The following is a 45,637-nucleotide window of genomic DNA, read 5'->3' on the forward strand; positions in this document are numbered from 1 at the left end:
GGGGCCAAAAATCCTGGAGCATATGGTTGACACCGTATTGCAATTTGAGGGCGATCGCCACTACGCTTACCGTATACTTCGAACGATAAAGAATCGCTTTGGCAGTACAGCGGAACTCGGCATCTACGAAATGTCGGGAACCGGGATGATCCCGGTATCGAACCCGTCGGAAATATTGATAGCACAAAAAGAAGAACAATTGAGCGGGAGCGGTATTGCCGCAACGATGGAAGGTATGCGCCCGCTGCTGATAGAGGTACAGGCGTTGGTTACACAAAGCGTTTATGGAACCCCGCAACGAACCGTGAGTGGCTTCGACTTGCGAAGGCTCCAGTTGTTGCTGGCTGTACTCGAGAAGCGAGGAGGATTCCACTTTGGAATGAAGGATGTATTTGTAAATATTGCCGGGGGCTTAAAGATTGAGGATCCATCAATTGATCTCGCGGTAATCTGTGCCCTGCTCAGCAGTTATGAAGATGTTCCCCTACCTCAATTGATTTGCTTTGCGGGTGAAGTGGGCCTGAATGGAGAAATCAGGGCGGTCAACCGCATTGAACAACGGATTGCGGAGGCGGAAAAGCTCGGATTTGAAAAAATTATCGTTTCGAAATACAACAAGAAAGGTTTTAACAAACAATCATTTACCATCGAAATCGTGCCGCTTTCCCGGGTTGACGAAGTATACCGGTATCTTTTTTCAACATAAGGGGTTCTCGTTTGGAAAATTGTATATTGTACAAACGGCGATACGATGGTCAGTACGTTAAAAGAATGGACAGGTGACTTTATACACCTGCTTTTTCCGCACAACTGCGTTGGTTGTGGAAGTGACCTCCTTGGCAACGAAGACGAACTTTGCTTTAGGTGCCATACTGATCTGCCGGTTACGGGTTTTTTCGACCAACCCGGCAATCCTGTTGAGCAGATCTTCTATGGGCGTTTGAATGTAAAAAGTGCTGCAGCTGCTTACTACTTTACAAAAGACTCACTTATACAACAGCTGATTGTGCAGCTTAAATACCGGGGAAATAAAGAGATTGGGTATTACCTGGGCAAACTCGCAGGGCAATACCTGGTGGGCTCACGCTACTTCAAAAAAGCTGACTTATTATTGCCTTTGCCGCTGAATAAGAAGAAAGAGAAAAAACGTGGATATAACCAGGCTGCTGTTATTTGTGCAGGCATGGCAAGTGTATGCGGTATTCCCGTTCTGGAAACAGCTGCATACCGGAATGTATTTACCGAAACCCAGACGCACAAAGGCCGAACCGGCCGCTGGCTCAACATGGAGGGGGTTTTTACGGTGAGGGACCCTGAACCACTCCGTAACAAGCACATATTATTGGTCGACGATGTAGTAACTACTGGTGCAACCCTCGAGTCGTGTGGGGCCGCCATTTTGTCGATCCCCGGAACGGAATTGAGTATTGCTACCCTGGCCTATACAGCTTGATTACAGAATTAGCCAAAGTCACATTGATCTGCGCTGTACTTTTGAAGAACATGAAATATTTTCTGCCGGCAGTTTCACTACTGATCATCCTGTTAGGCGTTGCCTGCAGGAAATCCTCATTCATAACAAGCGCCGACGCATTGTTGCGGACATCAGCCGATACTATTCATTTCGATACTGTTTTTACCTCAACTGGCTCGGTTACACAGTCGTTGAAAGTTTTTAACCCAAACGCCCAAAAGTTAAGGCTTTCAGGCATTAAGCTCGCCGGGGGCGCCGCATCGATGTTTAGGATCAATGTTGATGGGTCGCCGGGTGTAAACTTCAGCGACATCGAACTGGAGGCAAACGATAGCCTGTATGTATTTGTTTCCGTAACAATTACGCCAGGTGCCGGCAATCTTCCATTTGTTATCCGCGACAGCATACAGTTAAGTTTTAATGGAAACGACCGGTTAATTCAGCTTGAAGCCTATGGCCGGAATGCACGATTCATCAGGAATGGAAGAATTAGTGTAAATACAACCTTCAACAATAACTTGCCTTATGTGATCCTTGGTGGACTTACCATCGACAATAACGTAGCCTTGAACATTAGCCGGGGAACAAGTATTTATTGCCATGCCAACGCGCCAATCATTGTAAACGGAACAATGAACGTAAACGGTACCCTCAACGAAAAAGTGGTTTTTACAGGGGATCGACTCGATGCTGAGTATCGTGATTTACCAGGTAGCTGGCCGGGAATTTTCTTTAACGGTACCAGCAAAGACAATACACTTAGTCATGCTGTTATAAAAAATGCCTACCAGGGAGTCATCACCCAGTTGCCTGCCCCAAATGGACAGGTAAAACTTACACTTAATGAATGCACTATCGATAACATATTTGACGCGGGCATAATAAGCGTCAACAGTTCTATAAGCGCACGAAATTGCTTAATAACCAACTGTGGCAATAACATCGGTATAGGTAGCGGCGGGGTTTACGACTTTAAACACTGTACGGTCGCTACATATGGTAATTACCTGGTTTCGCACAACAGCCCTGTGCTTTTTATCACCAATGCGAATAGTCAAAGTCAGACAAATGCACTATCAGCCGTTTTTTCAAACTGCGTGTTTTATGGCGAAGGAGGCATTGTTGATGAAGAAATCGTTGTAAAAAAAGAGGCAACAACCCGTCCTTTTGCAATAACATTTCAAAATGTCCTATACAAAGCTTTGAAAAATGAAGCAGCCAACGTTCCGGGGGTTGTTTTTTCGGGTAGCCAGGTGAATAGCGCGCCCCGGTTTGACAGCATTGACATTGCTAAAAGGTTTTACAACTTCAGGCCTGCTGACAATTCACCCCTGATTGATGCGGGGGTAGCAACCGCCACAACCTTGCTGGACCTGGACGGAAAACAGCGCGGAACAAAACCAGACATTGGCTGCTACGAAAAATAAGGTAGTTTTATACCCGTGCTAAACAAATTCAAACCAAATTTGTAATTACTAAAATTCTTCCTGTTATGCGACTACTGCCACTATGTACATTGGCCATCCTCACAATTCTTTTTTCTTGTAATCATAAGATGAGCAACAGCAAAATGGAGGGAGCCCCTCAGAGCATTTACCAGTTTAAAGTTCCTTCAATCGAAGGTGGAACCATCGATTTTTCCAAGTTCAAGGGAAAGAAGATTTTGGTTGTAAATACCGCCTCTAAGTGCGGTTATACCCCGCAATATGAAGGTCTGGAAAAACTTTATAAGGAAAACAAGGATAAACTTGTTGTTGTAGGTTTTCCCGCTAATGATTTTGGCGGACAGGAGCCAGGTACAAACGAAGAGATACAGGAGTTTTGCAAGGTGCGGTACGGTGTCACTTTCCCATTAGCCAGCAAGGTTGATGTGGTTGGCGAAAATATTCATCCCGTTTACAAATGGCTCACAAGCAAAGAACAAAATGGCGTGCTCGACGCAACGATCAAATGGAACTTCAATAAGTTTATGCTTGACGAAAATGGTAAGATGTTGGAGTATTTTCCAAGTAAGGCATTGCCAAACGGAGAAGAAATTACAAAGTACCTGAAGTAAATAGTCTTGTTCCGTCTATTTTCTGCGTTTGAACAAACATCTGTTCCATTTGTCTGAATTTATTGCCGTGACTTTTTACCTGTTTTTGGTGACAGGTAGCAAGAATTCTAATGAACATTGATGCCCGACGGGATGAACCTCCGCCAGGATAAATTCATCCTGCTGGGCGGTTCAGATCAGTGTCACTTACTTATTTCGCTCGTCCTATATTCAGCTATAAAGCTTTTCAACGATTGAAACCGGCAGTTCCATTCAGTAGTCTATCTATTACCTTCGCTGTATGCTTTTCAAAGATGTGATTGGGCAGACAGACGTTAAAGAACGGCTTGCCGAGATGGTTCAGCAAAACCGGCTCAGCCATGCATTACTTTTTTTGGGTAAAGAAGGAAGTGGTGCACTGCCGTTAGCATTGGCATTTGCACAGTACCTCGTTTGCGAAAAAGTAAACCGTAAAGTGGCGGCGCCTGCAGGTTTTGCACTTTTCGATACTCCTGAGCTGGCTGCGGCTCCACCTCTCAACCTTTATGATAGCTGCGGCGAGTGTGCCTCATGCGTTCGATCTCAGGGGCTCATGCATCCTGACATTCACTTTTCCTATCCCGTTATTACTAAAAAGAGCGGCGATAAGCCAATTAGCACCGTATTTATAAACGAATGGCGGGAGTTTGTAAAACAGCTTCCTTTCGGTAATGTGTACGATTGGCTTCAATTTATTGGTGCGGAAAATAAACAGGGCAACATAACCGCTGAAGAGTGTAACGATATTATCCGGCAGATGAGCCTTAAAAGCTTTGAAAGCGGGTACAAGATCCTGCTGATGTGGATGCCGGAATACCTTGGCAAAGAAGGTAATAAACTTCTGAAGCTAATAGAAGAACCACCCCCGAATACCTTGTTTATTCTTGTTGCAGAAAGCGAAGAACTCATTTTACAGACTATATTATCACGTACCCAGCTTGTAAAGGTTCCTTTACTTGCAAATGAAGACGTTGAGGAAGCGCTGATCTCACGTAATCATACCCCTGCCGAACAGGCGCGGCAGGTGGCTGCGATCGCCGAAGGTAATTACCGGGAAGCGCTAAACCTGCTCCAGCATTCTGAGGAAGACTGGCAAGGATTGCTTCGTGAATGGTTAAATGCAACCCTGAAAGCAGGCCCGGCGGCGCAGGTAAAGTGGGTGGGCACGATGGCTGAATTGGGTCGGGAAAAACAAAAGCAGTTCCTGCGCTACTTCAACCATTTGCTTGAACAAAGTATCCGTATAAGGGTACTTGGCCCTGAAAGGGTCACGCTTTCGGGGAATGAAAAAGACTTTGCCCAAAGATTAAATAAAATCGCAGGGGTTAGCCAGCAGCAGGCGATCATCGAAGAACTCGACAAAGCAGCCTACTTCATTGAACGGAATGCGAATGCAAAGATGCTGTTTCATGCTCTTACCATTAAGTTACTACACATTATCCAGGATAAAGTATTGTTAACCACGTAGATCAAAATGCGGGAGGTTTTATAGAATTTGTTAAAAAAAGCTATATTCTTATGAAATCATTATTTTTGAAGAATATAGCGCCGGCAACAACGCCGGTTTGTTTTAATACGGAAAGCAATTGTGTATGGTGCGCTGGTTTTTGTGTGCCTGATATGGTTAGATCATACATTTTTGCCGGATTACGCTTATCAGCATAGTAGGTTTTAGGATATAGAGGAAAAGACACAGCGGTCCTATTGATTTGGGTTGTTACCGGACATAAAGGCCTGTACGGCAATAGTTTTGATACACAACGATGTTTTAGGTCGTTTGTATTCTTCCGCGTTCAATATAGTGATATGGTACAAGAGTGCGACGCAACCAAAGTACCATCACCATCCTGCTGCTTGCTCCATAAGTATAATTCCCCTTGTTAAAGCATTTTTGTTAATCTGAGCTGCGTGGTTTTATGGCCGGGCAGTAAAAAACATAAATCATGGCATGTGGAAGTTGTGGAACTTCGCCCAACGGCTGTAAAAGCAACGGAGGTTGCAGCAGCGGTGGATGCAACCGGATGAATGTGCACGACTGGTTGATGAACCTGCCGTTCAGTGATCCGGAAAGTTCCTGTAAAGTAATTGAAGTAAGTTTTAATAATGGCAGCCGTAAGGACTTCTACCGAAATCCAACCCTGCAGTACTTCGAAAAAGGTGAATTGGTTACCGTAGAAGGGGTAAGCGGATTTGATGTCGGAGAAGTGACACTCTCGGGTGAGATGGTGCGGCTGCAACTGAAGAAAAAGAAGGTAGACGAGTTTCATAGCGATATGAAGAAAATTCTTCGTAGAAGCACAGACTCAGATATAACCAAGCTTCGGGAGAATAAAGCACGCGAAAAAGAAGCTTTGGTAAGAAGCCGTGCGATGGCAAGGCAACTGAACCTACAGATGAAGCTTGCTGAAGTGGAAATCCAGGCTGATGGCAAAAAAGCCACTTTCTACTATACCGCTGATGATCGGGTAGACTTTAGAGAGTTGATCCGTTCTTATGCCGGCGAGTTTAAGGTAAAAGTGGAAATGCGCCAGATTGGTGCACGCCAGGAAGCTGGAAAGGTAGGTGGCATAGGCAGCTGCGGTCGTGAACTTTGCTGCAGCACCTGGCTGACAGACTTTAAAAGTGTAAACACAACGGCTGCCAGGTACCAGAACCTGTCGATAAACCAAACCAAACTTAGTGGTCAATGTGGGCGACTAAAGTGTTGCCTGAATTATGAACTCGACACCTATCTGGACGCTTTGCAGCATTTCCCGGATAACGCCGATGTGATCCAGACGGCTAAAAGTCCTGCATACCTGGTTAAAAAAGACATTTTTAAAAACCTGATGTGGTACACACTGCCGGAAAGCAGCAAACACTACCCCCTTACCATTACAAGGGTTAAGGAAATACAGCGGATGAATGCCGAAGGCAAAAAACCGGATGACCTTCAGCCGGTTGAGGTAGTAAGTTCGAAGCCCAAGGAAGTTGAACCGGAATTTGTTGACGTTGTAGGCCAGACCAGCCTTAGGAGCCTTGAGAAAGGAAGGCGGAACGACAGGCAGCCTGATAGAAAAGGTGGTGAAAATCGTGGCGGAGAAAAGCGGAATGTTGATGCGCAGCCTCCACGCGGACCTCGTCAGCAACAACCCGCGGGAAAACCTAACCAGGTTAATCAACAACGTTCTCCGGGAGGACCAGAAAACCGGCCGCAAAGAGGACCAGATACGCGTCCGCAAGGAGGTCAGGAAAACCGTTCCCGCCCGGCGCAACAAGCCCGTACCGGTGGAAAACCTGCTGACCAGGCACCACGCAACCAGCCTCAACAGCCTGCAAACGGAGCACCTCAGCGACCCCAAAGACCGCCTCAAAACAGGCCACCTCAAAACCGGCCCCCACAAAAACCGACTCCAGGTCCTGCACCTGCTGAAACATAAGATTATCCCTGGCTACAAGCCGGGGATTTTTGTTTAGAGCAGCTAAGCCTCAGCATTTTCGTTGATGTATTTTCTTACTGTGCGATGATTTACAAGCCACAGTACTGCAAGAACCAGCAAAGCGGTGCCTATGGTGTAAAAAGAGATAACGGGGCTGATGTGCATATTTTGCCTGGCCAGGTACATTTGTAGAAGCAGTTGGAGTAAGGCAATCAGCAATACGCTGACCACAACAATGATTACGTTCCCGGGAACAAACTGCTTCATTAAAAACCGCTGAAGTTGGGATGGCGATGTGCCAAGGGTTATCAATAAACGGATCTCGTTTTTTGTTGACGCAATGGTGAGCTGTATAAAAAGGGAGAAAACCAGCAGGGCAAACAACAACATGACCGCGCCGGTGATCCACGAGGCACTAACGATGGTGTTTACGATCTGGCGGTATTTACTAAACCGGGTCTTGTCGGCGTCGGTCACCATTCCATTATCTTTTAAGTAACGAACAAGCGCAGGATTTCCAGGATCGCTGGTTTGAATAACTACCCGGGAGGTTTTGGTACTTTGCTGCGTTCCAAACTGGCGGTTTGCCCATTCAAGAAAGTTCTGGGGCACGAGGACCGAAGATATGCGATCACTAAATCCGACCACCCTGCCAGTAAAAGGAACTGTTTGACCATGAAACTGCACATTGATGACAACGGGTATTGTCATGACCATTGCCTGGGTAAGTTGGATGAGGTTTTGCGACGGGGCAAATCCAAAGTTGTAGAGGTCGAGAAATTGGTTGGGAATAATCAATGGAATGTTTGTAGAACCCGGTTGCCAGTGCCAATCACTTGACTTTACATCAATAAATGCATCGGGAACACTCTCAAAAAATAGATCAGTATAAAAAGGGAAGCGATCACTGGGGCTTTGCGCGGATATTTTAAAACGGCTGGAGGTCAATTCGCCAACTGCATCAACAAAAGGCTGTTTCCTGAGGTTGTTGATTTCGGCCGATGAAAGGCTATTGTCCGGGTTGTTGCCGTTTATTCTTTTATTGACGACCAGAAAATTAGCTATGCTGTCCTGGTTGGTTTTGCCATAAAGGAGCTCATTGTAGTTTACCTGTATTTGAACAGCAGATAAAATTAGCAATAGGGCTATAAACAAACCAAGGCCTGCCATCAGCGACCTGCTTTTCCCAACGCCTGACCGGATGATTTTCTTAAGTATCGTGTTGAACATATGCTTCGGGACGTGCAAGGATTAAAGGTCGTAATGTCGGGTGTAATCAAAGTTGTCATCGTCCTCAAGGTCTGTAACGAGAAAGCCAGCATTTCGCTTTTTGCATTCTTCTGCAATCAGGGCGGCTGCTTTACGGGTATTGTCTTTGTCGAGATGGCTGAAGGGTTCATCCATGATCAACCACTCAAAGGGTTGCATCAATGCTCTTACAATAGCTATTCTTTGCTGCTCGCCATAGCTGCAGATACCGGCAGGCTGATTAAGGATGCCCTGTATTCCAAGCCGCTCTGCCATGTCATCAATTACCTCCGGTGGGTAGATGGCAGTTTGCATTACGCGTTTTAAGTCGATATTTTCGCGGGCGGTAAGGTTCTCGAAAAGCCTAAGGTCCTGGAAAATGATACTTACCTGTTTTTGCCGGATTGTCGCAATGTCGCCTGCAGGGATGGTCCGAAGGTCACGATCACCATAATATACCATTCCCTCGTAGTCGTGTCGCATTTTAAACAACACATGAACGAGTGTGGTTTTACCTGTACCACTAGGCGCTTTTACCTTCACCCATTCCTTGTGCCTTAAATCTACCTCACTGTTCCAAATGCCCGAAGATCTTAGGATAAACCTGTCTTTGAGTGGACGTGGAACCAGATTTCGAAGCTTTATGTCCATTGATGAATATGCTTAAGTAATCTCACCCGATCTGATGCTCATGAACTTAGGGTGCCGGTCAGCGCACCTGGTACAACGATGTTATATGTTAACAATGCTAGCCCCCTTACATGGTTTCTACTGACTGGACGGGAACAACCAATTGGTTACGATATAAAAAAAGCTGCACCTGGGCGCAGCTTTTATGTTTTGGAGAGCAGTTTATTGCACCGTCGTATCTGTGGAAACTGCAGTACTGTCTACGCCCATACCCGACATCATTTCCTTATTACGAGCTTGCTGTTGTTTGATGGATTGTCCTGCAACGGCCATAAAGTTCACAAGTGAGGTAAGGCTGTTTTCTTTTTCATTTTTTGTCCTCAATTCAAAATGCCCTTGCGTAAACTTACCCGTGTATTGATCGCTATAAAGCGTCAGGTCTTTAAAAGTTTGCTTTGCACTTACCAGTACACTGTCAAATTTGGTGTCAGCAGGAATACCAGCCATAATCTTTTCAAAATCGACATAACCGCCGACTGACTTGCCTTTTAAGTCGTTTACCACCGATTTGTTAAGTGCCGCAGTGCCGTTTTGAGCACGGTATTGTGCTATAACGGTGCTGTCGGTACCGGCAAGAATATATTTTTCGTCAATGGAAACATACATTCCCATTTTGCGCATTGCGGGATTTAACAGGTATTGGTTACCATTTTTTACAAGCAACTGTTGAGCAACGAGTTTGTCCATCACCCTATTCAGTTGCGTTTTGTCGCCTACTGTAGCGTTAAACAGTAACTTCATCGGTAACATAGCCGGTTGGCCTTTGTTAGGTCCATAGTCTGAAGCAATAAAGGCAAGGTCACCTTTAAATACTTTTATCAGTTCTTTCAGTGTGTAATTGGTGCCCATGAATTTCGTCAGGAAACCATCAACCATTCCACCCACTTCAAGGTAGTTTACCAGCCCGGTAAAAAACTCAGGGTTAAATGCAGCCACCATAAAGCCGTTGATTGCATTGGACGGATATTTTTCCACCAAACCGAGGTCTAACGAGGGGCCTGAATATTTCGAAAGCAGGTCACCCAATGGTTTACTGGAATAACTTTTACTGTTCACGACAACCTTACCTTCTTCGAAATTGAGGGTTGCAGCGGTAATCGAGTTTTCAAAGAGCTCCTTAACCTTTGGTAAGGGTATGGGCATGTTTTCTACAGATGAAGCAGAATTAACCCACATGCTGGCATCGGACCTGTCTTGCATAAGGTCGCGGAACTCAGAGAGCGATGTTACCGAAGTTTCCTCTTTGCGGTTAATGTATGCAGCCATTTCAGCCTTAAGGTCGTTGGTTGAATTTACATCCTGCGGTTTATTAAGGTTGTACGATTGTGTTGCACTGTCGAATTGCATTCCACCGCTATACGACTTTTGATACGACATTGCAATTACGAGGTCTTTAGCCCATGCAACCATGTTATCGCCATCAAGTACGTAGGAGTAGTCCTTTTCCTTTTGAACCGAAGCAGTTGGCTTCTTTCTTTTTACATACGCTTCAAGTTTTGCAGCGTCATCAAGTGTGCCCATCATGGTAAAAACGCCGCTTCCTTTTCCCATGGCCATACCGCCACCTTTTTGGTCAAAAGAAATATAGATGTCTTCGTCCAGGTCAATACCCGAGTTTTTCAACTCCTCCCATTCTTTTCTTCCTTTATCAAAGGCACTATCATTATCACTCGTCAGCGTCTTAAACAGGTTTTCGATGGTTACCTGGCTCTTAATCAATTTATTTTGCAGCGACTTCGAGTTCAAGCTTGCCACAAAAACTGCCGTCTTTGGAATATGGGTTGTTTGCTTGGGTACTTTTTTCTTACAGGAAGTGCTCAGGGCGGTAATCAACATCAACAGCACACTTAAGCGCAGTACAATTTTCATTCTGGTTTAGGTTTTATATATACGAAGATAATTTTTGTTAAAAGCAAATACATATAAATTCTCAAGTGGTTAATCCCGCTTTACAAACGGTTAAGCAAAGCGTAATTCAATGCGAAATGGTCTGATTGCCAGGCGATTTTCAACATGTTGATTATTGAAGCCGCTAGCTCATCAGCCGCGGGGGCTTCTAATATTAATTGTTTTAAAATGGCAAACGGTGTGATCGTATGCGCCGACCTGCTTCAATCAAGATTACTCCATCTTTTGGATCATAATGGACTCATTGTGCTCTTATATGCTGTGGCTGGTCTTTTTTTGACACTGTCTGCACCTGACATGATGTTTATGAGTAGCATAATGTTGTTCGCTTAACCGCACGTTTGCACAAAGGGTGAAAGTAAGCATCTCACCTCTGGTACCTACAAACGCTTTTTTTTCGGGTAGTTTGATCCGGGTTAAAGTAAGAAGTCCTTATCCTTTGACTGTTGTATAATTCCTTGTTCAACCTAAATGCATATCAGTAGTCGCTCGTCATTAAAAATAACCGTTCAGCATTAATTAGTGATTCTTTGCAGCAGTTGCAGGATTTAGCTTGCCTTAGCTGATACTCCTTATTATGCCCATGCCGGGCCTGGATTCATTTCTTACCCAAGAGAAAAGTTGCCGGTGAAAGCACTGCTTTTACCCAGGCAAACCTGTACATGTTTCACTCTTCATACATTTTAAATTCAAACGTAGGTTATGCAAAAACTGCTATGCATTCTCTTCTGTTTGTCCATGGCTATGGGTAAGCTATGGGCACAAAACAGAACGGTAACCGGCAAGGTAACAGATGAAAAAGGCGCACCCATTTCCGGAGCCTCGGTAATAGTAAAAGGATCCGGCACCGGCACCACTTCCAACGAGGATGGTTCGTTTCGCATTAATGTGCCGGTTGATGCCAGAACGCTCATTTTTTCGGCTTTGAATGTGCCCGCTAAAGAAGTTGGAATTGGTACATCGTCTACCGTAAACGTAATTCTTTCAACAGAAGCACGCCGGCTCGACGAAGTAGTGGTGACCGCACTTGGGATCACCCGCGACAGGAGATCGCTTGGCTATGCCACCCAAAGCCTGAAGTCGGAAGACATCATCGACAAAGGAGAGATCAATATTGTAAATGCCTTACAAGGTAAGATTGCAGGTGTTGACATCACCGGGGCTGGTGGGGCAGCAGGTGCATCAGCAAACATTAATATCCGGGGAATTACCTCATTTGGTTCCTTTAACAGCTCAAGTAATCAACCATTATTTGTTGTTGATGGAATACCCATAAGTAATGACGTTGACCGTACCGGCAATTCATTGTTTGACCAGCAGCCTTCTAATCGCGCGCTCGACCTTAACATGAATGACGTAGAGACCGTTAACGTATTAAAGGGTCCTGCAGCTTCGGTATTGTATGGTTCACGTGCATCTGCAGGTGCAATCATTATTACAACTAAAAAGGGAGCTGGCGCAAAAGGTAAGGTGAATGTGACCCTTGCCTCATCTTACACCAACCAGCAGGTCTCCGGTTTGCCTGAGTTCCAAAATGATTATGGTTCAGGTGTCACAGGTTTGTATAATCCGCTTAGTGGTAATTCCTGGGGACCGCGGTTTGGATCCACCCCCTCACTTGCAAATGGACTTATTATCAACGGCGTTCCAGTAACAAATTACCGGGCTTACCCGAATAACATCCGCAATTTTTACGAAACGGGCAGCATTCTCGAAAACAACCTCAATGTAACTTCCGGCGACGCAAAACAAAATGTTGGCCTTTCGATAGGCAATACCAACCAGATCGGCTTTCTACCAAACACCAAACTCAACCGAACCAACGTAGGCGTTAAGTTTAACACGATGCTGGGGGAAAGATTTTCGCTTGGTAGTTCGATTAATTATATCAGCACAAACCAAACCGGCATATTACAGGGCAATAGTCTTGAAGGTGGGCTGATATCTATCTATGGTACCCCACGCAGTATGGACCTTGATTTCTATAAGCAGAATTATAAAAATCCGGACGGATCATTTAACTGGCCTGTTGCAGGCAGGGAAAACCCGTATTTCAACGCGTACGAAAATCCCCTCACCAGCAGGCTGTCCAGAACAACCGGGAATGTAAAAGTCGGATACGACTTTGCAGACTGGCTTAACGTTAGCTATCGCCTGGGAATTGACGCGTATACCGACAGAAGAAAGCGCATTGTAGCAATTGGTTCCCTTGCTGCAAGTGGGAAGGGCAGGGTTATGGAAGACAATTTCTTTAGAAGTGAACTTAATGGCGACCTGATCATTTCAGCAAAAAAAGACAAGCTGTTTGTAGAAGGGCTTAATGCGAATTTCCTCGTGGGTCAAAACATCAATAACAGGGTATACCAAAATGTCACTGTTGATGGCACCGAACTGGTAATACCCGGCTATTATAACGTAAGTAACGCAGGGGTGCGTAGCGCATCCGGTGAAAGAAACGAAACCCGGCGCATATTGGGCTATTATGCGCAGGCATCTTTTGCTTATAACAACATCCTGTTTCTTGAACTTACCGGAAGAGCAGACCAGTCATCAACACTTCCTAAGAATAAAAACCTTTATTTCTATCCTTCCATTGCCGGAAGTTTTGTATTTACGGACGCTCTTCACCTGAAAAGTGATTTTCTGTCCTATGGTAAGGTTAGGGCGAATATAGCCCGTGTTGGGCGTGATGCCGATGTGTACCTGCTGCAAAGCACTTACCTCGACGCTACATACGGTAATACCAGCGCGGCGTTGTTCAACTTTCCTTATTCTTCTACCCTTGGTTTTACAGCAAGTTCGCAAATTGGCAATGCAAACCTTCAACCCGAGTTTACGACATCCTACGAGGTTGGAGTTAATCTCGGCTTGTTGAAAAATAGGCTGACCATAGATGCTACCTATTTCTACTCCAGCAGCACAAACCAGATCATCGCTGTTGGCATATCACCTTCTTCAGGCTTCCTAACCGAAGTAAGTAATACCGGCGAAATCGTCAACAAGGGCGTTGAGCTTCTCCTGAATGGAACCATCATTTCCAACAGGAACTTTAGATGGGATGCCAGTTTAAATTTTACAAGAATACGCAACAAAGTTGTTTCTATTGGTAATGGGGTAATCAGTACAGCGGTTAATGGCTTTCGATTTGGAAACGCAGTGCCTTCGATTGTTGAAGGCGAGCCGTATGGCGTAATTATAGGGTTACAGTACCAGCGTAGTCCGGATGGGCAACTGCTGATCAATCCTGCCTCCGGCTTACCGCTGGGTACTAATGCAGGAAAAATTATAGCCGATCCAAACCGCGACTGGAACGCCGGCCTGACCAATACTCTAAAGTATAAAAATCTCTCGCTTTCATTGTTATTAGACTACAAACAAGGTGGTGATATCGTTTCCTGGGGTGCTATTGCTTTCAGGAGTAATGGCTCACTTAAAGAAACAGGAGTCGACCGGGATCAGCCAAGAATATTCCCGGGCGTAATCCAAACAGCAGATGGTAAATATGTACCCAACAACATCCAGATACCTGCGCAAACTTATTGGCAGGGCCTTGGCCAGACCAGTGGTGCGGGAGAGTTTGGTGTTTTTGATGCAACTACTTTCCGGCTCAGGGAAGTCTCCCTAGGTGTTGAACTTCCAGGGGGTACAAGGTCGCGCAAGATTTTCAGTACAGCCCGCTTCACCGTTTTCGGACGTAACCTGTTTTACTACGCACCGAATGCACCTTTCGATCCTGAAATGAATACCCAGGGTGCAGGCAACAGCAGGGGTCTTGAACTTCAAAGCGCATTCAACGCACGTAGCCTTGGAGCAAGCCTGCGTTTAACCTTTTAAACACAATCAATTAAGATGAAAAAACTATTATACCTGGTTCTTTTGCTGACCTCTTTTAGTTCATGCAAAAAATACCTCGACGTAAACACCGATCCCAACGAGTCCACCGATGCGCCGCCCAAGGTCTTGTTGCCTACTACCTCGGTCGGTATAGCCTGGGTGAATGCCAACAACCTTGGGAGGGCTGCATCCATCCTTGTTCAGCACAATGCGGGTGTTCTTGGCGACCCCGACGACTACGATGTTTACCGCCTTGAAGGAACCTTTGAAAACCAATGGAACAATGAATTATACCCGGTGATTAAAAACCTGAGGATCATTATTTCAAAAACAGGGGAAACAAGTCCCGCTTACGCTGGTATTGCAAAGCTTCAGATGGCCTATGCATTTTCTATTGCAACGGATCTTTGGGGCGATGTTCCGTATTCAGAGGCGGGTGTTGGTATGACAATCACCAAACCCCGTTTTGATAAGCAGGAAGACATCTACCTGGGCAACTCCACACTCGGCATACAGGGCTTGTTCGACCTCGTCCGCGAGGGCCTGGCAGACCTCGACAAAGCGAGCGCCACAAAACCCACTACAGATGATATCATCTATGGTGGCGATGTAACAAAGTGGAAAAAGGCAGGCAATACCCTCCTGCTGAAACTTGCAATCCAGGTCTCCAATGTAAAACCTGATGTTACCAAATCGGTGATTTCTTCGGTATTGACCAGCAACAATTACATCACGAACAATGCAGAGGATTTCGAGGTGAAGTTTTTTGCAGCACTCTACAATCAAAACCCAATCTATGCCTTTGACTATGGAAACCGAACCACTGAACAAATGATGAGTTCAAGATTTCTCAATTTCATGAGAAATCTAAACGATACCGTTCGACTGGCAAAGTTTTACACCAAACCCAACGGCATCTTCCAGGGGTATAATAATGGAGATAATGTTGTTGCACCATTACAGGCCGACCGTTCACGTTACAATACCTATGTTGTCGGCACATCAGGTGAGGCACCAATACGATTGCTAACCAATTTTCAACGCGCATTTATTCTCGCAGAATCTGCCCTGTTGTTCGGAACGGCCGGTGATCCCAACGCACTCTACCAGGAAGGTATTCGCGCTTCTATGACCAAAACGGGAATGACAACGGCTGAAATCAATACCTACTTCGCCGATAATCCCACAATCGTTAACCTCACAGGCACTACAGAAGATAAACGTAAACAAATCATCACTCAAAAGTATGTGGCATGGGTAGGTAATGGCATCGAAGCCTACAACGATTATCGCCGTACAGGTTACCCGCAATTGGTACCCTCACTGAATGCTGTTGGCGACGATCCGAATGTTATTCCCAAAAGACTTCCGTACAGCACTACCGAAAGTCAACGCAATCCGAATCAACCCAATCCCCGTCCGCGTACCAACGAAAAAGTGTGGTGGGGTCTTTAACTAACTTGAATACTCTTCGTATGAAATCAAGATATTTCTCCTTACTCATCCTACTTTTCCTGGCACTAAACGGGTGTAAAAAAGACGGGTTTGGTCCACTTACCGATAGCAGACCCGAGGTGCCCGTAACGGTGGCCAACGCCTATGACTATCGTCCCGCGCCAACCGTAAGAGCGTCAAAGGCAGAAAACAAAATTGTCATCACACTACAGGTTCCCGCGAGTTCGGGCAGAACCATCAAGGAGGTCACAAAAATAGCGTCCTCAACAACCGCAAATTTTACAGCAATCTATTCGGGAACAACTGTAGGAACCGGTACCGGTAACTTATGGTCGGCAACACCCATACCGGTAAATGCGCAAACCTATACGTTCACCACAACCTTCGACGAATGGAAAACCAAAACTGGAACTACAGCTGTTCCCGCTTCCGACATGTTACTATCGCGCGACTTCTACTTTCAGCTGACACTTGATAATGACCAGGTGGTTATCCCGACAAACATCAGGGTGTGGGTAGTTGACTAATCCAGCATATTGCTTCAACAAGGGCATCCGGTCTCCGGATGCCCTTTTCTTTTTTGGGCCAGGCTGAATAACATTCTTCAGCAGCCGTTGCGTCGCACTCTTGTACTGAAGACCCTTTTGCAACGGAGGTGCGGCATAATTAGAGTGACGAAGTGCAGCCAGTCGAGTGGGTTGATCACGAAGGTTGCAGTAGCATAAAAATATTCCCATAATCTATTTGCAGCAAAAATGCAATACCGATTGTCAAGTTTATGGGGAATAGAATATATTGCATTCACAATTCAACTTCAACACACATGAGAAAACTTCTAATGCTAATGCTATGCATTGTAGCGGCATCGGGCTATGTAATGGCCCAAAGCCGGACAATTACAGGGAGGGTTTTGGACGACAAAGGAAACCCCGTAGCCAGTGCTTCGGTCTCTGTAAAGAATTCAACGAACGGAACGGTAACAACCCCGGAAGGAACGTTCTCCTTATCGGTACCGGCTTCTGCCAGAGCTATCGTCATTTCTTCGGTCGGGCTCGACCAACGGGAAGTACCCCTCACAACCAGTTCAACTTATTCAGTAACCTTATCAGCTGCAGCAAGAGACCTTGCTGAGATTATCGTTACGGGGTACACGCGTGAACGACGATCGCAATTTGTTGGAGCAGCAACTGTCATTAGTGGTAAAGCTGTAGAAACAGTTCCGGTTGGCTCTTTCGACCAGGCACTTCAGGGACGTGCGCCAGGCTTACTTGTTAACTCCGGGTCTGGTCAACCTGGCGCGAGTGCATCCATCACCATACGTGGAGTGCAATCAATCACAGGTGCTGGTAGTCAGCCATTATATGTTCTTGACGGTGTACCACTACCTTCTGGTGCCTTTCAATCTTTGAATTCGAACGATTTTGAATCAATGACTGTTTTGAAGGACGCTAGTGCTGCTGCATTATATGGCTCTCGCGCAGGTCAGGGAGTTATAGTGATTACAAGTAAGAAAGGTCGAGCGGGCGGCACAAATCTTCAGTACCGGACTCAAATTGGTTTTACTCAAAGGCCTCAGGCAACCAATTTCGACATGATGAACACGGCTGAAATTCTTTCTTATGAGGAGCGGGAAAAAGTAACAGGAACTCCGGGTTGGAACTACTCGAAACTAAATCCTGCATATGCAAATCTTCCGGCAACTTCCCCTGCAAACGCTCCTTTTGCTCCTTCTCAGGCACGATATAATTCCATTCTTGATAGTATTCGCGGGATTAATACAGACGTGCTGGGTTTGTTTTTTAGACAAGGGATATCTCAGCAGCACGAATTAAATGTAAGCGGTGGAACCGACAAAACAAGGTTTTATCTCTCAGGAAGTTACTTTGATCAGGAAGGTACAGACATTCGTTCTCAACTTAAGCGTTATGCTACAAGGTTCAATATTGAACATAGTGCTAACAATTTCACTCTTCAGTTTAATAATACGGTGGGTTTCTCAATAATGGACCAATCCGAAGGAGAGTGGTACGGCAACAGTACACGGAACACATTCCAAATGTCGTGGAGAGCAAAACCGTACGAAAATCCGTACAAACCGGATGGTACCTTAAACTATGGATCGAGTACAAATCTGAATTTAAGGAACATTGCAAATGCAATGGAAGGAATTCAGAATTCTACTTGGAGGCAAAATCAAATAAAGTTGAATAGTGGATTAACCGTGATTTACCGGCTGCTTCCCACCATTACTTTAAAGAATACGTTTGGTATCGATGTCAATGATGACAGATACCAGCGTTGGGTACGCCCCGACTCATATATAGGAAGCCTGCAAACTTTCCAAAAAGGCGCGAACTTCGAGGCTTATCGTATAGCGAGTCAGATGATTAACACTTCCAGTGTTGTTTATGCTGAACGTTTTGATAAGCACGAAGTAGAAGTAGGCGGATATTTTGAAGCTATCCGGGCGTATCAAAAGGCATTAGGGTTCACACTTTATAATCTTGATCCAAGACTACCAGAAACAGGTCAGGGGGCCGGACCCATTGCAATTAGCACCGGACAAGCAAACTACACGCAAACAGCATCAAGTGCAAGATCTGGTTACGGAATACGCTCCTTTTTCGGAATGGGTAGGTACTCTTACAACAACAAGTACTCAATCAATGGTGCTATCCGTCGTGATGAGACCTCAAGGATCCTGGATCCGAAAAATAAAGGAGTAACAACCTGGTCACTCGGTGGTATCTGGAATGCAATCCAGGAAGATTTTATCAAGTCTCAGAACTGGCTTTCTGATTTAAAAGTCCGGGCTTCATATGGTTCTGTAGCAAACATCGGTAGTATTCCCGTTGGCAACTATGGTGGTCTTCAAAGCAGCAGCTTAACAAGCGTTACCAACTACATCAGTGCTCAGGTACCTGCTTTTGGGGCATCGTCATACGCAGGTTCTACGATTTCAGGTCTGGTTCCCACAACACCAGGAAATCCCAATATGACAATTGAGTATATATTGAAACAAAACCTGGGAGTAGATGTAGCTGTTTTTAAAAACCGGGCTCGTTTAAGTGTAGATGTATACAAAAATCTTACTAAGGATATGTTTGTTACCCAATCACTCCCGGGTGCGAGCGGGTTTGTGTCAGCATTCATCAATGCGGGCAGCATGAGTAACAAAGGTGTCGAACTCGCTGCGTCCGTTGATATTATTCGTACCTCAGCAGTAGACCTTACTTTTTCTGCGAATCACGCTTTTAACAAGAACAATATCGAAGATCTGGGACTTGTTGATGAGTATGAGTCTGGCACTTTTCTGCTTAAAGAAGGATTACCATACGGGACCCACTACACATACCGGTACCTGGGCGCTGATCCTGCAACAGGACGTCCAATTTACGAGACATTAGACGGTAAGACAACAAACGATCTTGGCAAGGCGGGAAGATTTTCGAATTTTGGAACCTACCTTCCTAAACATGTCGGTGGTTTTAATCTTGATTTCCGGCTTGGTGATTTCTCAGTTGCTGCTCTTTTTTCCTACCAATTTGGCGTTATCAGGAGCAACAATATAGAAAGTTGGGTGACTCGAGGTATTCCAGGATATGCTGGAGCGGTTAACCAGTCAAGGAGATTACTTACGGATCAGTGGCAGAAACCTGGAGATGAAAAATTCTTCCAGGCCTCGCTATACGATCGTGATTTTACTTCCGCTGACTTACAAGATGCTAAATTCCTTCGGTTTAGAAACTTAAACGTGTCGTATCGTATCCCGGCAATAAAAGCTCGTGGACTAAGCCTTGTAAAGTCCGCCAGGATGTATGTTCAAATGCAAAATTTATGGATATGGAGCCCTTGGAAAGGCCCCGATCCTGAAGACAACAATAACATAAGCTTAAACGAATATCCAAATCCGAGGATGATTGTCACAGGTATTGATATCAACTTTTAGTTTTAAAAACTGGATTGCTGCGGATCAATTAAGTGGATTGGTCTAGTATTTTCTAACCATATCATTCAATAATAATGAAATATTTCAAAAGTATTATACTTGCTTTGGTTCTGCTCACCGCAGCGTCGTGCAAGAAGCTCATCGATATTAAAGAAACTGACTTTATCGATGATATAAAGGCGTATCAAACAGTAGAGAACGTTGAGCAAGCGGTAATTGGTGCATATGCTGGCTTGCAGGTGGAGATGAGTTATTTATTAAACAGTACGTTTTCAGACGAAGTGAAGACGGCTGGTGAATTCTATAACGCTACAAGCACGCATGAATGGCAATACAGTGCAGATGATGTTACGATAAGAGATAATTTCATGGCGGTAAGAAATTATTACACAATTATTGACAGAGCAAACCGGGTGATTAGAGCAGTTGATAAAGCAGACTCAACAAGACAAGGCGATAATAACCTGCGTCTTAAACTTAGGGGTGAGGCACTGTTTCTTCGGGCATTCTGTCACTTTGAACTATTCAGGTATTATTCTGACAATTACAATCCGGAAGGCTTAGCAATGTCTTACATGACTGAGCCATCTTTAGCACAACAGGCCCGGATCAAAATGGGTGAATATTTTCCAAAGTTGATTGCGGACCTCGCGGAAGCAAAAACACTTCTTCCAAACAATTTGTCTGATGTAAATAGAACAAACAGGATTGCAGCGAGTGGCCTTCAGGCGCGGGTTGCATTATATATGCGGGATTGGACAAATGCGGTTACCTATAGTACAGAATACATTAATGCGCTTCCACTTGCACCACGAGCGACATTCCCCGGAATTTGGACAGATGCTAATACGCTGGAGGTTGCCTTTAAGCTGAAAAGGAATAATACAACTAATCCTTATGGTAAAATTGGTTCATTGTATCGTGGAACATCCGCGAACGCATCGAATATCGGAACGGTCACTTGGGCTCCCTCATCTAAGTTGTGGGATAGCTATGATAAAGTAAATGATATCCGTTTTTCAACTTACCTAAAAGATGAGCCCCTGCTCGCAACTGCTGGTAGGCAGACTCGTTTAGTACAAAAATATGCAGGAACTGCTTACGCTACCCCAGGTGAAAATGTGGTTGATGCAAAGGTGTTTAGGACGGCGGAGATGTACCTTATACGTGCTGAAGCTAAAGCCGAATTAGGCTCTCTCAATGGCCCAAGCAGCGCACAGTCTGACATCAACGAGCTAAGAACAGCTCGGATAGCCAACTATAATCCAATCACCTATAATTCAAAACAAGAAGCCATCGATGATATCATTCTTGAAAGGTTTAAGGAACTTGCGTTTGAAGGGCATCGTTTTTGGGATTTAAAACGTCGTGGATTACCTGTCATAAGAACAGGAACGGATGCACCAACTCCTACGGGTGCAACCTTACCCGCCGGTAATTTCCGCTTTCTTCTTCCAATTCCAAATTCCGAGATGCAGGCAAACAAGCTTTCTGTTCAGAATCCCGGATATTAAAATAAGACTTCACAGATTCTGTAAAGCCTATCCGTTTTGGATGGGCTTTTGTTTTTTAGAAATTACAGTTTGAAACTGAGGTTTGCAGTTAATATTATAGCAGAGCTATATCAAAACCTTAGATACACATTATTAATACTTTTAATTTAAAATATTTTTAGCTTATCGTCAAAAAATTGTGCAGCGTTCAGGAACATCAATTTGTCCAGTGGTATGCTTTTCCACTAAAGAAAACACCACTGTTACTAAAATCTATAACCACATGAGAAGAGTTTGTACGCTCATTTTGATGATTGCATTACTTTGGAGTAATGCATTTGCACAAAACCGGGTAATCACCGGGATTGTTTCCGACGACAAAGGAAACCCTCTTGAAAACGCTTCAGTTGTTCCCAAAGGTCGACCAAGCGGTTCCAATACTGACCAACAAGGAAAATTCTCCCTTGCTATACCTGGTACGGTTAAAACGCTGGTAATAACTTCTGTTGGCTTTACCATGCAAGAAGTGTCAGTTACAGCCGAAAACAATTATACAGTTGTATTAAGATCTTCAACCCAAAGTCTTGATGAAGTAGTTGTTGTCGCTTACGGTACCGCCAGGAAGGGAGCAGTTACCGGTTCGATAGCACAACTCTCCGCTAAGGACCTGGAGCAGCGACCTTTAACAAACGTAGTTAATGCATTGGCCGGCGCGGCACCAGGTATTCAATTAACTTCCGGAAGCGGTCAACCTGGTGAAGCAGCAACCGTGAGGATACGTGGTTTTGGTTCGGTAAACGCATCAAATAATCCATTGTACGTTGTAGATGGTGTTCCATACGATTACAATATAGGAAACCTTAACTCAGACGACATTGAAACCATTTCCGTTTTAAAAGATGCGTCTGCATCTTCATTGTATGGTGCGAGAGCAGCAAATGGTGTAATCCAGATCACCACCAAAAAGGGAAAAAAAGATCGTACCCGTTTGCAGGTAAGCATAGCACAGGGATCCGTGATGAGAGGTATCGAAGAATACGACAGGGTAAATGCTTTCCAATACTATCCTTTAATGTGGGAAGGATACCGCAATAGCCTGGTTTATCCTGCCACCGGTGCTTTACCAATTGATAGTGCAGCTAAAATTGCATCAGGTCTTTATCCCCGCTTTACCACCGGCGCAAATGCCGGACTTCAAAACTACCAGGGCCGTGCTTATTCCGACATTAGTCAATTGCTTGGATACAATCCGTTTAACGTGCCGCGTACCGAGATCGTTCGTCCGGATGGTTCTCTAAACTCTGCGGCTCAATTGTTATACCCCGATGACCTGGATTGGTTTAAAGACATTGAAAGAAGCGGCAGTCGCGGTGATTACTCCGTTGCAGTAAGCGGCGGAACTCCTAAAAGTGATTACTATGTTTCGCTTGGGTACACCAAGGAAAAAGGTTACGTACTTAACTCAGATTTTGAGCGCTATACCAGTCGGATTAACCTGAATACACAGCCATTAAACTGGTTCAAAACCGGCTTAAACCTTGCGGGTATTGTAACAAAGTCAAACCAGGGAGCAAGTGACGCAAGCAGCACAGGCCTGGTTAACCCATTTTATTCAAGCCGTATTATGGGACCGATTTACCCGGTATTCGCGCATAATCAAACTACAGGAGAATATTTGTTGGATGCAAAAGGCGAGCGCATCTACGACCTTGGAAGTCTTGCTACACTCGGCCTTCCAAACCGGCCCATTGCAGGCGGAAGGCATGCCCTTGCGGAAACCCGTTGGAATCAAAATACGTTAAGAAGGAATGTGTTAAGTGCCCGAACCTATGGTGAGGTTAGTTTCCTCAATGGCTTCAATTTCAGAACGAATGTAGCTGCGGATTTCAGCAATTCTGCCAGGGTGCGTTTTGAGAACAAAATCGTTGGTGACGGAGCACCTTCGGGTCGGGGCACACGAACAAATACCAACAACGTAACAATGACCATAAACCAGTTATTGACGTACAATAAACTTATAAATAAACATTCTGTTGATGTGCTTGTTGGGCATGAGAACTATGATGCCACTTACAACAACCTTTCCGGTCAGCGCACAGGTCAAATCCTCGATGGTAATAATGAATTGATCAACTTCACAACAACCTCATCGTTGTCGTCGTACCAGGAACGTTACAAGATCGAAAGCTACCTTTCGAGGCTGAACTATTCCTTCGATAACAAGTATATCTTTTCCGCCTCTTACAGGCGTGATGGAACCTCGCGGTTTTCTCCCGAAAGCCGTTGGGGCGACTTCTGGTCAGTAGGTGCAAGCTGGAGATTGAGCCAGGAAGATTTCATAAAAAGAGCGGGATGGATTAATGAACTAAAACTGAGAGCATCTTATGGTGTCGTTGGTAACGACGATATTTTGGACGCAGACGGTTTTAGCATTTATTACGCATACCAGGCATTTTATGAACTTGGGCGTAACAATGGTGCAGAGCCTGGTTTTCTGCAACAGTCGCTGACCAATCCTGATCTGAAATGGGAAACAAACAAAACATTAGATGTCGCTGTTGACTTTGCATTCTTCAAAAATCGTCTTCGCGGTACACTCGAGTATTTTGATCGTCGTTCAGATGATCTTCTGTTCAGGGTTCCACTGCCGGTGTCAAGTGGTATCGTAGACATCAACAGGAACGTAGGCGCTATGTTCAACAAGGGGATCGAAGTTCAGCTGGGTGGCGATGTCGTTCGCACAAAAGACTTCAACTGGAGTTTGGACCTTAACTGGACAACATTTACCAACCAACTCACCAGATTGCCACAGGCAGACATCATCTCGGGAACCAAAAAACTAAATGTTGGCCGATCGTTGTACGATTATTGGCTACGTGACTGGTACGGGGTTGATCCTAATGACGGAGCGGGATTGTATCGCTCAGCTAGTTTTGTCGCTGCTACTTCCCGGATTTCTGCAAAAGGTGACTCTGTAACTACCAATCAGAACAATGCGCAATACCACTATGCTGGTAGTGCCATCCCCGACTTTTATGGTTCTATCAACTCTTCCTTAACCTATAAGAATTATGGGCTAAGCTTCCTGTTAAACTACCAGGTTGGTGGTTTGGTATATGACGGTACCTATGCTCAGCTGATGCATTCCGGATCATATGGAACAGCATTGCATACAGACATCTTGAAACGCTGGCAGAAGCCAAGCGACATTACAGATGTGCCAAGAATGGATAACGCAAATACTGCCCAGTTTGGAGCAACATCGGATCGGTTTCTTGTAGATGCATCGTACCTGAGCATCAGGTCTCTTTCACTGTTCTTCAACCTGCCGGCAGCGGTTACCTCTAAGGCAGGTATCAGCAATGCACGCTTTTACGTGAGTGGTGAGAACCTGTACCTATTCACGAAACGTAAAGGTCTTAATGCAACACAGTCATTTACGGGAGTAACATCAAACGTATATACACCATCACGTATCATTACAGCAGGTATAAACCTTTCACTTTAAATTATCTCAGATGCGTTACAATAAATTTCTTGTACTTGGCTTGATCATCTTTCTTGCGTCGTGCAAGAAAGATTACCTGAACACAGTTCCCACCCAATTTGTAGCGGAACAATCAGTATTTAGCACCACTGAAGGTGCACTCGGCGCACTTAATGGTATACACAGGTCGATGTGGCAACAATATGAAAACCAGGATGAGGCTGGCCAGGGATCAATGATGATCAATCTTGACCTGATGGGCGAGGATATGGTAAACAATGGCGGAACTGCCACATCATTTACCAACAGTATCTATCGGTGGGATGCACACAGGAACGTAAACAGTAGCCAAACCCTGTATGCTTATCGTTTTTATTATAAGATCATCGCCAATGCCGATATGATCATCAACAATATCGATAAAGCAACGGGCACTGATGCTGAAAGGAAGGCAATAAAGGGTCAGGCACTTACTTACCGCGCATGGGCACATTTTGTGCTTGTGCAACTCTATGGAAAACGGTATGACGCCTCTGCAAAGCCAAACAATCAGCCAGGGGTGCCGATTATGCTCACCAATACTACTGAAGGACAGCCCCGGGCGACAGTTGAAGAAGTTTACACACAGATCAACAAGGACCTTGATGAGGCTATTGTAAACCTTACCGGTTATACCCGCCCGGCGAAGTCGCACATCAACATCAACGTAGCAAAAGGGGTTAAAGCGCGGGTTGCATTAACCATGCAGGACTGGGCAAATGCAGCAAAGTTTGCTGTAGAGGCGCGCACGGGTTTTACATTAATGAACAATACACAATACAGGGAAGGATTTAATAGCGTCGCAAATCCTGAATGGATATGGGGTAGTGCCGTTCAAAATGACCAGGGTACGTTCTTTTATTCGTTTTTTGCTTACATGTCAAACTTTAGTGCAAATGCAACGCGCATTAACCCTAAGTCGATCAATTCTTCTCTTTACAATGCAATAAGCGCAACAGATATCCGGAAGCAGGTATGGGACCCTGCTGGCGTAACACCACCTACAAGTGGAACGAGGTTTCCGTTTACCAGTTCTAAATTCCAGGTGAAAGATATTGCTATCAGTGTGGGCGACGTTGTATACATGAGAGCTGCAGAAATGTACCTTATTGAAGCCGAAGCAAATGCACGTTTGGGCAAGATTGGTGAAGCACAGGATCCATTAACAATCCTTGCTAAAAACAGGGATCCGAACTACGTACCAACCTCAACCACCAGCCAGGCGCTGATCAACGAGATCATGTTCCAGCGGAGGATTGAACTTTGGGGCGAGGGGTTTCGTTTTCTTGATCTGAAAAGAACGAACACTCCACTCAATCGTAATGGTGCAAACCACAGAGCCTCACTAGCGGTTGTTTACGATGTTCCGGCAGGTGATAACCGATGGGAGTGGCTGATTCCTCAGACGGAGATCAATGCGAACCCGCAGATGGTTCAAAATCCTTTGTAATAGTTATCTCATTTTAAAAAAAGGCTGCCTTGAACAAGGGCAGCCTTTTTTTATGGCATTTAATTGGTGCCATCTGATCTGGACATAATCCAGGCCATGTTTGGAGACGAGAAGGAGCACTATTAATCACCTTTGTTTCAGTAGGCAGACCCGGTCTTACTCACCTTTATACACCATTATTTGTTGAAGCTATGGATAAGCATCGTGGAGATCCCGGTGGTAACCAGCCAATCCAGGTGAAGATCAGGGAAAACTCCTGGCTGGCCTACCTGGCCGCCAGGCAGTTAAAGGCTGATTGTGTAGCCATGGTAATCGGTAGAACCATCCATCTGCACAACACTTCGCGGGAAACGTTTTTGTCGAACAAGAGGTGGGTATGCCACGAAATGGCGCATGTTAAGCAATACCAGCAATACGGGATATTTCGTTTTTTGGTGCTGTACCTGCTTGAGTCGTTCCGGAAAGGATACCTGAACAACAGGTTTGAAGTAGAGGCCCGCGCCCGGGAGCACGATCAAAGATTGCTGAATGAAATGTTCCTGAAATAGCTACTCAATGATCCACTGAAGGGATCCAAATTCAAAAGTTTGATTTCCTGAATCTACCACCAGGTTACCAAATTCGTCGACTCCATCGATCAACGCCGCAAACGTAGTGTTGTCTTTCTTCAACTTGACGATGCTTCCACGCTTAAACAGGTGGGTATTGTATTCGCGGAAGATTTCCCTGATGCCATCGGCCCGAAAAGTGGTCCAAAGCTTGTTTATTACAGTACAAAGTTCTCTTGCAAGCGATACCGTTTTATATGACTTTCCTGTTATTTGTCGTAACGATACTGGTCGCAATACTCCGTCTTTAAATTGGGTTTGATTGACATTGATGCCGATACCTACAACGGCAAACTTCCAATGGTTACCCCGGACTACATTTTCAATCAATATTCCGCCTGCCTTTCTGTCTTTCCAGTACAGATCGTTGGGCCACTTGATGCGGGTATCGTCGCCTGCATATGCTTCGAGGAACTTACGGCCGGCAACAGCAATAACCGCGTGAAGGTCAAATTGCCGGTGAATGGGAAGGCCCGTACAGTCCAATACGATGCTCATGGTAATGTTCTCACCGGGCGCGGTTATCCATGATTTTCCGCGTTGTCCTTTACCTGCAGTTTGGTGGTTCGCGAACCATGTGGAGCCGTGTTCTGCCATTTGCGCCTGCACCCTCTCCATGGCATAGTTGTTGGTGCTGCCTACTTCACTTAGTTCTATAAACGGTTCACCTATTGGGTTTAAGGCTCGCAAAGAAGTATTACTTTTGCGCGAAGTTAGAAAGGCAATTGTCTTACAAGAGATAAACTTCCCGGCAACCTGATTTTAGCAGAAATCGGAGCCCAAAGTTTACCGTTTTGTTTAAGTTTTGTATACGAGATTTGCCCTTTGGTACAGCAGCTCAAAGCCCAGAAAAGGTTTGCCGTACAAGAGTGCGACGCAAGGATGCTCAAAAAGGCACCAATGCCGGTTACAAAAAGAATACTTTATATATTAAACAGTACATTATTGGCACCACTTACATTATTATCCTCCCGGAAGAAAAACGAGGGAACCAAGCTCAATAAAAACTCCAGGATTTTTAAGACCATTATCAATGCCATCCAGGAAAAAAAGGGTGAAAATATAATCGCGCTTGATCTGCGGAAAATTCATGAAGCAGTAGCAGACTTCTTTATCATTTGCGAAGCCAGCAATCCTCAGCAGGTTCGTGCAATTGCCGAGTTTGTAGAAGAGGAAGTTCGGAAACACTGCGAAGAGACAGCATACAAACATGAGGGATACCAGGCACTTCAGTGGATACTAATCGACTATGTAAACGTTGTTGTGCATGTAATGCAATCTGAGACTCGGAAGTTCTATCAACTCGAGGAGATGTGGAGTGATGCAGTGGTTACTGAGCACAACGGCTAAGAAATAAATCAGCTGCTCACTGAACTTTTAACTAACAGATTTTATTATTATTCAAAAGAGATCAAGCGTGTATGGCACAAGACGATAAAAAAGTAAAAAAGGAATTCCGGAATATTCCCGGGATCCCCGGCGGAGACGACAAGTCGCCGCGACGAGGTCCCAGGTTTAGCATCTACTGGATCTATGCAATTATAGCAGTGGTACTAATCGCTGCAAACTTCTTTCACCTAACTCCTGATGCAGTAACGATCACCGACCATGCTTTTAGAAATCAAATGCTTGCTAAAGGAGATGTTGCAAAACTCGACCTGGTAAAGAATAAAGAGCTTGTAAGGGTTTACATCAAAAAAGACAGCTTACAAAAGCCGCTGTACCAGGACAGTCTTAAGAAAGCAGCAAAACCGGGAAGTGATGGTCCTCACTTTGAGTTTAATGTTACCGATTGGGAAAGTTACAATGCGGCTCAATCGGCGTTTTACGAGGACTCAGCAGCTAACCCATTGAGAATTCAAAAGGTTCCTGAAAGAGTTATTAATGAAGGGGAATGGTATGGTCCAGCCTTAAACACACTTGTAACCATTCTACTATTTGTTGGTTTATGGATCCTGTTGATGCGTAAAATGGGCGGGCCAAGTGGTGGTGGTGGTCCGGGTGGTATATTTAACATCGGCAAGTCAAAAGCAACCTTATTCGAAAAAGGTACCCGTGTAAACATCAACTTCGGCGATGTTGCCGGTCTTGATGAGGCGAAAGTGGAGGTGATGGAAATTGTTGATTTCCTGAAAAATCCTAAAAAGTATACTGCACTTGGTGGTAAAATACCAAAAGGTGCGCTGTTAGTTGGACCTCCCGGAACCGGTAAGACCCTGCTTGCAAAAGCAATGGCGGGTGAAGCGCAGGTTCCGTTTTTTAGCCTTAGCGGTAGCGATTTCGTGGAAATGTTTGTGGGTGTTGGTGCAAGTCGTGTAAGGGACTTGTTTAAGCAGGCACGTGAGAAAGCGCCTTGTATTATTTTCATCGATGAGATAGATGCGATTGGCCGCGCCAGGGGACGTAATGCTATCATGAGTAATGATGAGCGCGAAAACACCCTGAACCAGTTACTGGTTGAAATGGATGGTTTTGGTACCGATATTGGGATTATTATACTTGCTGCCACCAACAGGCCGGATGTACTTGACACAGCCTTGTTGCGTCCCGGACGTTTCGATCGGCAAATCACTATCGACAGGCCAGACAAAAAAGGCCGTGAGGCGATCTTCAAAGTTCACCTGAAACCAATTAAGATTTCGGAGACACTGGATATTCATAAACTGGCTGAGCAAACACCAGGTTTCGCGGGTGCAGACATTGCGAATGTTTGTAACGAAGCAGCACTGATTGCCGCACGTAAAGGAAAGGACTCTGTTGACATGAGTGATTTCCAGGATGCAATTGACCGGGTTATTGGTGGTCTTGAAAAGAAAAACAAGATTATCTTACCTGAGGAAAAAGAGATTATTGCTTATCATGAGGCCGGTCATGCCATTTGCGGTTGGTTCCTTGAGCATGCTTACCCGTTGCTAAAGGTTACCATAGTACCAAGAGGTACCGCCGCATTGGGCTATGCGCAGTACACTCCGAAAGAACAATACCTGTACAATACGGACCAGTTGAATGACCAGATTGCTATGACGCTGGGTGGACGGGCAGCTGAAGATATTTTCTTTGGTAAGATTTCGACAGGTGCCAGTAACGATCTTCAGCAGATTACCAAAATGGCTTATTCGATGATTACCGTATATGGTATGAATGATAAGGTTGGTAACGTTAGCTACTACGATCCTACAGCGGACAATACGTTCACTAAGCCTTACAGTGAGGAAACCGGGAAGATGATTGATGAGGAAGTTCGGAAGACAATCGAGATCGCATACATCCGGACCAAGCAGCTATTAACTGAACGCAGGCGTGAGGTTGAAATTCTTGCGAAAGAACTGCTGGAAAAAGAAGTACTGTTCCAAAGCGATGTAGAGGCCCTCATCGGAAAACGTCCTTTTGAAGAAAAGAAAGTACTGGACGTTAACCACGAAAGCAATGGTCTTGGTGCACCACCTGAAAAAACTGTTATCGACACAGCTCCAAGTGAAGTTTAAAATATGAAGCGTTCATCAACTTCTTCAGCGAAAGAAAATATATTAAAAAAAATAAGACAGGCACTGGCTAACCCGGTGCCTGTTCCGTTTACACAAAGTGAAGGGCCGGCGAATGTTGTAAAACCACCATCGCAGGAACTTGAACTGGAGTTCGCAGAGAACTTCTCCTCTTTGCTGGGTAGGTTTACCTTTTGTACAGACGAGATCGACCTGGCCGAACAACTTGCGGGGCTCACATTAGCCCGGCGCCTGTCGCTGATCCACTGTAAGGAACCAAACCTGCAGAAGATGTTGGTTGACCATGGATTTGACCATTTTAAGTCGACCGATCTTGCAACTTGTGATGCTGCGATAACCGGATGTGAGTTGCTGGTAGCCCGAACGGGGAGTTTGTTGATGTCGTCGGCGCAGGGCAGCGGGAGAACAACCAGCGTGTACGCTCCCATACACATTTGTATCGCCTATACGAACCAGCTTGTTTACGACATTAAGGATGGTTTGCAGATGTTGAAAGAGAAGTATGCCGGAAACATCCCTTCGCTTATTACACTGGCATCTGGTCCCAGCCGTACAGCTGATATCGAAAAGTCGCTGGTGGTAGGCGTACACGGACCAAAAGAAGTTTTTGTATTTCTTGTTGACGCAGCTGCTGCCGACCAGCCTTAGGTTTTCAGATTTCAAATCCAACTGCTTAACAACGCTCTATAGATTTATTCCGGCGCAGCTTGATTTTGGCAGTTGGAAGTTCCTTTCGTAACAGTTTTGATTTGCTAATTGTACCATTAATTCAGCCTTATGAACTCCCGCAACCACCTTTTGTTTGTTTATGGATCGCTGCTCAGCGGTTTGAACCAGCCTGCTTTTGAATACATTCGGAAGTACTTTTCATTTGTTGCCCAGGGGAGTGTAAAAGGTTTGTTGTACGATATGGGCACTTACCCAGCCGCTGTTCCCGACGCAGGTGAACATTATATCCTGGGAGAACTTTACGAACTCAACAAAGCGGAAGAGTTTTCATGGGCATTTGGCCAACTTGACGACTATGAAGGCATAAATAGTGAAGAAGATGGCTCTACCCTTTACCGAAGGGACCGTGCGGATATCTATGTGAATGGCGAAGTTTTTAACGCCTGGATTTACTGGTATTGCGGCGAGGTTTCCGGCAGGCCCGTGATTTCATCAGGAAATGTTGCTGATTACTTTTTACATAAGATTCCATCCTGATGATTGCTTCACCGGAAAGGCAGGTATATTTTTTTTCGGACCTTCATCTTGGCGCACCCGATTACGACAAGTCACTTATTCGCGAGAAAAAAGCCGTTCAATTTCTTGAGACAATAAAAAATAGCGCAGCCGCAATTTACATTGTTGGCGATCTGTTTGACTTTTGGTTTGAATACAAGTATGTAACCCCAAAAGGATATGTTCGCTTGCTGGGAAAGCTTGCGGAAATCACTGACAGCGGTGTTCCTGTGTACTTTTTTGTTGGCAACCACGACATGTGGATGAGGGGTTATTTTGAGAAAGAGTTGAATATACCGGTATACTTCGAGCCTTTGGAGGTAGATATCAATGGCAGGAGACTTTTGATCGGTCATGGTGATGGCCTCGGACCTGATGACCACGGCTATAAGTTACTGAAGAAGGTTTTCAGAAATCCATTTTGCCAATGGCTGTTCGGTTTATTGCACCCGTCTTGGAGCATTGGACTTGCCAATTACTTTAGCCGCAAGAGCAGGCAAAAGACTGGCACCGCTGATGATGTTTTCCTGGGAGAAGAAAAAGAATGGCTGATCATATACGCCCGCGAAGTGCTCGCAAAAAAACACGTTGATTACTTCATTTTTGGACATCGTCATTTTCCAATTGATCATAGGCTTACCGATCGCAGCCGCTATATCAACCTCGGGGACTGGATCACGAACTTTACCTATGCTGTGTTTGATGGCCAGGACATAACCTTGAAGAAATGGGTAGATTAATATTACTACGTATTCTGGCGCTTTCCATTTGCCTGTTAGTCCTTAAGGTCAATGGGACCAGTCAGGACAGTACACTTCAAGCCAGGTTGGTTCTTGATCTTGGTGTAGGAATAGGCGACTTTACTGCTGATAACCTGGGCAATCTCTACCTGCTTTCAGCGTCTGGCCAGATTAAAAAGCTAAATGAGCGGGGCGACTCTGTTGCCGTATTTAATGATGTACGAAAGCATGGCAAGATATTTTCGATTGACGCCACCAACCCGCTTAAAGTACTTGTATACTACAAAGATTTCGCAACGATTTTGGTGCTTGACCGGTTGATGAATGTGCGGAACAGTATCGATCTGCGTAAGCTGAATATGTTCCAGGTCAGAGCTGTAACAGCCAGTTACGATAACAACATATGGTTGTTTGATGAACTCGAAAGTAAGCTGAAGAAGATAGATGACAATGGCAATGTGTTGTTACAAACTGCCGACTTTCGCCAGTTATACGACAGCGTTCCACGCCCCGAACTGATGTATGACAGAGACGGTCAGGTCTATCTCTATGACCGGCAAAGGGGGCTGCTTATTTTTGACTACTACGGGGCACAAAAGAATAACATTGCTTTGAAGCAGGTTTTGGACCTGCAAGTCGCTGATAAAAACTTTGTTAGCGGCCGTCTGAACAATCGTATCCTGCTTTACCGGCCATCCATGTTACAGCTTAATTACTATGATGTTAGCCCTCCGTTGGTTGATGTGAAAAAAATAGCCTTTTCTAATGGAAGGCTATGTGTTCTTACCAATGCGGGGAGCTTACGTATCTATCAAACCCACTGATCTTTTATGTTGAGCAGCATACCTGTTGATGAGTACCTGACCTTATTGGCCAGCATCATTGTGCTGTGGGCGTTGGTTGTGGATGGCCCTTTTTATTGCCGGCAGTAACGCTATGTTTGTAGGTTGGCTTTTAACTCGAGGAGAAAAGACCTGAATTTTTGCAAAGAGAGGGTGAGTTGTAATTGAATGTCGGCCTTCTCCTTATTGCCCTTCAGATATTCTTTGGCGCCTTCTATTGAATATTTTCTTTGACGGAGCAGGTGATGGATAAGTTGGAGGTTTTTAACGTCTTCAGGGCGGAACAACCGATCCCCTTTCCGGTTTTTACGCGGCTTAAGAATATCGAATTCGTTTTCCCAAAAGCGCAGTAGCGAGGTATTTACCTTAAACCATTGCGCAACAACACTAATTGGATAGTACTGTTTTTTGTACAACTCTTCATCTTCCGGTACTTCAATCAGGTCTAATTCAACATCCGTATCCTTCAGCGATTTCCGTCCGCGTTTTTGCGGCAGCTTAAGGGTCTTTATTGCTATAGGCGCAACCGGGGCGTTTTGAGCCTTTTTATGCTTGATCTTTACGCTAATATTCTCATTTGAGAAGATTACCTCGTTGATCGGTTTGGGTAATTCAATTGGCTCTGGTAAGTGAGGGATGATTTCAGCTCCTGTAAGCGTTTCTTCCGCCAATTCTACTGCCGATCGGCTCTTGTTATTTTCGTCTGTACGGGCCACGGAATTATCTGCAGCTTTTCCCTTCGGTTGATCGGCGTCAACGGCTGGTTCAGGGGGAAGCGTTCCAAATAGTTCAAGCTGCGGCATAAGGTAAAAGTAGTGATTGGTACCAGCTTTGAATGCCCGGTAAAATTAAAATTCGGTAAAATCGTCCAATATAGAAAGCCATACGAAGTGCGAAAAGAACCAGCAGTATAATCTTCCTTTGACGCTGTTAATCAAAACTTTGGTTGCTTGCAGTGGCAAGTTTTAGCAGCCGGTCGAATTGTTCGGCGTTCAGGTCGTTGTAGAAAAAGTACACCGGGTTAACAGGGTTTCCATTTTTGTGCACCTCGTAATGGCAGTGAGGCCCTGTGCTTTTACCCGTGTTTCCCACCCAACCAATAACTTCACCCCTTTTTACGGATTTGCCCGCCCGTGCTTTTATCCGGACCATATGACCATAGAGGGTTTCATAACCAAAGCCATGATCGATAATCACATGGTTCCCGTAGCCTCCATCGTTTGTTCCTGCGAGTTTAACTTTGCCGTCGGCAGTGGCGTAGATGGGTGTTCCCTGAGGGGCAGTAAAGTCCAAGCCTGCGTGAAATTTCGTGACCTTGTAAACAGGGTCGATCCGGTTACCATATCCTGAGGCAATCCGGTTGAGGTTCTTGTTACTTACCGGTTGAATGGCCGGAATGGCGGCGAGCAAACGTTCCTTATTCCTTATCATTTCGGTAATCTCGCGGTAACTTTTGTCCTGGACAGTTGCCCTGTTCTCGAGGTTACTAAGTTGAGCAGCAAGACCCGTAACTAACTGGTTATCGTTAAGCCGTTGAATTAACAGGTTCTCTTTGTCTTTTTCGATCTCTTTTGCACGGGCACTATCTGGTATAGGGCTCGCTTCGAAAATAGCACGATATACCTGGTTATCACGGCTTTCGAGCTCGTTCATGCGTTGTTGTAACAGGGCCAGGCGTTTGTCGAGAAATGAATAAGCTACGCGGTAATCTTCTAATTGGGTTCGAAGTATGCGTTCGTTTGGCGACCCGATATACCGGAAACCAAACCATACAATCAGCGCTGCAGTGACGAGTGCAGTTGCAAAAAAGGCAAAAATCCGCAGCAATTTCACCCTAAGCGGTACCTCAAGTTTTTCATAACGGAGGGTATGGGTATTATAGAAGTATTTTACTTTCTTCAATGCTGTTTCTATTTAGACCATCAGGTGACTTTTGGTATGCCCAACGGTATATGCTTAGAACCGTAATTCAATGAGCCGAATTGGTGTAGATGGCGATTAGTTTGTCGCCAGGCGTAAACGGCAGTTGATAATGATAACTGCATCAGCAATCAACGGCTCAGAATCAATCGACTGATCTGTTACCTTTGCGCACGTTTTTGTAAACCAGCAAATATAATTTGCGATACTCTACTTTTAGCTTAAATATTTCCGCCGTTATGTTGACCAGTGCCGTGATCCGCCAGCAATTCCTTGACTTCTTTGCATCGAAAGAGCACCAGATTGTACCATCTGCTTCCATTGTGGTAAAGAATGATCCAACATTGCTGTTTACCAACGCGGGAATGAACCAGTTCAAAGATTTCTTCCTGGGGAATCGAAAGCCAGACTTCAACCGGATTGCAGATACACAGAAATGTCTCCGGGTTAGTGGTAAGCATAATGACCTTGAAGAAGTTGGCGTAGACACTTACCACCATACCATGTTTGAAATGTTGGGTAACTGGAGTTTTGGCGATTATTTTAAAAAGGAGGCGATTGCCTGGAGTTGGGAGTTGCTGACGGAAGTTTACAAACTTGATAAGAACAGGCTTTATGTAACTGTTTTTGAAGGCGACACAAAAGAAGGCCTTCCGAAAGATGAAGAAGCAGAGGCTGAATGGAAGAAGTGGATAGATCCTGACCGCATACTCGGCTTTGCTAAAAAAGACAATTTCTGGGAGATGGGCGATACCGGTCCGTGTGGGCCCTGCACCGAGATACACGTTGACGGCAGGTCAGAAGAAGAAAGGAAAGCAGTAGACGGCCGCACGCTGGTAAACCAGGACCACCCACAGGTAATTGAGATATGGAACAATGTATTTATCCAGTTTAACCGGTTGAAGAATGGTAGCCTTGAACCCTTGCCACAGCGGCATGTGGACACCGGTATGGGGTTCGAACGGCTTGTTCGGGTATTACAGGAAAAGCATAGTAATTACGATACGGACATTTTTGCGGGAACTATTTCGGCTATTGAGGGACTGACCGGCAAAAAGTACCTGGCGAGCGAGTCAAAATCTGACGTTGCATTTCGGGTGCTTGCGGATCACCTGCGTGCAATTTCATTTACAATAGCCGACGGCCAGCTGCCCTCCAATACCGGTGCAGGATATGTAATCCGGCGTGTTCTTCGCAGGGCAGTCCGGTATTATTATTCTTATCTCGACTACAAGCAGCCACTTTTACAACAGCTCGTGCCGGTACTGGCAACCCAGTTTGAAAACGTTTTCTCCGAATTGAAACAACAGCAGGAGTTTGTAAGTAAGGTTGTAAAAGAAGAAGAGGAGGCGTTTCTACGTACCCTGGATAAAGGCTTGAAGAAAATAGATGAAATATTTGCTGTTACGAGTAACGCAGGTACCAGGATGGTCGACGGGAAAGCTGCTTTTGAACTATTTGACACCTTTGGTTTCCCGCTGGATTTAACCAAACTTATTGCCAGCGAACACGGATTGGATGTTGATGAGGCCGGTTTTAACGCGGAAATGCAACAGCAAAAAAACCGTAGCAGGGCAGCTTCAACCCTTGATACAGAAGATTGGATTGTACTTGATGATTATTCGTTATCCGACTTCGTTGGCTACGACAGTCTGGAAATTGAAACAAGAGTAATCAAGTACCGGAAGGTGAGTTCAAAAGGCAAAACAGGGTACCAGTTGATTCTTGAAGCCACACCGTTTTATGCCGAAAGTGGTGGCCAGGTAGGTGACCAGGGCGTATTGCTTTTTGGTGAGGAGCAAATACGGGTTACCGATACCAAAAAAGAGAACAACCTGATCGTCCACTTTATTGATGCACTGCCAACAAGGATCGATGCCCCCGTACTCGCCCGGGTAGACATTGGTATACGTAGAAACACCGAGGCCCATCATACGGCAACCCACCTGTTGCATGCTGCATTGCGGGAGGTTTTGGGTTCGCACGTAGCCCAGAAAGGCAGCCTTGTTAATGATGAACACCTCCGTTTCGACTTCTCGCACTTTGCGAAAATTACTGAAGAAGAAATTAGCCGGGTTGAAGCAGTCGTCAACTCGAAAATTCGCCAGAACATTTCCGTAGTAATAAAAGAAATGGATAAGGATGAGGCCGTGCAGATGGGTGCTATGGCGCTTTTCGGTGAGAAATACGGCGATCGTGTACGAGTAGTCATCATTGACCCCGCGTATTCAGTAGAACTATGTGGAGGAACCCATGTAACGACTACGGGTGAACTGGGCTTTTTTAAGATAGAACACGAAAGTGCAGTTGCTGCAGGAGTAAGAAGGATAGAGGCGGTTTCAGGAACTGCAGCCATAAACCTGGTTAACGAAACCTTTAGGATTGTAGACCTGGTAAAAGAGACGCTTAAGAATCCAAAGGACTTGCAGAAAGCAATCGAAAACCTGCAGTTGGAGAATACTGAACTGAGGAAAAAGGTGGAAAGCCTGGAAGCACGACAGCTTGCAGCCTTAGCACGTGAGCTTGCAGGCAAAAGCGAACAGCAAAATGGCAGCACCTTCATTGGACAAATTGTAGAGGTTTCCAGTGCCGATGCATTAAAGAAGCTTTGCTTTGAGCTGAAGAAGGTTCTGGACAGCTACCTGGTAGTTTTAGCAACCGCAATCGACGGAAAAAGTTATGTTGCGGTGATGCTTGATGAAAGTACCGCGGCAGCGAAAAACCTGGAGGCACCGAAGATAATAAAGGAACATATATCTGTTTTAATCAAAGGCGGTGGTGGGGGTCAAAAAACACTGGCGACTGCAGGAGGACAAGAAACAGGTAACCTACCGGCAGTAATTGATAAAGTACGGTCGCTGTTGTAAACAAGGTTGTTGTTTCGTCGAAGCTTTGTTTAAAGGCCAATTGCTTTTTGCATCCTGGCTCATTGCCGAACTTAATTAAGTTGGCTACCCTCCGGCCCCGTTGTTTGCGGAGCTGAACGGTTGACTTGCCTTCTTAGATTTAGCTACTTTACTTTTCCTCCTTCCTGAAACCGGTACTTATATTCAGAAGGCTGGGTTCGCTTGTTCTCATAGCCGTATGCACATCAAATGAAAAAAGACAAGTTGGGGATATTCGAGTCAGAACGGCTGTATTTCCGGGAGTTTACCGTTGACGATAGCGAACTCATTCGCGAACTCAACAGCGATCCGGCGGTAACCCGTTATGTAAATGACTCCACAATTTCCTGGCAACCTATAGAGGTGTTACAAAGGATCATCATCCCGCAATACAGGCTGTATCATTACGGCAGGTGGGCGGTACACCTTAGGCACAACAATAACTTCATAGGCTGGTGTGGGCTCAAATTTCGTCCCGAGCACCTTTATGTGGACCTTGGTTATCGATACCTTCAAAAGTATTGGGGCAATGGTTATGCAACAGAAGCTGCAACGGCGTGTTTGCAATACGGTTTGCACAACTTACAACTGCCAAAGATTGTAGCGATGGCTCACCTCGAAAATCAGGCATCCTGGAAGGTGCTTGAAAAAGCCGGTATGTCGTTCAAGGGTGAGTCGATGCTGTATGATAGCCCTGTTCGAACGTATGAAATACTTGCCTGAATCTTCTTTTTACGCCTGCACAGCGGGCTCGAAAAAAGTTATGCCCATTCATCATTTAACATTTCCGAAATTATTCGTATTTCAAAAACTTTCCTACATTTGATCTACTAAATTCTTCGTATAACCTTAAACTTTAGAACATGAATAATTGGATGAAGACCTCAGCCTTAGTGCTAGCCGGCGCCCTTGCCACAGCAGGTGTGCACGCCCAGGAAGGAAAAGATAAGACAGATAAAAAGGTTGAGAAAAACCAGGAGATTATCATCCGTCAGAATGGTGACAGCAAAGAAAAAACAACCATTGTTATTGATGGAGATAAAGTAACGGTAAATGGCAAACCGGCAGACGAGCTAAAAGATGGAAATGTAACTGTGTTACGTCGTAATCGCAACGAGGCTACCACCATCTATAGTCCCCGGGCTCGGGCAATGACCATTCCACGTGGTGGCGCACAGGCATTTGAGGATCGTGCAAACAAAGCCCTGTTGGGTGTAACAACGGAGAAAAGTACAGACGGAGCAAAAATCAGCGTAATCAGCAAAGAAAGTGGAGCAGAAAAAGCCGGTTTGAAACAAGGCGATGTGATTACCCGGGTAGGCGACAAAAAAATTGCTGATGGTGATGACCTTGTTGCGGCAATCAACGGTTATAAGCCGAACGACAAAGTGGAAATTACTTACAAAAGAGATGGTAAAGAGACTAAAACAACTGCAACGCTGGGGGAGAACAAATTCCGTAGTTATTCCTTCAACAACAACAATGATTTCAACTTCGAGATGCCTGAACTAAAAGGCTTCTCTAGTCCTGACTTCCCGTTTAATTTAAGAAAACCAAAAATTGGTCTTCAAATCCAGGACGTTGAAGAAGGTAAAGGTGTAACGGTAAAGGATGTTGATGAAGACTCACCTGCATCAAAAGCTGGTTTTAAAGAGGGCGATGTGATTACGTCCGTAAACGGGAAAGAAGTTGAAGGAGTAGATGACCTTCGTGCGCAGTTGAAAGACCTGAAGGAAGGCGACAACGTAAAAATGAATTACAAGAGAAATGGCAGTGCACAAACTGCTGAAATAAAGTTGCCTAAAAGATTAAAGACAGCTGATCTTTAAACCATCGGCATCAATGTTTGAGCTGTTGCAGAATTTGCAACAGCTTTTTTTGTGCCTGCAACTGATGTCACCTGTTTGCTTAAGGGCACAATGCTAAACTTCCTGCCAATTTACCATCGCTTTAAAGGCTGAAGGGTTATTTTTGTTGCTGATACTTACACATGGCGACGAACAACGACAAATACGAAGCGGTAATCGGCCTGGAGGTGCATGCGCAGCTGAGTACCGCAAGTAAGCTGTTTAGCGGTGACAGCGCCGCTTTCGGTGGCGACCCGAACACCCATGTAAGCGCCATTACCCTTGGTCATCCCGGCACGCTTCCAAAAACAAATAAAAAGGCAGTGGGCTTCGCGGTCAAGATGGGACTTGCCTGCACTTGTGAAATCGAACGTTATAACTACTTCGCACGCAAAAATTACTTCTACCCCGATCTGCCGAAGGGTTACCAGGTTTCACAACACACCACTCCGATTTGTAAAGGCGGCCATGTTAGAATAAGGACCAGTGTTGGCGAGCGGGATATTCGCCTCAATCGCATTCACATGGAAGAGGATGCCGGTAAAAGTATTCACGACATTGATGAAAATTATACCTGTGTTGATTTTAACCGGGCAGGAGTGCCGCTTATAGAAATTGTTACCGAGCCCGACATGCACACTGCGGAAGAAGCTTTTCAATATGTTACCGAAGTTCGAAAACTGGTACGTTGGATAGGGGTTTGCGATGGCAATATGGAAGAAGGAAGCCTGCGTTGCGATGCGAATGTTTCCATCAGGTTGAAAGGCGAACAGCAACTCGGAACCAAAGTGGAGGTTAAAAACCTGAACTCAATACGCAACGTAAAAAAAGCAATAGAATACGAGATCGCCAGGATGATTGCTATGGCAGAAAATGGTGAAATCATCACCCAGCAAACCAGGAGTTTCGACGCCTCCAATGATACCACCTTTGCAATAAGAGACAAGGAAGAGGCAAACGATTACCGTTACTTTCCGGAACCCGACCTTACCCCTTTTTACCTAACTGACGCTTATATCGAAGAAGTAAAAGAATCAATACCCGCTCTGCCGAACGAACTCTTCAACAAATTTCACCATGAGTTGCAGCTGAGTGAATATGATGCACGGCAATTAAGTGAGGAGAAAGGGCTTGCTGATTATTTCGCACAGACCACTACACTGAGCAGTAATTATAAGGCAATATCGAACTGGTTACTTGGGCCCGTTAGACAAGCCTTAAATGAACAGGCGCTTTCATTTGACGCACTAACGCTGCCGCCAAACGCTTTGGCGGGACTGATTGCCCTTGTAGACGAAGGCAAGGTGAGCTTTTCAATTGCATCTTCGAAGATATTACCGGTAATAATGGCTGACGGTAATAAGCTTCCCGCGGATGTGGCACAGGAACTTAACCTTATCCAGGTGAGCGACACGAGTGAGATAGAGGATTGGGTAAACCAGGTGCTGAATAAAATGCCGGACAAAATAGCGGAATATAAAAAAGGCAAAAAGGGCCTTATCGGATTATTTATGGGAGAGGTTAAAAAGATTAGTAAGGGTAAGGCCGATCCAAAAAAAACAACACAATTGTTGGAAGAAAAGCTGAGCAAGTAATGCAGGCATGAATTAAAATTATGAAGCACTTAATGATCGCTGTGGTGGGTATGCTGTTGATGGCATCCTGCAGCAACAAACAATCAGAATCTTTTACCGTAACGGGTACGATCGAAAACGCACCGGGTAAAAAGGTTTTTTTAATGGAAATCCCTTACAGCTCTCCCCAACCCATAGTTGTGGACTCGGTAACCCTCGACAAAAAGGGTTCATTTACGTTGAAGGGGGGCCGAAAAGAGGAGCAGATTTACGGATTGTCGCTTGAGAATGGGCCTGAAATCTTATTGGTAAACGATGCTGACGAAGTGAACATAAAACTGGATGTAAGCAACTACCGCAACTACAAAGTAACAGGCTCTCCCGCAAGTGAAAGTTTGCATAAGCTGTTTGAGGAATACGGCCGAAAAGACTCCACCTTGTTTATTACCATGAAGTCGATTGACTCGCTCCAAAAAGCTGGTGGCAACGACAGTACCCTGGTAATGGCCCGCGCCAAAAGAGATGCCCAATCGCAGGAGATGACGAATACCGTAAAAAAATTCATTTCAGAATCACCGAGTCCTGCAGCGCGGTTTTACGCGATTGGCCTTGCAAGTCGTACCGTTCCGCCAGACGAGTTGAAACAGTTGGTCGATCAGTCTGTTGCAAAGTTTAAGGACCACCAGGGTCTTGCCGGGTTAAGCCAGATGCTGGCAGCGAATTCTGCGAGAAAACAACCTGACTACCCCTTGATGAACCAGCAGGCCCCGGAGATAAACATGCCGGATAATTCGGGTAAAATGATCAGCCTGAGCAGCTTTAAGGGTAAATACGTGCTGGTTGATTTTTGGGCAAGCTGGTGCGGACCATGCAGAAAGGAGAACCCCAATGTTGTTGCCGCATATAACAAATTCAAGAGTAAGAACTTTACCATTTTAGGTGTTTCACTCGACCAGGACAAAGCTGCATGGCAACAGGCTGTTGCCAAAGACAACCTTACGTGGACACATATAAGTGACCTGAAGCAATGGGAGAGTGCTGCAGTTCCCGCCTACGGGATCGAAGGAATTCCGTTTAACGTGCTGGTAGATCCCCAGGGTAAAATCGTTGCCAGCAATCTTCGTGGGCCAGACCTGGAAGTTAAGCTGCAGGAGCTGTTGAAATAATTATAACGCAAGAGATAAGCTTAGAATACTAAGCCATTATACCTTAAGGTTGCCACACCCCGGCAACCTTTTTATTGGGTTTTGTTGCCGCTTTCATTCCAGGCGTCAAGCACTTGCCGGGTGTGATTCTTACTGTCGGGTTTCTGGATGATGTGCTTGATCTTTCCCTTTTCGTCAATCAAAAAAGTGGTCCTGTGCGTGCCATCAAACACACGTCCCATAAACTTTTTCTCGCCCCAGACACCGTACTGTTCCGCAATCTTATGATCCTCGTCTGCTACCAGCGGGAAGGTAAGACCATACTTGGTTTCGAACTTCTTGTGCTTTTTTACCGGATCAATACTTACCCCGATTACCTCGATGCCTTCATCGGTTAGTAGGTGCTGGTTATCGCGCAGATTACAGGCCTGCACGGTGCAGGTTGGTGTATCGTCTTTGGGGTAAAAATACAATACAACCTTTTTGCCTTTGAAGTCCGCCAGAGAAATGGGATTGCCATTTTGATCAACCCCTTTAAAAACGGGCGCTTTGGCTCCTGCTATAAGTGTGGTCATTACTGTTTGTGAGTTTGTTGGAGAAGCATCCGGGGTTATCGTGTAAACCTGTACATCCGCGAAGTGATATTTCCAGCCTCATCGGTGGCGGTAATCAGCAATTCATGGCTACCCGCAGAAGTACGCTCGTCGAAACGGTGAATGAAGTAATCACTTTTGCGGCTGAACATGAGCCATTTGCCGTCAAGCTCAGCTCTAAAGCTTTTCAGCTCCCCGGCATCATCAGCTGCTGCAAAAGTGATTGAAGTTGCCTTGCTGAGTAGTGAACCATCTCTCCACCCAACCGGTCGTACAACCGGCGGCACCGTATCAAGTATCAGCTGCACCTTCCCAAGATCCCAGTATTTTGCTTCGAGTTGGTTGTTTTTCCAGCTGCCTTTCACGGCTACCTTCTTTCGTTCGTTTACAAGTTGCATAACTACCCGGTCCCTTAATTGTTCAGGGAGATCTGCGGTTGGCTGAATTCGAACCGTAAAGCTGTCGTGTACAGGAACCGTAAAATTGTGCAGCGAATGGACCGCAGATACGATAGCACCTGATGCGGGCTGCTGGGTTGCATATATAAAAGGAACCGTATCGTAGAAGGCGGTTTTGCTAAACCGGACTTCTATACCGGGTTTTTCCAACTTGTTTTCCTGGCCGGGGAACATTGCTTCGGCGGCAGGGTTGGCCGCCTGGTTTTGTATAGCAGAAGCAACATACCGCACGCGAAAGTTAATGGTAGTGGTATTGCCGCTAACGTCTTTTACCACGAGGCTAATACTATGTACTTCGCCATCGTCGATGCGTAATACGCCTGTGGCACCCTCCAGGTAAATTGGGCTCTTGCTACCGGGTAATATGCTAAGGTGCTGAATGTATGCCCCGCCCCGGTACTTCGTTCGATAGTCGATATTGGCATTGATGTACCTGCTGTCGTCGTACGAGAAATCATCCATTCTAAACGCATTTCGCAAGGTGTCGTCCATCGACAACTCGGCCTGGTATATGCCGAATTTAAATGAGCGATCCGTTTTGTCTTCGGCGCTTAGGCCCAAACTGATGATGGGTGTTGACACCCGTACGACAGTATCGATGCTTGTAAATGAATTACCTGCCGCCTTGAGCCGGATGCGGTTGGGGGTGGCCTGGTAAGTGCTAAACCGCCGATCGTAATAGTACAAGCCATATATGGTTGGTCGTACGTGATCGGGGATATTCAGGTTGAAGTGGAGCGGGTTAACATTTTTGTCGGTGCTGGTTTCCCTGATTTCGAAATGCAGGTGTGGACCCTGGGAACCACCGGTATTGCCGCTATTGGCGATAAACTGTCCTTTGCTAATGGGGAACTTACCGGCAGGAAATTCAATGTATTGCTCCCACTGTTCCGTATTGTATTGAACCTCTTTTACATACCGGTTTAAGTCGGGGTAGAAGTCATTCAAATGTGCATACAAGGTGGTGTATCCGTTTGGATGTTTGATGTAGATAGCCCGGCCATAACCATATCGCTCGATTTTAACCCGGCTGATATAGCCTTCAGCTGCGGCATAAACCGGAAGGTTCTCCCGTTGGTTTGTACGGATGTCGAGCCCCATATGAAAGTGATTGGTACGCAGTTCCCCAAAATTTCCGCTCAGTTGAATGGGGATATTCATTGGGTTTCTGAAGTAGTTAACGGGGTAATTGTGGTCCGGGAAGGTTTGTGCACAAAGTGGAGAAAAAGAGAGCATAAGGAGAACAAATAATGCCGGTCGATTGATTTTGGTCATCGTCAAAATTAAGTGCTATGAAAGATGGGCAACACAAAAAACAAAAACCTTACCATATAGGGGTTGTAAGCGTGGTAAGAACCAGGGATAGCAAAATGGAAGTTAGTGCTACTCATCATAAAGCCGTTTGTGCTGCAGCCGCACCCCTGTTTATAAGACAGTTCAAAGGTTGATGGTGCATTGCTGCCATAAGATACTGGTGTACAAGGGAGTGATTGCTATGATACACCTTAGCTTTTTGAAACTTTTTTTCTTTTTTGTTTATGCCACTCCTTTGTAGTTATTCACATATTTGGCCTGGTTATTTATCACTGCGACAGCTCTCAACGCTATTTTGCTTCTTATAGCGTTTATTGCAGATAATTCATGTTTTCCCTCCTTGACTTTTCGGTCATAATAGTCTCTAAATTCCTGATAGTGGGTTATGGCCGATACTGCTCCCATATGAAAAAGCTTTTTTAGGTCTTTATTGGCCATTTTGTGCACTTTATCTCTCCCTTTTA

General features: G+C 45.2%; 34 protein-coding genes and 1 pseudogene (1 of these 35 only partly in view). 26 read left to right on the top strand and 9 right to left on the bottom strand.

The genetic code is table 11. From position 1 onward, the window contains the following. The 6 genes from radA to ricT form a co-directional block, all read left to right on the top strand. Positions 1-706 carry the 3' portion of a DNA repair protein RadA gene (gene radA / locus EXU57_RS16420; RefSeq protein WP_133269315.1) on the top strand. 671 nt of this gene lie to the left of the window's left edge, so the window shows 706 of its 1,377 coding nt (coding positions 672-1,377); its start codon lies beyond the left edge, outside the window; its stop codon occupies positions 704-706. 45 nt (positions 707-751) lie between these two features. Next, the gene (locus EXU57_RS16425) at positions 752-1,453 is read left to right on the top strand and encodes a ComF family protein (RefSeq protein WP_133269316.1); all 702 of its coding nucleotides are present in this window, start codon (positions 752-754) and stop codon (positions 1,451-1,453) included. Positions 1,454-1,503: 50 nt separating this feature from the next. Then, entirely contained in the window at positions 1,504-2,901 is a 1,398-nt protein-coding gene (locus tag EXU57_RS16430; protein WP_133269317.1) for a hypothetical protein, read from the top strand. A gap of 128 nt (positions 2,902-3,029) precedes the next feature. After that, complete coding sequence (locus EXU57_RS16435) at positions 3,030-3,530, top strand: glutathione peroxidase (protein ID WP_243745629.1); 501 nt, start codon at positions 3,030-3,032, stop codon at positions 3,528-3,530. 280 nt (positions 3,531-3,810) lie between these two features. Next, positions 3,811-5,016 (top strand): ATP-binding protein, encoded by a 1,206-nt coding sequence (locus EXU57_RS16440; RefSeq protein ID WP_133269319.1) that lies wholly within the window; start codon positions 3,811-3,813, stop codon positions 5,014-5,016. 475 nt (positions 5,017-5,491) lie between these two features. After that, positions 5,492-6,967: a stage 0 sporulation family protein gene (gene ricT, locus EXU57_RS16445; RefSeq protein WP_133269320.1), complete on the top strand. Its 1,476-nt coding sequence runs from the start codon at positions 5,492-5,494 to the stop codon at positions 6,965-6,967. A gap of 42 nt (positions 6,968-7,009) precedes the next feature. On the opposite strand, the gene EXU57_RS16450 is transcribed toward ricT, so the two are convergent. The 3 genes from EXU57_RS16450 to EXU57_RS16460 form a co-directional block, all read right to left on the bottom strand. After that, a complete protein-coding gene (locus EXU57_RS16450; protein WP_133269321.1) occupies positions 7,010-8,197 on the bottom strand; it encodes an FtsX-like permease family protein in 1,188 nt (395 codons plus the stop codon). Positions 8,198-8,218: 21 nt separating this feature from the next. Next, positions 8,219-8,866, bottom strand: coding sequence for an ATP-binding cassette domain-containing protein (locus EXU57_RS16455; protein ID WP_133269322.1), 648 nt, complete (start codon positions 8,864-8,866; stop codon positions 8,219-8,221). Positions 8,867-9,067: 201 nt separating this feature from the next. Then, the gene (locus EXU57_RS16460) at positions 9,068-10,774 is read right to left on the bottom strand and encodes a DUF4836 family protein (protein ID WP_133269323.1); all 1,707 of its coding nucleotides are present in this window, start codon (positions 10,772-10,774) and stop codon (positions 9,068-9,070) included. A gap of 741 nt (positions 10,775-11,515) precedes the next feature. Between EXU57_RS16460 and EXU57_RS16465 the strand changes: the two genes are divergently transcribed. From EXU57_RS16465 to EXU57_RS16500, 8 genes are all read left to right on the top strand, one after another. After that, positions 11,516-14,647: a SusC/RagA family TonB-linked outer membrane protein gene (locus EXU57_RS16465; RefSeq protein WP_133269324.1), complete on the top strand. Its 3,132-nt coding sequence runs from the start codon at positions 11,516-11,518 to the stop codon at positions 14,645-14,647. 15 nt (positions 14,648-14,662) lie between these two features. After that, entirely contained in the window at positions 14,663-16,102 is a 1,440-nt protein-coding gene (locus tag EXU57_RS16470) for a SusD/RagB family nutrient-binding outer membrane lipoprotein (RefSeq protein WP_133269325.1), read from the top strand. Between the two features lie 20 nt (positions 16,103-16,122). Then, positions 16,123-16,629, top strand: coding sequence for a hypothetical protein (locus EXU57_RS16475; protein WP_133269326.1), 507 nt, complete (start codon positions 16,123-16,125; stop codon positions 16,627-16,629). Between the two features lie 296 nt (positions 16,630-16,925). Further along, positions 16,926-20,051, top strand: coding sequence for a SusC/RagA family TonB-linked outer membrane protein (locus EXU57_RS16480; RefSeq protein ID WP_165958177.1), 3,126 nt, complete (start codon positions 16,926-16,928; stop codon positions 20,049-20,051). A 74-nt stretch (positions 20,052-20,125) separates the two neighbouring features. Next, positions 20,126-21,565 (top strand): RagB/SusD family nutrient uptake outer membrane protein, encoded by a 1,440-nt coding sequence (locus EXU57_RS16485; protein ID WP_133269328.1) that lies wholly within the window; start codon positions 20,126-20,128, stop codon positions 21,563-21,565. Between the two features lie 262 nt (positions 21,566-21,827). Next, entirely contained in the window at positions 21,828-25,052 is a 3,225-nt protein-coding gene (locus EXU57_RS16490) for a SusC/RagA family TonB-linked outer membrane protein (RefSeq protein ID WP_133269329.1), read from the top strand. Positions 25,053-25,062: 10 nt separating this feature from the next. Next, a complete protein-coding gene (locus EXU57_RS16495; RefSeq protein WP_133269330.1) occupies positions 25,063-26,520 on the top strand; it encodes a RagB/SusD family nutrient uptake outer membrane protein in 1,458 nt (485 codons plus the stop codon). 191 nt (positions 26,521-26,711) lie between these two features. Next, the gene (locus EXU57_RS16500) at positions 26,712-27,068 is read left to right on the top strand and encodes a DUF4157 domain-containing protein (RefSeq protein WP_133269331.1); all 357 of its coding nucleotides are present in this window, start codon (positions 26,712-26,714) and stop codon (positions 27,066-27,068) included. Here EXU57_RS16500 and EXU57_RS16505 read toward each other — a convergent pair whose 3' ends face one another. Next, positions 27,069-27,818: a biotin--[acetyl-CoA-carboxylase] ligase gene (locus EXU57_RS16505; RefSeq protein WP_133269332.1), complete on the bottom strand. Its 750-nt coding sequence runs from the start codon at positions 27,816-27,818 to the stop codon at positions 27,069-27,071. Between the two features lie 210 nt (positions 27,819-28,028). On the opposite strand from EXU57_RS16505, the gene rsfS reads away from it, so the two are divergent. The 6 genes from rsfS (at position 28,029) to EXU57_RS16535 (ending at position 33,419) form a co-directional block, all read left to right on the top strand. Next, positions 28,029-28,478, top strand: a complete 450-nt coding sequence (gene rsfS / locus EXU57_RS16510) for a ribosome silencing factor (RefSeq protein WP_165958178.1) — start codon at positions 28,029-28,031, stop codon at positions 28,476-28,478. 71 nt (positions 28,479-28,549) lie between these two features. Beyond that, entirely contained in the window at positions 28,550-30,613 is a 2,064-nt protein-coding gene (ftsH, locus tag EXU57_RS16515; RefSeq protein WP_133269333.1) for an ATP-dependent zinc metalloprotease FtsH, read from the top strand. Between the two features lie 3 nt (positions 30,614-30,616). After that, complete coding sequence (locus EXU57_RS16520; protein ID WP_133269334.1) at positions 30,617-31,279, top strand: lactate utilization protein C; 663 nt, start codon at positions 30,617-30,619, stop codon at positions 31,277-31,279. A gap of 129 nt (positions 31,280-31,408) precedes the next feature. Next, positions 31,409-31,837 carry a gamma-glutamylcyclotransferase gene (locus EXU57_RS16525; protein WP_133269335.1) on the top strand — a complete coding sequence of 143 codons (429 nt, stop codon included), beginning with the start codon at positions 31,409-31,411 and terminating at the stop codon, positions 31,835-31,837. Beyond that, complete coding sequence (locus EXU57_RS16530; protein WP_133269336.1) at positions 31,837-32,595, top strand: UDP-2,3-diacylglucosamine diphosphatase; 759 nt, start codon at positions 31,837-31,839, stop codon at positions 32,593-32,595. Before EXU57_RS16525 ends, EXU57_RS16530 begins: the two co-directional genes overlap by 1 nt. After that, positions 32,583-33,419: a hypothetical protein gene (locus EXU57_RS16535; protein WP_133269337.1), complete on the top strand. Its 837-nt coding sequence runs from the start codon at positions 32,583-32,585 to the stop codon at positions 33,417-33,419. Before EXU57_RS16530 ends, EXU57_RS16535 begins: the two co-directional genes overlap by 13 nt. 110 nt (positions 33,420-33,529) lie before the next feature. Here EXU57_RS16535 and EXU57_RS16540 read toward each other — a convergent pair whose 3' ends face one another. Next, positions 33,530-34,240, bottom strand: coding sequence for a MerR family transcriptional regulator (locus EXU57_RS16540; protein WP_133269338.1), 711 nt, complete (start codon positions 34,238-34,240; stop codon positions 33,530-33,532). A gap of 127 nt (positions 34,241-34,367) precedes the next feature. Then, a complete protein-coding gene (locus EXU57_RS16545) occupies positions 34,368-35,339 on the bottom strand; it encodes a M23 family metallopeptidase (RefSeq protein WP_133269339.1) in 972 nt (323 codons plus the stop codon). 257 nt (positions 35,340-35,596) lie between these two features. Between EXU57_RS16545 and alaS the strand changes: the two genes are divergently transcribed. The 5 genes from alaS (at position 35,597) to EXU57_RS16570 (ending at position 42,829) form a co-directional block, all read left to right on the top strand. Continuing rightward, complete coding sequence (gene alaS / locus EXU57_RS16550) at positions 35,597-38,224, top strand: alanine--tRNA ligase (RefSeq protein WP_133269340.1); 2,628 nt, start codon at positions 35,597-35,599, stop codon at positions 38,222-38,224. A gap of 228 nt (positions 38,225-38,452) precedes the next feature. Next, positions 38,453-38,965 carry a GNAT family N-acetyltransferase gene (locus EXU57_RS16555; protein ID WP_133269341.1) on the top strand — a complete coding sequence of 171 codons (513 nt, stop codon included), beginning with the start codon at positions 38,453-38,455 and terminating at the stop codon, positions 38,963-38,965. Positions 38,966-39,105: 140 nt separating this feature from the next. After that, complete coding sequence (locus tag EXU57_RS25835) at positions 39,106-40,071, top strand: PDZ domain-containing protein (protein WP_133269342.1); 966 nt, start codon at positions 39,106-39,108, stop codon at positions 40,069-40,071. Between the two features lie 161 nt (positions 40,072-40,232). Next, positions 40,233-41,684, top strand: coding sequence for an Asp-tRNA(Asn)/Glu-tRNA(Gln) amidotransferase subunit GatB (gene gatB, locus EXU57_RS16565; protein ID WP_133269343.1), 1,452 nt, complete (start codon positions 40,233-40,235; stop codon positions 41,682-41,684). 20 nt (positions 41,685-41,704) lie between these two features. After that, a complete protein-coding gene (locus tag EXU57_RS16570) occupies positions 41,705-42,829 on the top strand; it encodes a TlpA disulfide reductase family protein (RefSeq protein ID WP_133269344.1) in 1,125 nt (374 codons plus the stop codon). Positions 42,830-42,900: 71 nt separating this feature from the next. On the opposite strand, the gene bcp is transcribed toward EXU57_RS16570, so the two are convergent. Next, positions 42,901-43,383 carry a thioredoxin-dependent thiol peroxidase gene (bcp, locus tag EXU57_RS16575; protein WP_133269345.1) on the bottom strand — a complete coding sequence of 161 codons (483 nt, stop codon included), beginning with the start codon at positions 43,381-43,383 and terminating at the stop codon, positions 42,901-42,903. Positions 43,384-43,418: 35 nt separating this feature from the next. Then, positions 43,419-45,134: a M23 family metallopeptidase gene (locus EXU57_RS16580; RefSeq protein WP_133269346.1), complete on the bottom strand. Its 1,716-nt coding sequence runs from the start codon at positions 45,132-45,134 to the stop codon at positions 43,419-43,421. Between the two features lie 17 nt (positions 45,135-45,151). Here EXU57_RS16580 and EXU57_RS25180 point away from each other — a divergent pair, with 17 nt between their 5' ends. Beyond that, positions 45,152-45,307 (top strand): hypothetical protein, encoded by a 156-nt coding sequence (locus EXU57_RS25180; protein WP_165958179.1) that lies wholly within the window; start codon positions 45,152-45,154, stop codon positions 45,305-45,307. An 88-nt stretch (positions 45,308-45,395) separates the two neighbouring features. On the opposite strand, the pseudogene EXU57_RS16585 reads toward EXU57_RS25180, so the two are convergent. Then, a pseudogene (locus tag EXU57_RS16585) lies at positions 45,396-45,637 on the bottom strand (IS110 family transposase); the annotation flags it as partial.

The organism is Segetibacter sp. 3557_3 (assembly GCF_004354985.1).
Classification (GTDB): Bacteria; Bacteroidota; Bacteroidia; order Chitinophagales; family Chitinophagaceae; genus Segetibacter.

Excerpts from the sequence above, each read along its gene's own strand:
- EXU57_RS16425 (WP_133269316.1), top strand. The coding sequence starts at position 752 with ATGGTCAGTACGTTAAAAGAATGGACAGGTGACTTTATACACCTGCTT.
- EXU57_RS16430 (WP_133269317.1), top strand. The coding sequence starts at position 1,504 with ATGAAATATTTTCTGCCGGCAGTTTCACTACTGATCATCCTGTTAGGC.
- EXU57_RS16435 (WP_243745629.1), top strand. The coding sequence starts at position 3,030 with ATGAGCAACAGCAAAATGGAGGGAGCCCCTCAGAGCATTTACCAGTTT.
- EXU57_RS16440 (WP_133269319.1), top strand. The coding sequence starts at position 3,811 with ATGCTTTTCAAAGATGTGATTGGGCAGACAGACGTTAAAGAACGGCTT.
- ricT (WP_133269320.1), top strand. The coding sequence starts at position 5,492 with ATGGCATGTGGAAGTTGTGGAACTTCGCCCAACGGCTGTAAAAGCAAC.
- EXU57_RS16450 (WP_133269321.1), bottom strand. The coding sequence starts at position 8,197 with ATGTTCAACACGATACTTAAGAAAATCATCCGGTCAGGCGTTGGGAAA.
- EXU57_RS16455 (WP_133269322.1), bottom strand. The coding sequence starts at position 8,866 with ATGGACATAAAGCTTCGAAATCTGGTTCCACGTCCACTCAAAGACAGG.
- EXU57_RS16460 (WP_133269323.1), bottom strand. The coding sequence starts at position 10,774 with ATGAAAATTGTACTGCGCTTAAGTGTGCTGTTGATGTTGATTACCGCC.
- EXU57_RS16465 (WP_133269324.1), top strand. The coding sequence starts at position 11,516 with ATGCAAAAACTGCTATGCATTCTCTTCTGTTTGTCCATGGCTATGGGT.
- EXU57_RS16470 (WP_133269325.1), top strand. The coding sequence starts at position 14,663 with ATGAAAAAACTATTATACCTGGTTCTTTTGCTGACCTCTTTTAGTTCA.
- EXU57_RS16475 (WP_133269326.1), top strand. The coding sequence starts at position 16,123 with ATGAAATCAAGATATTTCTCCTTACTCATCCTACTTTTCCTGGCACTA.
- EXU57_RS16480 (WP_165958177.1), top strand. The coding sequence starts at position 16,926 with ATGAGAAAACTTCTAATGCTAATGCTATGCATTGTAGCGGCATCGGGC.
- EXU57_RS16485 (WP_133269328.1), top strand. The coding sequence starts at position 20,126 with ATGAAATATTTCAAAAGTATTATACTTGCTTTGGTTCTGCTCACCGCA.
- EXU57_RS16490 (WP_133269329.1), top strand. The coding sequence starts at position 21,828 with ATGAGAAGAGTTTGTACGCTCATTTTGATGATTGCATTACTTTGGAGT.
- EXU57_RS16495 (WP_133269330.1), top strand. The coding sequence starts at position 25,063 with ATGCGTTACAATAAATTTCTTGTACTTGGCTTGATCATCTTTCTTGCG.
- EXU57_RS16500 (WP_133269331.1), top strand. The coding sequence starts at position 26,712 with ATGGATAAGCATCGTGGAGATCCCGGTGGTAACCAGCCAATCCAGGTG.
- rsfS (WP_165958178.1), top strand. The coding sequence starts at position 28,029 with ATGCCGGTTACAAAAAGAATACTTTATATATTAAACAGTACATTATTG.
- ftsH (WP_133269333.1), top strand. The coding sequence starts at position 28,550 with ATGGCACAAGACGATAAAAAAGTAAAAAAGGAATTCCGGAATATTCCC.
- EXU57_RS16520 (WP_133269334.1), top strand. The coding sequence starts at position 30,617 with ATGAAGCGTTCATCAACTTCTTCAGCGAAAGAAAATATATTAAAAAAA.
- EXU57_RS16525 (WP_133269335.1), top strand. The coding sequence starts at position 31,409 with ATGAACTCCCGCAACCACCTTTTGTTTGTTTATGGATCGCTGCTCAGC.
- EXU57_RS16530 (WP_133269336.1), top strand. The coding sequence starts at position 31,837 with ATGATTGCTTCACCGGAAAGGCAGGTATATTTTTTTTCGGACCTTCAT.
- EXU57_RS16535 (WP_133269337.1), top strand. The coding sequence starts at position 32,583 with ATGGGTAGATTAATATTACTACGTATTCTGGCGCTTTCCATTTGCCTG.
- EXU57_RS16540 (WP_133269338.1), bottom strand. The coding sequence starts at position 34,240 with ATGCCGCAGCTTGAACTATTTGGAACGCTTCCCCCTGAACCAGCCGTT.
- alaS (WP_133269340.1), top strand. The coding sequence starts at position 35,597 with ATGTTGACCAGTGCCGTGATCCGCCAGCAATTCCTTGACTTCTTTGCA.
- EXU57_RS16555 (WP_133269341.1), top strand. The coding sequence starts at position 38,453 with ATGAAAAAAGACAAGTTGGGGATATTCGAGTCAGAACGGCTGTATTTC.
- EXU57_RS25835 (WP_133269342.1), top strand. The coding sequence starts at position 39,106 with ATGAATAATTGGATGAAGACCTCAGCCTTAGTGCTAGCCGGCGCCCTT.
- gatB (WP_133269343.1), top strand. The coding sequence starts at position 40,233 with ATGGCGACGAACAACGACAAATACGAAGCGGTAATCGGCCTGGAGGTG.
- EXU57_RS16570 (WP_133269344.1), top strand. The coding sequence starts at position 41,705 with ATGAAGCACTTAATGATCGCTGTGGTGGGTATGCTGTTGATGGCATCC.
- bcp (WP_133269345.1), bottom strand. The coding sequence starts at position 43,383 with ATGACCACACTTATAGCAGGAGCCAAAGCGCCCGTTTTTAAAGGGGTT.
- EXU57_RS16580 (WP_133269346.1), bottom strand. The coding sequence starts at position 45,134 with ATGACCAAAATCAATCGACCGGCATTATTTGTTCTCCTTATGCTCTCT.
- EXU57_RS25180 (WP_165958179.1), top strand. The coding sequence starts at position 45,152 with ATGAAAGATGGGCAACACAAAAAACAAAAACCTTACCATATAGGGGTT.